Raw genomic sequence first — 56,643 nt, 5'->3', positions numbered from 1 at the left:
TACCGCTGCCACCGGTCAGACAGCCAGCGAGCGCCGCGCCGCCGATCGCGCCGCCGGTCGCGAGGTACGACCGACGTGAGATCCCGGAGCGCCGATCGGTCATTCGTCGCTCACCTGAAGTTGATGAACATATTCAGATTTGCATTTTGGGTTGCTAGTACTAGTAGTGAAATCGGTGTAGATTGGGTGCACGTCCATATTTTTCGACATGGGTCCGAATCAGACACACATTAAAAAGACTTTCGAACCGGATGACATACATTGTTCTATAGTGGTTTAATTGTTTAAGGACACCATACGTGGTGCAGCGTTTCGTCTGTTCACCACACCTACTGTGGAAACAGGAGACAAGCGTCCGGAAAGATGAGTGGCGAGTCGATCGGGGGCTACGGGCCGAACACGCAGCTTCTCGTACAGTACAGGAATGAGAACCGAATTCCGAAAACAGCATGCAAGTATTGACTTCTGTGGCCTATCTTATTAGGATATAGCTAGAAATTGCGCGTAGGATGAATACGACGGATACGATCGGGATAGTGGAGGGCGGTCGATGACCGAGCGCCTCGTGCCGGGAGCAATCGACCCCGGTGAGGGCGACGTGACGATCAACGAGGGGCGGGAGACGGCGAGCGTGACGGTGTCGAACACCGGCGATCGGCCCGCACAGGTGGGGTCGCACTTCCACTTCTTCGAGGCGAACGCCGCGCTGGCGTTCGACCGCGAGGCCGCGTTCGGGATGCGTTTGAACATCCCGGCGGGGACGGCGGTGCGCTTCGAGCCCGGCGACGAGCAGGATGTCGACCTCGTCGCGTTCGGTGGGAAGCAGCGCGCGTACGGGATGAACGGGATGGTGAACGGGAGCGTGACTGTCGATCCCGACGCGGCGCTCGAACGCCTGCGCGACGCGGGGTACGCGGACACCGGCGCGCCGGACGGCGACGCGGGTACGAAGGGGGGCGAGGAGTCGTGACCCGCGACGTCTCCCGCGAGGCCTATACGGAACTGTATGGCCCGACAGTCGGCGGGCAGGTCCGGCTCGGCGACACGGACCTCCGCGTCGAGGTCGAGGAGGATTACCGGAGCGCGGGTGACGAGGCCGTCTTCGGCGGCGGGAAGACCATCCGCGACGGGATGGGGATGGCCCCGGGCGTCACACAAGCGGAGGGTGCGCTCGACTGGATGATCACGAACGCCACGATCCTCGATCCGGTCATCGGCGTCGTCGCGGCGGACATCGGCGTTCGGGACGGCCGGATCGCCGGGATCGGGAACGCCGGCAACCCGGACACGATGGACGACGTGGACATGGTGATCGGCGCGTCGACGGACGTCTACCCCGCGGAGGGGAAGATCGTCACGCCCGGCGGGCTCGACATCCACATCCACTTCAACTCGTCGGGGCTCTACGAGCACGCGCTCGCCTCGGGGATCACGACGATGCTCGGCGGCGGCTACGGCGGTGGGGCGGCGACGACGACGGCCGGTCCGGTGAACATCGAACGCTTCCTGCAGGCGGCGGAGGAGTGGCCAGTCAACGTCGGCTTCTACGGGAAGGGGAACTCGAGTGAGCCGGAATCGCTGTACGAGCAGGTCGAAGCTGGGGCGTGTGGCCTGAAGATCCACGAGGACTGGGGCGCGACACCGGGCGTCATCGACACCTGCCTCACGGTCGCCGACGAGGAGGACGTGCAGGTCGCGATGCACACGGACACGCTGAACGAGACCGGATTCCTCGAAAACACCGTCGAGGCCATCGACGGCCGGACGATCCACCTCTTCCACATCGAGGGCGCGGGCGGCGGCCACGCCCCGGACATCATGGAGGCCGTCGGCGACCCGAACGTCCTCCCGTCGTCGACCAACCCCTCGATGCCGTACACGACGAACACGTTCGACGAGCACCTCGACATGGTGATGGTCTGTCACCACCTGAACCCGGACGTCCCCGAGGACGTCGCGTTCGCGGAGTCGCGCATCCGCGCGGAGACCATCGCCGCCGAGGACGTCCTCCACGATACGGGCGCGATCTCGATGATGACGAGCGACTCGCAGGCGATGGGCCGGATGGGCGAAGTCGTCTCGCGGACGTGGCAGACTGCCCACAAGATGAAGACCCAGCGTGGGCCGCTCGCGGCGGACGGCCCCGCGGACAACGAGCGCGTGCTTCGCTACCTCGCCAAGTACACGATCAACCCCTCGATCGCCGCGGGGATCGACGACCACGTCGGCACGCTCGAACCCGGGAAGCTCGCGGACCTCGTCCTCTGGGACCCGGCGTTCTTCGGGAGCAAGCCACATGTGACGTTCAAGGGTGGCTTCCCGGTCTACGGCGAGATGGGTGAGTCGAACGGCTCGCTGATGACCTGTGAGCCGATCATGCAGCGCCCGCGCGCCGGCGCGGTCGGGAAGGCCAAACACGCCCTCTCGCTCTCCTTCGTCAGCCCCGCCGCGAAGGAGCGCGGCGTCGGCGACGAGTATGGCTTGGACACGGAGACCGTCGCAGTCTCCGGGACGCGGACGATCGACAAGAGCGACATGGTGCGCAATTCGACCCGGCCGGACGACATCGAGATCGACCCCGAGACCTTCGAGGTGCGCGTCGACGGCGAGCACGTCACCTGCGAACCGGCCGCGGAACTGCCCCTCACCCAACGCTACATGCTATGAATCTTACACCGAAGGAACGCGAACGGCTCACGATCTACACGGCGGCGCAGCTCGCGCGCGACCGCAAGGAGCGCGGCGTGAAACTCAACCACCCGGAGGCCATCGCGTACATCTCCGATTGGATCTTCGAGGGCGCGCGCGAGGGGAAGGACGTCGCGGAGCTTCGAGCGGGCGCGACGGGTCTGCTCGGCCGCGAGGACGTCATGGGCGGCGTCCCCGAGATGATCGACATGGTGCAAGTCGAGCCGATGTTCCGCGACGGGACGAAACTCGTCACCGTCCACGACCCGATCCGGACCGATACTGCACGCGAGGTGGGGGGCGAATGAGCGCCGGGGAACGACTCACCCATCGCGACGTCGCGACCGTCGGGATCGGTGGCCCCGTCGGCTCCGGGAAGACCTCACTCATCAGCGAGGTCGTGCCGCGCCTCCGTGAGGCTGGCCTCGACGTCGGCGTCATCGCCAACGACATCCTGACACAGGCGGACGCTGACGCCTTACGTGAGCGCTTCGCCGGCGTCGTCCCCGAGGACCTCGTCGCGGGCGTCGAGACGGGCGCGTGCCCGCACACCGGCATCCGCGAGGACCCCTCGATGAACCTCCGGCAGATCGACGACTTCGTCGAGGCACACCCCGAGCTCGACCTCGTGATCGTCGAGAGTGGCGGCGACAACCTCGCTGCGACCTTCGATCCGGAGCTTGCGGACTACTCGCTCTACGTCATCTCCGTAGCGGAAGGGGACGACATCCCCGCAAAGCGCGGACCGGGCGTCGTGGACTGCGATCTCCTCGTCGTGAACAAGACGGACCTCGCACCACACGTCGGCGCGGACTTAGAGAAGATCGAACGCGACGCCGCTGCCGTCCGCGAGGGGCCCTACGTCCTCACGGACTGCAAGGCCGAGACGGGCGTCGAGGACGTCATCGACCACGTACGCTCGGAGGTACTGTTCGCGTAGATGGCGACGGAGAACGCGGCGGGAGCGGACGACGATGCGGCGACAGTAGACGACACTGTGGGGGTGAGCGAGGACGCCGAGGAGCCACGATGCGACGATCCGCGTGAGCCGACGCTCGCACACGAGCGCGACCTTCCGCCGGCCTTCGAACCCTACGAGGGCGAGTCGCTCCCGCAGGTCGGCGTGGGGTCGCCCGGAAAGGTGGGCGAACTCGACGCGACGTTCGCCGCGGGTGTCGACGGGTCGACGGATCTCGTCGCCGACTACGCGCGCGTCCCGTACCACCTGAGCGGGACGCTCGATCACGACGTTGGACGGCCCGACTTCGCCACGGCGTACGTTCAGAGCCCGACGGGCGGCGTCGCGCAGGGCGATCGGAACCGGATGATCGTCACCGCGGAGGCGGACGCGCGCGCACACGTCAGCACGGGGAGCGCGACGAAGGTGCTCTCGATGGACGCGAACTACGGGCGCGTCGACGCAACGTTCGTCGTCGAGGACGGCGCGCACGTCGAGTACGTCCCCGAGCAGACGATCCTCCACCCGGACGCGCGCTACTGTGGGGAGACGGCGGTGACGCTCGGGCACGACGCGAGCGCGATCCTCACGGACGTCGTCGTCCCGGGTCGCCTCGCGCGCGACGAGGCCTTCGACTTCGAGCGCTACTACGCGCGCACGACCGTCGACGGCCCCGACGGGCGCATCCTCGCGGACACGACGCACCTCGCACCGGGCGACCCACACGCGGACCCACGACGCGCGGGCGTCCTCGACGACTACACCGTGCTCGGGACGTGCTACGTGGCGACGACGCGCGACGTCGATTCGGGACGCCTGAGCGACCGACTCGCCGATCGACTCGTCGACGAACCCGCCCGTGCAAGTGCGACGGCACTCCCCCGCGACGGCGGGGCGTTCGTCCGCGCGCTCGGCGATCGAGCGGGGGACGTACAGGCGGCGCTCACGGCCGCGTGGGACGAGGCGAGTCGCGTCCTGCTTGATGCACCCGCACCCGACCAGCGCAAATACTGAGACACACCGATGGAACTCTACGACACCTATCTCGGGAACGAACGGACGGACAACGACGTCGCGGCGCGCGTCGAAACGAGCGAGGGCGACGCGGTTAGGCGCGTCATGCTCGACGAGACGACGCGACGGCGCTCGCGCTTTCGCACGACGGCGGATGACGGGACGGACGTCGGCGTCGTCGCGACGGACGCAGGGAGCCTCGAACCCGGCGACGTACTCGCGGGTGAGAGCGAACGCCTGCTTGTCGTCGGCCTCGCGGCACGGGAGGCGATCGTCGTCTCCATGACGGATGCGACGGCCACCGCGGAGACGATGGCACTCGCGGCAAAACTTGGGCATGTCGTCGGCAACCGGCACCGCGACCTGGCGGTCCGCGGGAGCGACGTCCTGATCGCCGTCGAGGAGTCGATCGAACGCCAGCGCGCGGAGATCGAGGGACACCTCCCAGAGGGGGCGACGGTCGGCGTCGAAGACGTTGACCCGACCCTGTTCGACGACGCGACGCCGGAGCACGAGCACGACAGCGGTGCGCACGGACACGGGGAGGGCGGCAGCGAGCACGGAGGCAAGGTGAACGGGCAGGAACGCGACGGGGAACACGAGCACGGCGATAACACCCACGAGCACATCCATGACGGCGACGACATTCACAAGCACGACGGCACGCACGGGCACACCCACGACGGCGACGCCCCCGCGAACGGCGTACGGACGCCGGGAGGTAGCGGGTCGTGAGCGACGTGGATGGGACCGAACCCGGCGCGCGCGCGAGGCTCGCCGCGTTCCGGCTCGCGGACTCGTTCCTCCCGGTCGGCGGGAACACGGTCTCGTACGGCCTGGAACAGTTCGTCCAGTCCGGGGCGATCACCGACGGCGACGACCTCCGCGAAGTGCTGGAGAGCTACCTCCGCCGGCAGGTAGGTCCCTGCGAGACGGTAGCGATCCGGGCGGCCCACGCGGCGGCGGACGACCTCGACGCGCTCGCACAGATTGATGAGACGCTACGGGCGACGACGCTCGCCGCGGAGTTCCGCGAGAGCGCGACGAAGGCCGGCCGTCGCCTCCTCGAAGTCGAGGCCCAGACGGGTGACGATCCCGTGATCGCGGCGTACGAGGAACGCGTGGCGAGTAGTGACGCACCGGGGAACTATCCGGTCGCGCTCGGGCTCGTGGCCGCGCGCCGCGGCATCGACGCCGAGGAGGCCTGCCTCCTGCATGCCCACTCCTTCGTGACCGACATGCTCGGTGCGGCCCAGCGCCTTCTGAGCCTCGGACACGTCACCGCCCAGCGCGTGCTGGACGACCTCGCGCCCGTCGCGGCGGACGTCGTCGCGGCGAACGAAGGGAGAGAAATCGACCGGATGGAGCCGTTCGCCCCGCTCGTGGACGTCCACGCGATGGAGCACGAGCGCGCCGACCGGCGGCTCTTCATGAGTTGAGGGATAGTTTTAGGCCGATGGGGGTCCTCGATACGGGCGAATGGTGAAATCGACCGTCCGGTTCCCGGAGGAGGTGCTCGACGCCGCCGAGGAGCTGGTCGAGCGCGGGCTCTTCACGAACCGCTCCGAGTTCCAGCGCTTCGCCGTCGAGTGCGTCCTCGAACAGGTCGACGAGGAGTACGAGCCGGCGATGCTGGACTACGACGAGCTGTACGCGGAGGTGTTTGCGGACGGCCCCGCGGACGAGGAGCCCGACGAGGGGTCGATGGACGACGAGTTCATCCAGACGGCCGCGCGCGTCCGCCAGTTGGCGATGCGCGGCGACGTCGAGACGGCGACGGACCTCGTCGACAGTCGGTATTCGCCGGCCGACCCGCGCGCGCTACTCCTGGAGGACCTGCTCGCGGAGTACCGCGAGTAAGCGCGGCGGACAGCAGTTACGCCAGTCGATCGCGGAGCGCTGCGCCGGTCGACGCGAGGAGCGTGACGGTCCCGTCGGGGGATCGAATCGCCGTCCCGTCGGCGTCGAGGGCGAGCGCGGCGACACGCTCCGCTGGAAGGTCAGACGCGTCGAGTTCGCTCGGCGATACGCCGGCGGCGAGCGTGGTCCCGTTCTCGACCGTGAGCGCGTAGCGGAGCGCGGGGTCGCGTTCGCGCGCGGCAAGCAGGATCTCGCCGAGATAGCCGGCATCGCCGAATCGGCCGTCCTCACCACCGGCGATATCGTCGAATCCCTCGGCGTACGGCGTCGCGCCCGCGGCGTCGGTCACAGACTCGATAGCGGCGAGGTTACGGACGGCCGTGGCGACCCCGTCGCGCGCGGCGTCGTTTCGGATCGTCGCAAGGTGATGGACGCTCCCCGTCGGGCCGCCGACGGCGTGCGGGTAGCGAATGGCACGCGCGACCACGTCGATCCCCGTCTCGACGGCGGTTTCGAGGTCGTCCCCGTGTGCGAGGCGGGCAGTGATCGCGCTGGAGATCGTACAGCCGGAGCCGTGGGTGCGTTCGGTGTCGATACGCTCGCTCGCGAACGTCCGGGTGCCCTCGTCGGTGACGAGGAGGTCGACAGCGCGCTCGTCGTCGGTATAGGGGTCGCCGCCGGTGAGGAGGACGGCATCGGCCCCCTGCTCGCGGAGGGTTTCGGCTGCCGCGACGGCGTCGCCGCGGGTCTCGATGGGTGAGTCGGTGAGCGTCGCGGCCTCGCTCGCGTTCGGCGTGAGGAGCGTCGCGTGCGCAAAGAGGGTGTTATAGGCCGCGGCGACGGTGTCGTCGGCAAGCACGTCACCAGCGGTGGCGACGAGGACCGGATCAACGACGAGCGGACCGTCGAAGTCGGCGACGGAATCGACGACGGCGCGGAGCGTCTCGGGCGTGCCGAGCATCCCCGTCTTCGCGGCGCGAACGTCGTAGTCGTCGGTGACGGCGTCGAACTGCGCAATGACGTCGTCCGGTAGAAGGTGATGGACGCCGTGGACGCCACGAGTGTTCTGTGCGGTGACGCTCGTGACGACGCTCGTGCCGTACGCGCCGCAGGCCTCCATCGTCTTCAGGTCAGCCTGGATGCCCGCGGCCCCACCGGAGTCGCTGCCGGCAATCGTGAGTGCGACGGGTGAGTCGACCGGGGCGGCGCGACGGGTCATGCGGCCACCTCCACGATGGCGTGCGCGAAAGCAGTGAACGACATACACGGGAGTATTACGCGGTGATACAATAGCGTAGTGGACGGCGGCTCGGTCGGCGATTCGTTCCGGGGCCGGCGGCTTTTCGTCGCCGCGGCTCCCAGAGTCGGCGTGGAGAACGCGAACCGGGGGTACGAGCGGCTGTTCGGCGACGACGCGCTGACGGTCGGGACGACGTTCCCGCTGACGGACGCCGACGAGGAACGCCCGGACGTTGAGCGTGAACTCGCGCTCGCCGAGCGCCTCGAAGCGTTCGGCTTCGACGCGCTGTGGGCGCGCGACGTGCCGACGTACTGGCCGAAATTCGGCGACACCGGCCAGACGTTCGATCCGTGGACGTGGCTGTCTCGGGTCGCCGGCCGAACGGACGACATCATACTCGGGACGGCGAGCGTCGTGCTCACGCTGCGCCACCCACTCCACGTCGCGAAGGCCGCGGCGTCGCTGGACCACCTCTCGGACGGCCGACTCGTGCTCGGCGTCGCCTCGGGCGATCGCCCACCGGAGTACGAGGCTTTCGGCATCAAGGAAGCCGAGCGCGGTGCGGCGTTCCGCGAGAGCGTCCGCGTCCTCCGGGCGGCGTGGCGCGAGGAGTACCCCGAGGTCGAGACTCGCTGGGGAACCCTCGACGGGACGCTCGACGTCGTTCCGAAGCCGACGGCCGGCGATCTACCGCTGCTCGCCACGGGGAACAGCAGACAGTCCCGCGAGTGGATCGCTGATCACGCCGACGGCTGGCTCTTCTACCATCTGCCCGAAGACACCCTGCGGAGCTATCTCGACGACTGGCACGACCGGACCGAGAAGCCGTTCGTGACGACGTGTACCGTTGATCTCGCCGACGACCCGGACGCCGATCCCGAACATGTGAATCAGGGATTTCGCGCGGGCGCGGCGTGGTTCCGCGACTACTTCCGTGATCTCGACGCGTGGGGCGTCGATCACATCATCGTCGGCGTACGCGGCGACGACCGCGAGCGGGCGTACGAGCGCTTTGCCGCGGTGGTCGTGGACGAACTGTAGGCGGACCGGCGACTACTCGATCGGCCCGGCCAGCGCCCCGGACGGCCCCGGCATCCGCCGGAAAGCCATACGTTTTTCACGTAAAATATCCCTATGGGGGACATGAACACACGGGACGATCTCGTAGTGCCCGAATCAACGGTCCTCGAAGCATGTGGTGAGACACCGCTCCCCGAGATGGGCGTCATCGAACAGGTGTGGGAGACGGACCCGATCCCGACGGACAATGTCGCGGCGCGCGCGGGCGACGCAGCGGCATCGCTGGCGCTGGCGGACGTGCCGAACGGTGGAGAAGTTGCCGTCGGCGTCGGGAGTCGGGGGATCGAAAACCTCCCGACGATTGTCGCCGCGGTCGTCGATCGCCTCGACGAACTAGGGTACGAGCCGTTCGTCTTCCCAGCGATGGGGAGCCACGGCGGCGCGACCGCCGAGGGCCAACGCGAGATGCTGAACGAACTCGGCGTCAACGAAGGGGAGATCGGGTGTGAGATTCGATCGAGCATGGAGGTCGTGCAGGTCGGTGAGACGCCCGATCGGGGTGTCCCCGTGGTCGCCGACGCGAACGCAGCGGCCGCCGACGCGATTCTCCCGATCAACCGCGTCAAACCGCACACCGACTTCGACGGCGACGTCGAGAGCGGGCTCTCGAAGATGATGGTCATCGGCATGGGTAAACAGCGCGGGGCGAAAATCGCCCACGAGTGGGCGCTCAACTGGAGCTTCCGGAATATGATTCCGGAGATCACCGACCAACTCCTCGATTCACTCCCGATCGTCGGCGGCGTCGCCCTCGTTGAGGACCAGTACGACGAGACGATGATAATCGAGGGCATCCGCCCGGACGGCTTCCTTGACCGTGAAGCCGAACTCCTCAAGACGGCCTACAATAACATGCCGACGCTCCCCTTCGACGAACTCGACATCGTCGTCTTCGACGAGCAGGGCAAGGACATTAGCGGACAGGGGATGGACACGAACGTCATCGGTCGCAGGCCGTTCGCGATCAACGAGCCGGGTCCCGACCTGCCGGAGATCAAGCGCATCTACACCCGCGGACTAACCGAGGCGACGCACGGGAACGCGATGGGGATGGGATCGGCCGACTTCGTCCACGCCGATGTCGCGGCGGAGCTGGCGAGTGCGACGACGTTCATCAATGCCATCACGGCGAGCACGACGCGCGGCGTCCGTCTTCCGCCGGTCGTCGAGACCGATCGGGCCGGCGTCGTCGCGGCACTCTCGACCATCGGCGTCGTCGATCGCGACGAGGTCCGCATGCTCCGCGCGGCGGACACGATGCACCTCGGACGGCTCTACGCGTCTAGCGCGCTCGTCGACGAAGCCCGCGAACGCGACGACCTCCGTGTCGTGGCGGAGCCGGAGCCGATCGCGTTCGAGGACGGGGCGTTCACAGCGCCATCACCCCACGACGGCTGATCGTGCCGGATCGGGGCGGAACAGTCGTCGAGTCCGTCGGCCGCCGTATCTCGCGGGTACGGGGGTTGAGAGCACACCAGAGGGCACCGACCACAATCGTTTTCTCGCCGCGGAAACCACTATTGAGTACAACCCGTGAATACCGAGTTCGGCACGTACCTCGTCACGCAGGGGAGCCGATCGCGCGGGCGGACGACGGAGGACGTCGTCGCGGCCGCCATCGACGGCGGCGTCGACATCGTGCAGTTACGCGAGAAGGGGGCGACGGCGCGCGAGCGCTACCACCTCGGACGCGCGCTCCGCGAACAGACGCGCGATGCGGACGTCACGTACCTCGTGAACGACCGCGTGGACATCGCGGCGGCCGTCGATGCGGACGGCGTCCACCTCGGCGACGAGGACCTCCCGATCGCCGCCGCGCGCGACGTGCTAGGCGCTGAGGCAATCGTCGGCCGCTCAGTCTCGTCGGTTGAGGCCGCACGACACGCCGTACAGGCCGGTGCGGACTACCTCGGCGTCGGGGCCGTCTACGCCACGGATTCGAAGGACGTCCACGAGGAACACGCGGAGATCGGCACCGAGACCGTCGCCGCGATCGCGGACGCCGTCGACGTCCCGATCGTCGGGATCGGTGGCATTACGGCCGCAAACGCACCGGACGTGATCCAGGCGGGCGCGGACGGCGTCGCCGTTGTCTCGGCGATCACCGTCGCCGACGATCCCGAAGACGCGACCCGCGAGCTCGCGAATGCGGTACGAGAAGCCACGACATCTATCGACCGATGACGACCGATTTCACCATCACCGACTGCCTCGGCACGATCCGGGACGAACAGCCGCTGATCAACTGCGTGACGAACGCCGTCACCGTCAACGACGTCGCGAACGTCACCCTTCACTGGGGCGGCCTCCCCGTGATGTCCGACGACGCCCGCGAGGTCGACGACATGGTCGCGGGCGCACAGGGCTGTCTCCTCAACATGGGGACGGTGAGCGAGGCCGGCGAGGAGGCGATGCTGACGGCGGGCCGTGCCGCGAACGAGCATGGCGTCCCGCTCGTCGTCGACCCCGTCGGCGTCGGCGCGACGCCGACCCGCGACCGCGTCGCCGAGGCGCTCGTCTCCGATCTCGATCCGACGGTCGTAAAGGGGAACTATGGCGAAATCACGGCGCTCGCGGGCGACAACGCGGAGGTTCGTGGTGTCGAATCCGTGGGCGAGTACGCGGACGTCGCGGAGACGGCGATGGCGCTCGCACGCGACACCGCCGCCGTCGTCGTCGCGTCCGGCGAAACCGACGTCGTCGCGACGAAAGAGGCGGCCTACGAGGTCACGGCCGGCGACGCCATGCTCGGACAGGTCGTCGGCACCGGCTGTATGCTCGGCGTGACACTCGCGACGTTCGCCGCGGCGCTCGACGATGTGGAACGGGCCGCGCTCGCCGGCACGCTCGCTTTCGGCGTCGCAGGCGAGGCCGCAGCGGCGGGCGCGTTCGGCGACTACGAGGGGCCGGCAAGCTATCGCGTCGCCTTCCTCGACGCCGTCGCCGGCCTCGACGGTGTCGATCACCCCGATACGGATGGACGGATCGAACGCGTCATCGAAGCCTGAGGACGTGAAAAAGCGGGCGAAAATCGACGTTAGTCGACGCGTGGAGGGAAGCGGGAAGCGCCGCTATTCGACTTCGATATGGTAGCCGCCCGATTCGTCCTCCTTGCCGAGCGTGACCGTGAGGACGCCGTTTTTCATCGTCGCGGAGACGGCGTCCGTGTCGATCGGTTCGGGAAGTGTCAGCCGGCGAGAGACGGACTGACCGTGGCGTTCCCGGCGGACGTACGTCGACTCGTCGTCGCCGTCCGTCTCCGTTTCGGCCGTCCGCTCGGCGGTGATGGAGAGCGAGCGATCCTGCACGCGGACGTCGACGTCCTCCTTCTCGAAGCCGGGGAGGTCGACGGTGACGACGAACTCGTCGCCTGTGTCCTCGACGTCGGCGGCGAACCCGGTCGCGAGCGCGTCGCCGCCTTCCGATTCGATCATCTCGGCCGCGTCCTCGAACTGACGATTGAGTCGATCGAAGAGTCGGTCGATGTCGTCGAAGGGGTTGCGACGTGGCATACACTGGAGGGGACGGGCGGATCGAATATAGGGATGACGGCGGCGAGAAGACAGATGAGAAGGCGACGGGATCGTCGGTGAACGTCGTGGCGGCAGTCGCGGCTCGCAGGGCACACCGAGGCCCGCAGCGTTTTCGGGCCGACGGACGTAGGCGCATTCGATGAGCGACTTCCACCGACTCGGCCTCGGCACGTATCGGAACACGGACCCCGACGCGTGTTCGAACGCCGTCGAGACGGCCCTCGAAACAGGGTATCGCCACGTCGACACCGCGCAGATGTACGACAACGAGTCGCACGTCGGACACGGGATCGCCGCCGCCGACGTCGAGCGCGACGACGTCTTTCTCGCGACGAAACTCGACACGGACAACCTCGTTCCGGACGCGGTTCACGAGTCGACCGCGGAGAGCCTGGAAAAGCTCGATACGGAGTACCTCGATCTGCTCTACGTCCACTGGCCGATCGAGACGTACGACCCGGCGGAGACGCTCCCGGCGCTCGACGAACTCGCAGAGGCGGGAACGATCCGTCACGTCGGGCTCTCGAACTTCACGCCCGACCTCCTCGACGAGGCGATCGAGCGCCTGGAGGCCCCCGTCTTCGCCCACCAGGTCGAGATGCACCCACTCCTCCAGCAGGACGAGCTCCACGAGCGCGCGCTCGCGGACGACCACTGGCTCGTTGCCTACTGCCCCGTCGCACGCGGCGAAGTCGCGGACGTCCCCGAACTCGTCGAGATCGGCGAGAAGCACGACGCGACGCCGTATCAGGTGTCGCTCGCGTGGCTCCTCGCGAAGGAGAACGTCGCCGCGATCCCGAAAGCCACCTCGAAGGCCCACATCGTCGAGAACTACGGCGCGCTCGACGTCGACCTCGACGACGAGGACATCGCGCGGATCGACGGAATCGAGCGCGAGGAGCGACTCGTGGACTTCCCGGCGGCCCCCTGGAACAAGTAAACTACGTCCAGCCCGCGCGTGCGAAGTAGTCGGTAATCGGTGCCGGATCGACGTCGTAGCGTGCGGCGAGGGCGTCGGTGTCGACCCCGAGGAGCGCTCCTTCGTTGGCCCACCGGTAGAACGCGGTGAGTGAGCGTGGGGCCGCGGTCGGCCCCTGCGGATCCGCCTCTATCGAACGATCGAGGACGGCTTCGAGGGCGTCCGCGACGTCGTAGAGCGAGTACGCCCCGGAGACGACGGGGAGGCGTTCCCCGTCGGGTGGACGCTCGTCGGTGAACGCGGCGGCGGCCGCTCGACCGACGTCGCGTGGATCGATCAGCGGAACGCGAGCGTGTCCGTCGAGGGGGAACGGGACGCGGCACTCCGCGGCCACGGCGTCGCGGGCGCGCTCGAACGCATCGAGAGGAATGCCGGGGCGTAACGAGACGTGTGTGACGCTTCGGGAAACGAGATCGGCGTCGATCCAACCGCGAACGTCGACAAAGGGGACGCCAGGGCGCACGTCGGCGTTGACGAGCGACGCGTGGACGACAGTTGCATCCGTGCGATCGGCGGCGCGGACGAGCGTCTCAGCCCGGTCGGCCGTGGTTCGCGCGTTCGCGCCGGGACCGCCGACAGCGAGGAAGAGGCCGTCGGCGTCGGCGAGTGCATCCTCGACGTGATCGAGTTGATCGCGTCGGCCGCGCGCGAGACGAACGCCGCGCTTTTCGAGGTCGGTAGCTGCCGTCGCGCCGGGGTCGCGGACGAGTGCCGTGACGTCGGCGGCCGTCTCGACGAGCGCAAGTGCGGCGGCGTAACCGTACCGACCGGTCGCACCGGTGACGAGGACACGCACGGCCGAACGAAGGGCGAGGTGCTACTGGGGGTTTTCGGTTCGACTCGGTAGAAGGGCGGAACGCGAGTGCACCGAGGCGCGACCCCGGCGTGTCCGCTGTTCCGGACCGCGCGTACACCACCGCGTCCGCAGTGTCCGCAGTGTCCGCAGTGTCTGCAGTGTCCGCTGTTCCAAGTCTTGATATGGAACGATCTGATCTACATGAGGGTTGTGGCTAGAACCCCCCCCCTCCACTTTGTCCGCAGTAACGGAGGGAAGAGAGGGGGGTAGAGAGGAAGTCTCTAGAGTAGCGATAGAACTAAGGCAAGGAAGGAAGAATAGTATCCGTAGTACAGCTTGAAGAAATAGTAGTATAGTTGATGTTTTTGACATTTGTTTTCTCTCCGCTTCATTTATTGAATCATTCTATCGGAAGTAATTCTCCACCCTCTTCCTCGGCAAATACTACCTCATCCTGTTCTCCCCCTCCTCCTCTTCGACGCATTACTGCGGACAAAGTGGGGGGAGGGTGTTCCCGCCGTACCCTCCCGGATCCCGTCTCCGAGAACAGCGGACACGGTGGGGTGTTCCCTATCCGACCCTCGATCCTGGGTCTGTCCATCGACCGGTACTCAGTAATCGGTCCCGACGGCACCGTCTCCGTCTCTCGCCGCCGGTATTCCCGGTGGATACGAAACTACACCAGCTCACTCGATTCGCCACCCAACACCAGCGACATCAACGAACCACGTATTCGCTCCTCTCGAACCTCGTTACTGCGGACATGGTGGTGTTGTCTCTCGTTCGCCATCGACTGCATATCGTACCACCACCGAGCAGTCGGTCGCTGAACCCCACTCGGAGTTCGGATCCGTACGGACCGACACCACCACGTCCGGAGTAGCTCGGCCCGTCTGGGGTAGTTCACCTCGGCCGACCGTCGGCTCTGCGCACCACCCGAGCGCTGCCCCCGAGATCGCCACGATCTACGTCACTCGATCGAAACGTGGACTCACTCACCCCTCGTCCTCGCCGTCCTCTCGCGGAGCTGATCTCGCCGCCTTCTCGCGAAGACGACCGACGCGTTCGTCGAGGTCGGGATGCGTCGAGAACCATTTCCGGATGGGGGGTCGGTCGTCGCCGGCGTCATCGTGGATATAGAGCGGCGAGAGGATCGACCACGCGGGTTCACTCGCGCGTTCGATCTTCCGTAATGCCCGCGCCAGCGCGAGTGGATCGCCCGTGACGTCCGCCGCCCGATCGTCCGCGGCGAGCTCTCGGCTCCGCGAGTGGGCGTTGACGGCGATCGCGAGCGCGACGAGTCCGAGTGCGATCACGCCGTCGAGGGCGCGCCGCAGCGTTCCGAACGGGGTCCGCGCCCACGTTCCCGGTCGTCCGGTGAACCAGGCCCACGCCTTCGCCATCCCGGTCGTCAGTAGGACGGCCGGAAAAAGGACGATCGACAGGAGCCCCGTGAGGGTCTCCCCGAGACTGAACGCGAGCGTCTTGATCAGCCCGTCGTGGCTTTCGAGATGCGCGAGCTCGTGTGCAAGGATGGCTTCGAGCTCGTCTGCGGTGAGGAGACGGAACAGCGACCGATCGAGGACGACAACGCCGCTACCGACGCCGCCGAGCGCGAACGCGTTCGGCGTCGCCATCCGGCCGACGTAGAGGTCCGGAACCGGCGTCTCCATTCGCTCGCAGAGCGCTGTCGTCCGTTCGTAGAGCCCGGGCGCGCGTTCTCGTGCGATCGGCGTCGCGTCGAGCTGTGCGAGGAGCCGTCGCGTTCCGAACGCGTAACTGAGGTAGCCGAAGACGACCACACCGACGGTGACGATCGCGAGCGTCGTCATCAGGTCCGGTCGGGTCTCCCACAGGGTCACGAGCACCCAGTACGCCAGGGCCGCAGTGCCAGCGTAGCCGACGAGGAGCGCGAGCCCGACCGCCGCCATCGCCACTCGAAGACCGGGACGTCGCATCGCCTTCGCGTACGGCCGCTCGCGTGAAACCCGTTCCGGCAGCTTTGGTCGGTTCGTCCTCTCGGCCGACCGTTTGATGTCCGTTCGCTCGGTGTGTCAGGACGTGCCCGAGAACATCGATCGGTTCGTCGACGCGGCGCGCGAGCGGCTCGGTGACCACCTCCAGGCTGTCGTCCACGGTGACACCGAACACGAAGAGTACACTCTCGCGTACACCCAGTCGGCGTTCTGCGAGCGCTACGAGATCGAGGACGCCACGGACATCGTCGAGGAACATACACTCGAATGGATCGAGGTCCCGTATCAGGAGTCCTTACACCCCACGCTTGGCGACCTCGAAGTGACGATCCGTATCTACGAGGACGGCGTCAACGTCCACGGGTGGAGATGGGACGGTGAGTCGAGCATCGTTATCGTCTATCTCGACGACGACGTTTCGGATATTCCGTGGATCGTCGAGCAGATCGAGGGGCTCGACGAGACCGACGGCTAGCCCGCTCGCACCTCTCGGACTGGCCGTTCGGGACGGCGAGTAGCTGACGCGCTCGCCCGACGGCCGTTATGCCGACCGCTCGATTTTCGCTTCGAACGCTTCGCGCACCTTCTCGACCTTCGGCTGGGCGTGCATCGTGCAGTACGCGTCGTTCGGGTTCTTCGCGAAGTAGTTCTGATGATACTCCTCGGCGCGGTAGAAGGTGTCGAGCGCCTCTACTTCCGTCGCGACGTCGTCCGCGTACTCCTCGTCGAGTGCCTCGATGTACGCCTCTGCTCGCCCGTGCTGGTCCTCGTCGTGGGTGAGGACGATCGAGCGGTACTGTGAGCCGACGTCGGGCCCTTGTCGGTTCACCTGCGTCGGGTCGTGGATCGTGAAGAAGACCGCCAGTAGGTCGTCGTACGAGACGACGTCCGGGTCGTACTCGACCTGGACGACTTCCGCGTGACCCGTCTCGCCCGAACACACCGCCTCGTACGTCGGGTTTTCGGCGCTCCCGCCCGCGTATCCCGACGTGACGTCGGTGACGCCGTCGAGCTCCTCGAAAGCGGCTTCGATACACCAGAAACACCCGCCACCGAACGTCGCGGTCTCGCTGGCAGTCATACTTCCATATACGCTGTCCACCCGTATGTAGTTGGCGCGCACGTCCTTTCGATACTGTACCCGTCCATCCGCTCCCGCACTGGCCCCCTCTCGACAACTTCGAACCAAATACATCATTTCTCACAACGGTATGCGGAGCTGATTGTTAGACCGCGAAAACACTCTGATCCGGCCCTTCTGATGTGATTAGGACGTACCTTCCGATCCGCCGCCTGCGTCGCGGATGAACCAAACTATAATTATCGACCGGAGATATCTGGAAGATATGCACGGTAGCCGAATCGAACTGACGCAGCTAGTTTCGACGACACCGCAGAGTGGGCGACCGCTTGGGGGGCGTGCGTAGATGTACGAGATCCTCGTCCCGCTCGACGACTCGGACCGCGCCGATGCACAGATCGAGTCGATCCTCGGCATGCCGCTCCAGACAGAAGAGGTCCGCGTGACGCTCCTCCATGTGTTTACGGACAACCCCGGGGGCGCGTCAGTTGGCCAAATCGAGTCGGTCCACGAGGCACAGGATCTGCTCGACAACGCGGGCGTGGAGACGAACCTGATCGAGCGCAGCGGGGATCCCGCGACCGAGATCGTCGAGGCAGCCCGCGACCTCGACGCCGATCTCATCGCCCTTGCCGGCCGGTCGCGCTCCCCGACGGGAAAGGCGGTCTTCGGGAGTACGACGCAGCGCGTGATCCTCGACGCCGAGCGACCGGTCGTCGTCCAGAGTATCTCGGAGTGACTTCTCTCACGACTCCCGTCGTGGGTTTCCTCCCTGAGTCTGCGTAACCCCGCACGGGCCGCCGTGCCGCTACGCTACGACGCTGGTCCGATTCGCGTTGATCGACCGACGGCAAATCAATCAGTCTCTCTCGTTGACGCACTGCAAGAACTGATAGATCCAACATACTTTCCGAAATTTGTTTGACCGTTCGCATCCGAATACGGCCGTGAGCAAGCAGTACGTTCGTACCGTCACCGACCGGGCGTCGTTCCGTGCGGCGGCGCGTGACGCACCGGCCGGTGCACGCGTCCCCGTCGAAGTCCGGACTGCTATCGGGGACCCTTGCGACGCTATTGCCGTGCGCGCGGTCAACGCCCGGACGGCGTCGAGACGCGCGATCCGTCGTTCTTCTACGAGACCGATGGTGACGCTGCTGGGTGGGGCTACTTCGGCGTCACGCCGACCGAGGTGACGACCATCGGCCCCAACGGAAGCGGCGTTTTCGCCACCATCGACGCCCTCATCGCGGACGAGACGCTCGTTCGCGGCGATTACGACGTTCCTACCCGGTGGCTTCTTCGGCTACTCGTACGACGCGGCCCGCGAAACCGAGCGAGCGATTCGATTGACGACGCGTATGACGCCACACTGGCGCGAGCGACGGCGCTAGCTGAAACCGTCCATGACGGTGGTTCGGGCGTCGGGCCGGCATCCGAGCCGGACGCGCCGACGGCGGCGTTCGAGAGCGACGGGGGGTCGTGAGGCGTTTTTGACGAACAAGACATCGGAGGTCCGGCCGCTCGTCGCCATCGACGGGGTGTCGCTTCCGACTGAGCCGGTCACCGCCGGACTCGCTGATGCGCCCGTTGAGGCGGAGGGCTACTGCAACCGTGGGACCCGGACCACCAGTTGGTTTCGATGCCACGTTGGATTCTCGAAGGCCTACTCCTCGCCGTCGTCGCCCTTGGTGCCCTCGCCGTCGTCGACCTCGTTTCGGAGTTGTGAGAGAGAGGCGATGCGCTCTGCGTGCGCGTTATGCTGGTGGATGGACTCGTCGTTCGACTGTTTCATCGTCACGACGGTCGCGTCCGGGAGAGTCGGATAGCTCTCGACGACCTGCTCGGCCATCGAGCGGACGCAGTCCTCGACGAACCGGGCGTTCGCGTGCGCCTCGTACGTCATGTGGTCCTCGTCCGGACGCTTCGCGAGGTTATAGATCCGCGCGCTCATCGAATCTCGAGCGATATCGATGAGGTCGCGCAGGTCAACGTCGGGCGTTCCGGCGGTCTCGATCGTCAGCGTCGCGTGCCCGCGCTGGGAGTGGCCGGCCTGCGGGACGTCGCGGAGGAACGCCTTCACGTCGTCCTCGTCGACACCGAGCTCCGCGAGGCGGTCCACGGCGCGCGCGGACATCATTTCTTGACTGCAGGGACAGACGGTCATCCCGGTGACGCGGACGCCGACTTCCTCCCGCGTCTCCTCGCCCTCCCGCGCCGTCGCCGACGCGATGATGTCCAGTGTCGCCTGCGTCGGGCGCTCCGACTCCGGCGTCTCCTCGCTGATCATGTATTCGGCCTCCATCGAGACGACGGCCTGCGAGGTGTAGTCGTGTTTCGCGAGCAGGCGGTCGGCTACTTCGCCACAGACGTCCTCGACCTGATAGGTCGGTTCGTCAATAGCCGACTGGAGCGTCTCGTCAATAACCTCCATGTTCCGGCTCATATCGATCCCCTTGCGCTCTTTCGGAAGGTCGACGTAGACTTCGAACTCCGCCATCAGGACGATCGGGCGCTTCTCCGCGCGTTCGAGCGTTACTAGCTTCTCGACGCCGGTCACACCCACATGACTCAACCCCACCGAGACGTCCGGCGTCGATGCCTGCACATCCGGAAACTCGTCTGGCATTACTTCCCGATGGGTCGCTGCCTGTTTATTCCTTGCTCTTTGGCCGGCTTGGGCGCTCCCTTCGCCCACAACGTCGTATTCAGCGCTACGCCTTTCTCGCCGTGCGCCCTTCGCGTGTCGGTGACTCAAAACACAGCTATTCGCCGTCATCAAAACGCGTCGCGTTCTGGGGACGTCTTCAGGCATGGGGGGATGAATCGCGAAGCCGGCTCTTCCGCCACGACTCCGTGTCCGGCACCTGATTGAAGGTGTAAATATGGAGTGACTGGATGTTGTACTCGGGGTCGTCGGCGTGCGGTTCGAGGCCGTCAACCAGCGCGTCCGGCGTGTAGTTCCCGCGCGAGCCGATGAGTTGACGGAAGAAGCCGAGGATTCCGTTCGTCTTCTGGAGAAAGCGAACGGAGTCGCCGACGCCCACTTTTCGGGAAATAGAGAGGAGGCGTGGGTACTTCATGACGCCCGGAATCCCGACAACGACAGAGAGATCGACGCCGCGCGCGCGGATCTCCGTGATCCACTCGAGCACCGCGTTCGGATCGAAGCAGAGCTGCGTCGCGACGTACGTCGCGTACGGTGCCTTGTTGGCCATCGACTCCGCGAGCGTCTCGTCGGAGAGGAAGTCGTGGCCCTCGGGGTAGCCGGTGATTCCGACCTCCTCGAAGTTGCAGTCGATCCGTTCGAGACCCTGGAGGAGATCGTACGCGGACTCGTAGTCGCCGATCGGCTTCTCCCGATCACCACCGGGAACGAAGATGTCGTCGACGTCGATCTCGATGAGTCGCCTCGCGATTTCGGCGAGGTGTTCATCACCGCGAACGTACCGCGCGGAGACGTGCGGGACGACTTCGAAGCCCTGCTCGGCCGCCTCCTCGGCGGCTTCGATCGTCCGCTCGATACCGAACTGTGATGAGGTGGTGATCGTGACTGTCGCCCCGTCCGGGAGGTGTTCGATCTGATCGTCGAACGTATCGAAGGGCATCAGTTCGTAGCGTGGGTCAGCGAGCAATGCTGTCGAGTCGCCAGACATCGATGTGGTTCGTGCCATGCTGTGCCTCCGATCTACCGTAGTTGTCGCGCGGCGGCACCGTCGCTGTCGTTCACGACGGCTATCGTCTCAACTGGTCGAACGTACTCACGGGACATTACTTACGAGATGCAGGATTAGCAGTATAAGTATTCCTCCCTGCTGTGTATCATGTTTGCGGCTACTGCGATCGGTTTGATTCCGAGATACTCGTCGTTCGGTCGGTCCCCGTCTGATTCGTTGACTCACGGACTGTTTCCGCGACCGTGTTGATCGGTCGATACGTTTACAATTACATAGGTATTGATGTAAACTCCTGACTATGGGAAGAGTGGTGTCTCGACACATCTCTGTGAAGAGACGAGTATGCAACCCGCGCCCTCTGTGCGGCTTTCGTCCCGCCTCGCGCTCAACAGTCATATCGAATGTGTTTTGTGATTCGCCGACGTATTATCTTCGTAATAGTTCTAAGTCTGCGCTTGTTGTCAGATGTTCTAAGGCGGCCTAATGCGGACACCGACAAAGGGTACGAACCCGTCGGCGACGTCGAGGTCGAGAGCACGACGGAGAACGCGGACGCCATCCCGTCGGTCCCATTGGTTCGGTGATGATTTCGAGGCTCCGCTACAACACGGTGCCGGCGACCGGCCTCCAGCACGACATCGCCGTCGTCCCCCCGATGCCTGAGACGACCGGAAATCACGTCTCAACCGTCGTCGGACAGACTTCTACGCTCGCGGGCCCAAGTATCCCCATGCTTGTAGCCGATCGCCGTCGCCCGTGACCCAGCGCTCGCCGATGTCGTCGCGGTAGTACATGTTTGGCATCACGATCCGGTCGATCCGGTCGTACGTCTCCGCCCGTGCCTCTCGCATCGTCTCACCCTTCCCGGTGACGACGATCGGCATGCCACTCTCGCCGGCACAGCGCCACTGCCCGTCGACGCGTTTCGTGTCCTCGAGATGGATTCCCTCGCGGCTCTCCGTGTCGAAGACGACCGCGGCGTTCCGCGAGTTCTCGTCGTACGTCTGCTCGTCGTCGAAGGGGAACGGTGGGAGCACGACGCGGACGCCGACCTGATACCCACGGTGGACGTCGAGGTCGGGGTCATTCCCGTGTGCGAGATCGTAGAAGAACTCGCCGGTCCCGGACTCGATTCCCTCTTCTTGGATGGCGACGCCCGGGTAGCCAAAGCGTGGCGTGAACTCCAGGGGATAGATCCCGGTCTCGTTGACGATGCAGTTGATGTCGATACTGCCGACGTATCCCTCCTCGGCGAGCCACTCTTCAAGTTTGCCGAGCGTCTCCTCGAACAGCCGGTTGCGCTCCGTCCAGAACATCGAGGTCCCCATCTCGCCGGTCGACGGCCCGATGTTTCCGGGGAAGAGCCGCTTGTGCTCGAAGTTGATGTTCACCTGATCGACGAACCCCGTGCCGTCGAAGAAGCCACAGACCGCGACTTCGACGCCCTCGACCTTCCGCTGGAGCTGGAACCCCTTCATCCGGTGGCCCCACGACTTCTCGTAGGCGCGCAGGACGTCGACGACGTCGCTACCGTCGTCCTCCTCCCCGACGTAGAGGAGGCGTTTGACGTTCTGGACCTCGCCGAGCGGCTTGATCACGTACGCTGCGGGGTTCTCCCGTACGAAGTCGATCCCCTCGCCGAAGTCGTGAAAGACGCGATGGTCGATGGTGTTCACGCCGTTCGCTTCCAACACCTCCATCGCGTATCCGCGATCCTCCTCCAGGCGATCGGTGTTCGGCGTGCCGCCGACGACGGCCTTCCCCTGTTCGCGGAGTTCTTGGGCGAGTTCGCCCGTCCCGATGTCGTCCCCTACCCAGATGTCGTCGAAGACGATGACGTCGGCCCACTCGACGTCGGCGCGCCAGTCGTCGGTCTTCGGGACGAACCCGTCACCGATCTCCTGGTCGGTTTCGGATTCGATGTAGTATTTCACGTCGTGTCCCTCCCGGTGTACCTGCCACGCGATGTCCGTGATGAGCGCTGCGTCGAGCGAACAGAAGAGGAAGTTCTTCGCGTCCATACGTCCTCTCCGCGCGACGGAAGGTAAAAACTGCCGGCGTGACTCCCGGCCTCTAATCGGCTAATCACGCCGCCGAATCTATATACTTAGGGGATGGTTCTTTTATCACGTAGAAGTTGTGACGAACCGTGGCCGATACCGGCCACACAGCGGTCGGCTATCCCCCCTCTCCCCCTTGGCCGGCCGGGGCGGATCCGCCCGCCCTTTCCGTGATACGGCGGGTCGCCGACTCCTTCCTGTTACTATTCCGTCGCTTCACCCGCTGCTATCGCCGACCTCCTCACTATACAGAATTACTAAGAAAATATACTGATCAGTAATACTGTTCAGATTATATGGCTCACTTTACGGGACGTCCATTCGAGACGGGCTGTGCCGCGTGGCAAATCGTGGGTTACACTTACATGGCTACCCCGCGAAGGACGCACTGTGACGACGTCGTCCACAGCCGTCGACACCACGCCTTGCACGGACACTACCCCTAGCCGGTCCGTCCCGGTCGCCGCCCACACACGGTATCGGCAGTGCTCTTACGGAGTGGGGGTGGTCGCCTGATGGCAACCGTGACCGTCGGTACTCTTCGGTGTGCGGTCTGCGATACCGACTTCGCCTTCGTTGACGACCTCTTCGAGCACGACTGCGACGACGCACCCGGTCGTGCGCTCGCCGTCGCGGACGACTGACCGCCGCGACCGGTGATTTGATCCGCCGCTCCGACGGAGGTGCCGTATGGAGTACACCAAACTCGGCGCGACCGGGATCGATGTCTCGAAACTCTGTCTCGGAACGTGGCGCTTCGGCAAGGAGTCCGACGGCGTCATGGAGACGAACCGCAAGGAGGCCCACGAGCTACTTGATGCCTTTGCGGACGCCGGTGGGAACTTCATCGACACCGCAAACGGGTACGGTGACGGGAAGAGCGAGGAGTGGATCGGCGACTGGCTCGCGGAGCGCGATCGCGAGGACTACGTGCTCGCCTCGAAGGTCTACTGGACGCAGGAGTCGCGTTTCCAAGAGAACCTCTCGCGAAAGACGATCCGCGCCGAGATCGAGGGGACGCTCGATCGCCTCGGGACCGACTATCTCGACGTCTACTACATCCATCGCTGGGACGACGAGACGCCGATCACCGAGACGCTCAAAACCCTCACCGGCCTCGTCGAGGAGGGCAAGGTCCACTCCCTCGGCGCGTCGACGATGGCCGCGTGGCAACTCACGAAGGCCCTCTGGAAGGCCGACACCGAGGGGCTCCAGCGCTTCGACGTCACCCAGCCGCTCTACCACGCTGCGTACGAACGCGACGTCGCCGACTACCTCTCCGTCTGTGCTGATCAGGACCTCGCAGTCTGTCCGTACTCACCGCTCGCCGGCGGCTTCCTCACCGGGAAGTACGAGCGCGGGGGCGAGGACGCCTACGACGTGACGGCTCCCGAAGGATCGCGCGGCCAACTCGACGACCTGTTCTCGGACTACTACGTCTCCGCGCGCGGGTGGCACGTCCTTGATGCGATTCGCTCAGTCGCGGGCGAACTCGGCGCGACGCCCGCACAGGTCGCACTCCGGTGGCTGATCGAGCGCGAGGCGTTCACCTGCGTCCCGATCGTCGGCGCGCGCACCCCTGATCAACTCGCCGAAAACCTCGGTGCGGTCACTATTTCGCTCTCCGGCAACCAGCGCCGGCGGATCCGCGACGCGCGCTACGACGAGAGCGGCGACTACTACGAGACGTCGGCCTGAGGCCGGATTGTCGCTCGCCTACGGTTTCCCACCGATCACGGCCGGGTGACGGCCCGGTCTCGATCTCGTTGTGCTTGAGTTTCACCGCGACCTCGTTGATCTCGTCGAGGTCGTACTCGCTCGTGGTGAGGGGGATCTCGCCCTGCTCGACTCGCGGTACCAACCCCTGGGGTATTCTCCCAGCGCGTCTGAGGGGGGATAGAGTTAGGGTCGTCGCCAGCGACGTCAGTCCCATGTCGCAGTCCTCGTTCGACGTCGCCACGGACTCGGATCGCGAAACCGGTACGACCCTCGTCGTCGGCCAGACGTATCCCGGGCTCGCCGGCGTGACCGCGGCAGACTATCTCGTTCGGCACCTCGATTCGGAACAGGCTGGTCACGTCTCGACCGACGCCCTCCCGGCGATCGCTCCCCTCGAGGCCGGCGTCCCGCGCCACCATAGCCGGCTGTACACCCTCGACGACGCCCCGCTGTCCGTGCTCGTCGGTGAGTTGTTCGTCCCGATGGGGGCCGCGCGCTCGTACGCCGACGCTCTCCTCGCGTGGGCGAATACGCAGGAGGTCACCGAAATCGCGGTCCTCCACGGCGTCCCGTTCGCCCACGGTCCCGACGAACACGCGGTGTTCCACGTCGCGACCGACGGATACAGAACGAATCGCCTCCCGGACGACGTCTTTCACCCGCTCGCGAACGGCTTCCTCGACGGCGTCGCCGGTGAACTCGTCACTCGGGGCCTCGACGACGCCGCCCCCGAGGTCGGTGTGTACCTCACACCGACCCATCCGCCGGGACCGGACGTCGACGCCTCGCTCCGTCTGCTGACGGCGATCGAATCGGTCTACGACTTCGACGTCGACGAGAGCGACCTCCAGTCGCTGAGCGAGCAACTCCGCGAGTATTACGGGAAACTCGCCGAGCGCCTGGCGTCCGGTACCGAGGGCGAGGACGCGCTCGCCGGCTACGACACCGAGGACGGAATGTATATGTGACGCCGAAATATCCGTGGTAACATAACCCAAACAATTATGTAGCCGGAAACATCATCATTAAATGTGATGAAAACGACCGTGCGCGGCCGGTTACCCGATCCGCCGGCGACACCGGTGCGTACTGTCGCCGGGGCCGTCGAACACTTGTTCGCGTTCTGCGCCGCACTCGGCGTGGTCCTCTACGCGCTCGGGTTGCTCGCCGGGACGCCCGGTGCCGCGAGCCTCGGTGTCGGCGTTGGTGTCACGGGTGCCGCCGGCAACCTGCTCGTCGCGTCGACGCGGACGTGGGTCGACACCGGCAGACGGCGACGCTGACGCCGCTCCCGTCAGCTTTCGCTCTCACTCCGTCTCGCTGCGCACCGTCAACACCGGGACGTCAGCGGTGCGGATGACGCGTTCGGTGACGCTTCCGACGAGTACCCGGTCGAGGCCCCGCCGTCCGTGCGTCCCCATGACGATGAGGTCGATGTCGTTGGCCCGCGCGTACGCCGTGATCGCTTCGTGGACGTTCCCCTTCGTGATCGCGCGCTGCGTCTCGACCCCCGCGTCGGCCGCGGCCGTGGCGATAGCTTCGACGGCCGCCTCCCCCTCGTCTTCGAGATCCTCCACGACTGTTTCCGTCACGTCGAGCGTCGCGTATGCGCTCGCGTCGACGACGTAGAGCGCGTGGAGACGCGCCCCATACGTCGCCGCGATATCGACGGCGTGTTCGACAGCTACCTCCGCTTCCGCGCTCCCGTCCGTCGGCACGAGTATCTCGTCGTACACGATCCCCGATACGTCCCCCACCCCATAAACATCAGTCCCTCGTCGACGGACCCGCTCCCGTCCCTCTCCTCACCCATCTCCGGACGTCGGCAGATTCTTGCGCTCGGCCGCGCGACGATCGTACGATGGCCCTTCACGGTCTGCTTCCCGACACGCCGCTCGTGAGCGTGCTCGTCATCGCCGCCGCCACCGCCCTCATCTGGGTCGGGAGCGGCTGGCTCGAAACCGCGGCCGAACGCCTCTCCGCGCACTACGGGCTGCCGGCGGTCGTCCAGGGATCGATCGTCGTCGCCGTCGGGTCGAGCTTTCCCGAACTCGCGAGCGTCGTCTTCGCGGCGTTCGCCGGCGCGTTCGACATGGGCGTCGGCGCGATCGTCGGCTCCGCAATCTTCAACATCCTCGTCATCCCCGCACTCTCCGGGCTCGCCGCCGACGAACACCTCGACACGAACCGGACGATCGTCTACAAGGAAGCGCAGTTCTACATGATCGCCGTCGCGACGCTCGTCGTCACGTTCGCGCTCGCCGTCATCTACACGCCCGCGGCTGCCGGGACGCTCGTCGGGACGGTCACGCGCCCAATCGCCGCGATCCCGCTGTTGCTCTACGGCCTCTACCTCTTCATCCAGTGGCAGGACGTCGGCGACCACGAGGCCGCGGAGCCGCCGGCGTCGATCGCGGTCGCTCGCGAGTGGGGTCGGCTCGCCGCCGGCCTGCTCGTCATCCTCGTCGCCGTCGAGCAACTCGTCGGGAGCGTCGAGTTCCTCGGGGCCGCCTTCGGCGTGCCAGTCTTCCTCGCCGGCGTCACCGTCGTCGCCGCCGCGACGAGCCTCCCGGACGCCCTCGTCAGTATTCGCTCCGCCCGTGCCGGCAAGGGCGTCACCAGCCTCGGCAACGTCCTCGGATCGAACACCTTCGACCTCCTCGTCGCCATCCCCATCGGCGTCTTCATCGCCGGGAGCGTTCCCGTGAACTTCGCCGTCGCCGTCCCGATGTTCGCCGTGCTCACCCTCGCAACGGTCCTTCTCTTCACGATCCTCCGCACTGACCTCTCGCTCACGAGCGTCGAATCGTACGCGCTCCTCGGCATGTACTGCCTCTTCGTCTGCTGGATCGTCGCCGAAACCGCGGGTCTCACGCGACTCATCAAGGGCGTGTAGGGCGGCCTCGGCTGTCCCAGCTATCTCGAGTCGCGTCTTCGACGCGGCCGCCGTTGCGGGTGGGCTCGTCTCGCGCTATTCGCTCGTTACGGCGTTTGCGACGTGCCCGCGGTCGAAGAGCCGTTCGTCCGCGGGAATCTCCGGGTAGTCCTCACCGTCGACGTAGCGTGGCCATGTGCCGAACGCGTCGGGATAGAGCTGTTTGGCGGTCATCTCGGTCTGGAAGAGGGAGACGATCGGGCCTTGGTAGCGAACCCCTTGTGCGTACACGCGGTCGTTTTGGACGGCGCTGATCTCGCTCGCGACGGGATCGTCTTCGAGTTCCGCGCGGACGTCCGCGATGCGGTAACTCGACGCCATCGTGAAGAGGACGAGCAGGACGTCGGGGTCCCGATCCAGCATGGTCTCGTAGTCGACCTGCTTCGTCGTGCCCGACCACTCGTCGTCGCCGAAGGCGTCCGTCGCGCCGAGCGGCCGCGTGTGCGCACAGAGGAAACCCGGCGCGTTGAGGTGATACGCCCAGAGCGTCCCGTCTTGGCCCGGGAAGACGAGCGCCGCGCTCGGCCGTTCGTCCGCGGGTGGGAGCCCCTCCTCGATCGTCGTCCGGAGGGCCGCGTGCTCCTCGGCGAGCGCGTCGTGGCGCGCCCCGGCCCGGAAGACCTCCGCGACGCGGGCCGCGATCTCCCAGAGGCCGTAATACTCGTAGTCGCCCTCGTACGCCGCCGGCGGCGCGGTGTGCGCACCGCTGTAATAGTTGCCGAACCAGGGTCCGACGTCGTCGCCAATATTCGTCACGTCGTCCGCGTCGAGGGTCTGGAGCGTCGAGGCGTACGCGGGATCGGTGAGGTGGACGTCGCTGTCGAGCTCGTAGAACCCCTCCGGCCCCATGCCCCACGCGTTCTCCAGCTCGCTCCAGTCGAGCGAGACGCCGTCGAGGCGCGCGTAGAAGTGATCGAGCACCGTGCCGTTGTACTCGGGGTAGTACATCGCGTCGAGCGCGTCGGCCTTCCCGGCGGCCACCGCCATGTCGACCGTGTTCGGCTGGCCGGCGTAGACGCGTTCTGGCACATCGTCGAAGAGCACCTTGCCCATCGGCGACATCGTCACGGCGTATGACCCGCCCTCGGTTGAGGTCGTTTCGCCCCCCATCGCGTCGCTCGTTGTTTCGCCCGTCATCGTACTCCCATCCCTTCCGCCGCCGGAGCAACCGGCGAGCAGTCCGCCGCCGAGCAGTGCGGTGCCACCCTTAATCGCGCTCCGGCGCGTCGTCACTCGTTTCGTCGCGTCGTCTTCTGACATAGGAATTAGGCCAGCCTAAAAATTCATAAGTGTTTCTCCTCGCCGACGCCGCGACCGACCGAAGAGCCGAAACTTCAGCACACGCGAGGACACGGTAATGGGATCGCAGCCGCCGACCGATCGCCTGCTCGCCGCGCTCGACGCGGACGACGAGGCCGATGCCCTCGCGGCCCTCGAACGCTGCCGCGACGCCGATGTCGACGCGCGCAAGGGGGTGCTGCGCGCCCTCCGCGATCGCGCGAAAACGGCCCCGAAAACGCTCGAACCACTCGTGTCCGACCTCACTGCGTTCCTCATCGACGACGACCGGACCGTTCGGCTGACCGCCGCGAAGCTGTTCGCCGCGCTCGCCGCCACCGATCCCGCCCGCGTCCGGCCGGTCGTTTCCGCGCTCGCCGAGCGCCTCGTCGACCCCGACGAGTTCCGCTACGTTCGGGGACGGAGCGCCGAAACACTTGGACACGTCGCCTGTGAGTACCCAACGGATGCCGCGACGCCCGACGTCATCGCCGACCTCTTCCTCGGACTCGATGATGCCTCTGACACGGAGATCACCGAAAAGTTCGCGCTCGCCATCGAATGCGTCACGCTCGGCGATCCTTCGCGGCTCCGCCACCACGCCGGTCGGCTCGCCGACCACCTCGACGCTGACGCTGATCTCGTTCGCTACCACCTCTGTACTGCTCTCACGGCGGTCGCGTGCGAGCACCCCGATGCCGTCGCCGAGTCGCGTGATACCCTCGGCGACGCGCTCTACGACGACATCCCGTGGGTCCGCGCCCGCGCCGCCGAAACGATCGGTCTCCTCGCACGCCCTACCGACGATGACACGCTCTCCGACGCCCTCGACGCCCTCCGCGACGACGACCCGTTCGTCGCGGCGCGCGCCCGGTTCGCGCTCAACGACCGTGACGAGCCCGACGCCGACGATCTCGGGACGGTGGCGGGTCTCCACCGAACGACTGTCGACGCCGCCGAGGAGGTCACGGCCCCGGACGGCGAGTGTCCGAACTGTGGGCTCGCGCTCCCCGAGGCCGGCCCGCCGATGTGTCCGCGCTGTGGCGCGCCGCACTGACCGTTCCGCGTGTCCGCCGTCCGACACCGTCAGCACCGAAACCGAAGTGGTTATACGGGATTAGGCTAGCCTAAAAATATGCCGAGAGACGAACCGACGCGGCGCGACTACGTGAAGTATGGCGGGTTGGCACTTGGCGGTGGCCTGCTCGCGGGATGCGCAGGCACGGAGGGGAGTGAGACGACCACGTCGCCGGAGACGACGCCGACCGGGACGACGACTACGACCGAGACGGACGATTCGTACTCCGTGACGATGTCTCCGATGGGCGAGGTGACGTTTGGCGCTGTCCCACAGAACGTGCTGGCGGGCTCGACGAACTATCTGGACATCACGGCCGCGCTCGGTCACGGTAGCGCGGCGAAGTCGACGTCGAACCCGTCGACGACGACGCCGTCGCTGCGATACTACTACCCGAAACTCGACGTCTCGACCGACTGGCTGGACCTCGAGAAAGTGGGCGACTACGGCAAGGAGGTGCTCTACGAACTCGACAGCGACGTGCATTTCGTCGATCCTGCGTATCTCAGCTCGCTGGACGCGTGGAGCGACGCCGACATCCGAGAAGTCGAGGAGAACGTCGGACCCTTCTTCGGGAACATGTATAGCCGCAAGCACCGCCAGCCACCCGAAGGCTACCGCGATTCCTACCAGTACTACACCCTCTGGGAGCTGACGGCGAAGTACGCCGAGGTCTTCCAAGCACAGGAGCGTTTCGAGCGCCTGAGTGACCTCCGGGCGTCCCTCATGAGCGACGTCCGCTCGGAACTCCCGGCGGAGAACGAGCGTCCCACCGTCGGAATGGTGTACCCCCGACTCTCTGAGGACGCGTTCTACGTCCACAAGCTCAATCAGCCCGGCTACTTCTTCGCACACACACGGCCGCTCCGCGCTACCGACGTGTTCGCGGACATCCAGACGAGCGAGTACGGCGGGAAGCTCGTCGACTACGAGACGATGCTCGAGGCCGACCCGGACGTCATCATCATGAACCACGGGATCTCGTCGTACTACGACGTCCCCAAAGTGAAGGAGTCCATCCGCACGCACAGCGTCGGCTCCCAGCTCACCGCTGTCCAGAACGACCGCCTTTACGCGTCCGGTAACCCCCGGCAGGGCCCGGTCATGAACCTCTTCCAACTGGAGATGACCGCCAAGCAGTTCTATCCGGACATCTTCGGCGCGTGGCCAGGGTACGCCGCCGATACGTATCCCGATATCCCCGCCGAGGAACAGCTCTTCGACCGCCAGCGGCTCGCGGACATCATCAACGGGGAGGCCTGATAATGACCGAACACGATCCGATCACGTCTCCGACGCGACGCGACTACATGACGTACGGCGGCTCCGTCCTTGCCGGTGGACTGCTCGCCGGCTGTACAGGTGGGGGCTCGGAGTCCGGTCCGACCGAAACGAGCGCCGAGACCAGCAGCGAGACAACCACGACCACCACCGACGACGATTCGTACTCCGTGACGATGTCCCCGATGGGCGAGGTGACCTTCGACGATGTGCCGGAGACGATCTTCACGCGCCTGACGCACCTCGCGGGGATGGCGTTCGCGCTCGGACGCGGCAACGACGTGAACGCGATGCACGCGCCGGCGTACTACGACGCGCTCTGGAACCAGTTCACGCCGCGACTTCCCGGCGTCGACCTCGACTGGTCGGGGCTCTACTCCTCGTGGAACGTCTCGAAGGAGAAACTCTACGCACTCGACAGCGACGTCCACCTCGCGGACCCCGTGAGCGTGCTCGCGCTCGACGACTGGAATACGGCCGATATCGACGAAATCGCCGAGAACATCTCGCCGTGGTTCGGGAACACGCTCAGCAGCGCGCACACGCAACCAACGGAGGCGTACGAGGGCGACTACGAGTACTACACGCTCTGGGAGCAGTTCGAGAAGGTCGCACAGGTCTTCCGGGCGGGCGAGCAGTACGAGGCGCTCGCCGCGATCCACGACGACGTGCTCGCGCGCATCGAGGCGGATCTCCCGTCCGAGGGCGAGCGCCCGAGCATCGTCATGGGTGGGTTCAGTGATCCGAGCGCGCCGTACGTCTACAACGTCGATACACCGGGATTTCTGACGGCGCACACCCGCCCCTTCGAGCCGGTGGACGCCTTCGACGACGGCGTGACGTCGGGATCGAGGGTGGACATGGAGGCACTCCTCGAAGCCGACCCCGACGTCATCCTCGTCTTCGGCGGGCTGCATCCGACCTACGACATGGCGAACATCCGCGAGACGCTCGCGGCGGACTCGGTCGCGAGCGAGATATCCGCCGTGCAGAACGGCCGCATCTACGCGCAGGGCGCACGCTATCAGGGCCCGATCCTCAACCTCTTCCAGTTGGAGATGACGGCGAAACAGCTCTACCCGGACATCTTCGGTACGTGGCCGTCATACACGAAGGGGCCGTACCCGGAGATTCCCGCGGACGAACGGTTCTTCGACCGCGGGCGCGTCGCGGACATCATGACCGGGGACGTCTGACGATGGCTGGCGATGCCCCCACACGAGCCGGCGGACCGACGCGGCGCGACTACGTAAAGTACGGCGGTGCGGCTCTCACTGGCGGCCTGCTCGCCGGCTGCACGGGCGGGGACAGCGACGAAGGCCCGAAAACGGCCACGAACGCGACCGACGCGACGACCGCGACTGAGTCGCAGACGACGTCCACGTACGAGGCGACGCTCGCCCCCGCCAGAACCATCGAACTCGCGGCCCCGCCGGAGAGCGTGATGGTGTACAACCTCCTGTACGCGGACATGGCCGTCGCGTACGGCTACGGCGACGCGGTGAACTCCCTCGGCTTTAGCACCGAGGTCGCGGGCGCGCTTGACGCCTTTTACGCGCGCCTCGACGGCGTCTCCTTCGACGCGAGCGACCTCGTCCAGCTCAACTCGGGCTCGGGGGGCCTCACTGTCGATGAGGAGCTGTTCTACGAACTCGACAGCGACCTCCACCTCCTCGATCCGGCGCTCGTCGTCTCCTTCGACGGCTGGGACGTCGCCGACGTCAACGACATCCGGGACGACGTCGCGCCCTTCTTCGGGAACAATTACAGCCGCCGGAACACGCAACCGCCGAAACCGTACCGCGACGCCTACGAGTATTACACACTCTGGGAGATCGCCGAGCGGGTCGGCACCGTCTTTCAGGCCGACGATCGCTACGCGGCGCTCACGGCCGTCCACGACGACCTCCTCGACACCATCCAGGCGGGTCTTCCGCCGGAGGACGACCGCCCGACGGTCGGCTCCGTCCTCTACATGGGCGAGACGTTCTACCCCGCGAAGATCAACACCGCCGGCTTCGCGACGGCGCACACCCGCCCGATGGCGGCCCCCGACGCGTTCGCCGAGGGGGACGTCTCCTACGAGTCGGCGTACGACTTCGAGACGATGCTCGAAATCGACCCCGACGTCATCCTCCATCGCTACGGCTACTCCTACTACGACGTCGCCGCGATCCGCGAGGAGATCGCGAACCACCCTGTTGGGGGGCAGCTCTCCGCCATCCGGAACGACCGGTTCTACGCGGGCGGTAATCCCCTGCAGGGCCCGCTGATGAACCTCTTCCAACTCGAGATGACCGCAAAACAGCTCTACCCCGACGCCTCCGGTGCGTGGCCCGGCTACGACGGCGGCTCATATCCGGAGATTCCCGCCGACGAACAGCTCTTCGATCGCAAACGCGTCGCCGCCATCGTCACCGGCGACGGAGGTGCCTGATCCGTGGCCAACGACGGCACTGACGCGGACGCCGCGCTCGCCGCCGACGTCGCGATCGTCGGCGGTGGTCCCGCCGGCTGTTCCGCTGCCGTGTTCACCGCTCGATACGGCCTCGACACGGTCGTCTTCGACCGCGGGAACGCCTCCCTCCAGCGGTGTGCGTACCTCGAAAACTACCTCGGCTTCCCCGCCGGTATCGGCATCGAGACGTTCTACGACCTCATGCACGATCACGTCACGGAGGCGGGTGCGACCCTCCACGACGACATGGTCGAGTCGATCGACGACCTCGACGCGGGCTTCCTCGTCGAGACGGCCGACAGTCGGGCAATCACGACACGTCGCGTCGTCGCCGCGACGCGCTACGACGCCGACTATCTCCGCGGGCTCGACGACGACGACGTACTCTTCGAGACGCACGAACACGGCGGCGAGACGCACGAGCACTTCGATCGGGAGTACCCCGACGAGGACGGCCGCACGCCCGTTGATGGGTTGTACGTGGCGTCCCCGACGCGGACCGCCGACGCACAGGCGATCATGGCCGCCGGACAGGGCGCGCGCACGGCCCGTGCGCTCCTCGCCGATGTTCGGCGCGAACGCGGGTTCCCGGACGCCGTCGCCGACCACTACGATTGGGTCCGCCGCGAGGCGACGCTCACCGGTGAGTGGGCGACGCGCGAGCGCTGGCGCGAGTGGTTCGCCGAGCGCGCCCCGGACGATGTCGACCTCAACGACGAGCATGTCGTCGAGATACGCGAGCGCGAGATCGACCGGCGTCTCGACGCGTACCGCGAGGCCGACGAGATCGCGGCCGCCGAAGAACGCGGCCAGCGCCGCCTCCTCGAACACGTCGACGACGAGTACATCCTCGAGGCCGCCCGCGAGATCGAGGCGGCGCGCGAGGACGGAGACGACGGAGGTACCTGAGCGTGGCGCAGACCGTACACGATAGGGGGATCGTCAGTCGTCTCCGGCACGTCGCACACGATTACAGCGCGCTGTTCGCACTCTGTCTCGCGAGCACGCTCGCCGTCTTTATTGGTGGCCTCATCCAGGTGAGCTTCGGGTCGTACACGATGACGCTCGTCCAGGCCTGGCAGGCAGTGTTCAACCCGAACGTGCTCTTCAACCTCGACGCGTGGCGAGCGTTCGTCTTCGGCGCACAGGTCCCCGAGATGAGCCGCGCGAGCCTCATCGTCTGGAACATCCGCCTGCCGCGGGTGTTCGTCGCGGCGTTCGTCGGGATGAACCTCGCCGTCTCGGGTGCGATCTTCCAGGCCGTCACGCGAAACGAACTCGCGAGCCCATATATCCTCGGCGTCTCGTCGGGTGCCGGGCTGACGATCCTGCTCGTCCTCGTCGTGTTCTCGGGCGTGACGATCGCGATCCCGTACGTCTTCGGGACGCTCGTGCTCGGGATCTCCTCGCTCCTCCCGGTCATCGCCGCGATCGGCGGCATCGTCGCGTTCCTCATCGTCTACTTGATCGCGTGGAAGAACGGCACGAACCCCGTCAGGCTCGTGCTCGCCGGCGTCATCGTCGGTACCGTCTTCGGCTCGCTCCAGACGGGCGTGTTCTTCTTCGCGGACAACCTCGGCGTCGTCCAGTCCGCCATCTCGTGGACGACTGGCTCGCTCACCGGGACGGACTGGGCCCAGGTGCGGATGGTGCTCCCGTGGACGATCCTCTCGATGGCGCTCGCGCTGCTCAGCGCCCGCCACCTCAACGTCCTCCTGCTCGGCGAGGAGACGGCACGCTCGCTCGGAATGGACGTCGAGAAGATCCGCTTTGCGCTCTCCGGCGTCGCGGTACTGGCGGCCGCCGCGAGCATCGCCGCCGCCGGTATCGTCGGCTTCGTCGGCCTCATCGTCCCCCACATGGTGCGCAACATCGTCGGCAGCGACTACCGGAAGCTCGTCATCGGCTGTGTGTTCGTCGGGCCGGCGCTAATGGTCGTCGCGGACGTCGGCGCGCGCCTCGCGCTGAGCCCAACGCAGATTCCGGTGGGGATCGTCACCGGCATCGTCGGCGGTCCGTACTTCCTCTACCTCATGCGCAAGAAGAAGAACATGGGGTCGATCTGATGGCGGTCGGGCTAATCGCGAGCGTGATCACGCTCGCCTCGATGTCGTCATCGCCCACCGGCTCTCGACGGTGAAGGACGCGGACACCATCGTCGTGCTGGACGGTGGCGCGTCGTCGAACGCGGGACGCACGAGAACTCCTCGCCGCGGACGGCCTCTACGCGGACCGCTGGGGCGTCTAGGCCGGCGGGATCGCTGAGCGCCTCCGCGGCGGGCCGCGACGGCCCGCCCGATCGAAGCAGTTATATATTTTTAGGCCAGCCTAAAACCATGTCCAGAGACGAACCGACACGACGGGACTACGTGAAGTACGGCGGCGCGGTCGTCGGTGGCGGCCTGTTTGCCGGCTGTACGGGCGACAGCGGCGCGAGTGGGACCACGACCGACGCGACGGCGAGCCAAGAAACGACGACCAGCACCACGACGGATTCGACGTACGAGGTGACGATGTCGCCGGTCGGCACCGTCGAGTTCGAGCAGCCTCCGGAGAGCGTCTTCACCGTCAGCCCCCATCTCGCGGGCATGGCGCTCGCACTCGGTCACGGGGACGCGGTGAACGCGATTTACGCACCCGCCTACTTCGACGGCCTCTGGAACCGGTTCCTCGAACCCCTCCCCGGTGTATCCGCCGACTGGGCGGACGTCGCAACGTCGTGGAACCCTGATAAAGAACTGCTCTACGAGCTGGATAGCGACCTCCACCTCAATGATCCGGTGTATATGGTCGCGATGATGGGGGCGTGGGAGCAAAGCGACACGACGGAGATCCGGGACAACATCGCGCCGTTCTTCGGCAATATGTACAGCAACGGGAACACGACCACGCCCGATTGGGTCGAGGACTACCGGTACTACGGTCTGTGGGAGATGTTCGAGAAAGTCGCGCGGGTCTTCCAGGAGTCGGAGCGCTACGATGCGCTCGCAACCATTCACCGGAACATGGTGTCGACCATCGAGGAGAATCTCCCGCCGGCGGACGACCGCCCGACAGTTGCGAACGTCATTCTCGCCGAAAAGGCCGTTTACGTCTACAACGTGAACGGGCCCGGGTTCTACCGTGCGCACACGCGACCGCTCGGTGCGGTCGACGCGCTGGAGGACGTCCCGGTCGATTCGTCGGTGGGCTACGAGACGCTCATCGACGCGGACCCCGACGTCATTCTCATCACCGACGGGATGGCGGAGAGCAGGGATATGGACAGCGTGCGACAGCAGCTCAACGACGGCGCGACACGGGAGATTTCCGCGGTGCAGAACGCCCGTATCTACCCCCTCGGGACGCGGCTCCAGGGCCCGCTGATGAACCTCTTCCAGACCGAGATGGCGGCGAAAGAGCTCTACCCCGAGACGTTCGGTGCGTGGCCCGACTACGACGGCGGCCCGTATCCGGAGATTCCCGAGGGCGAGCGGTTGTTCGACCGACAGCGGGTGGCGGACATCGTCATCGGGAACTGACGAACGCGTCGCTCCCGATTTCGCTTTCCTCGATCCTCGCCGCCACGCGTCGTCCGCGACACCCCAGACCCCGTGACGACTCTGTGCCGACGCCGACCCCACACAGGATTGCTAACCTATGGCAGTTCAGTTACTAATCATTGCCACAAACAACCCGGTTTGTAGCAGCTACATTAACAAGCACGCCCCGGCTACTGTCACATAATGACTCCCTCCGACACCGACGCCGGCCCCGACGGTGATCCCGGGACCGCGACGGTGACGCTTCGCCTCTCCGTTCCCGACATGGACTGCGCGTCGTGTGCCGGCAAGGTCGAGAACGGCATCGAACGCGTCTCCGGCGTGCTCGACTACGAGACGCATCCGACGACCGGCCGCGTGATCGTTACCTACGACGCCGACGCGAGCGACGAGGCGGCGGTCGTCTCTGCCATCGAGGGTGCGGGCTACGCGGTTGAGGCTATCGAGGGCGAGGACGGTGCGGCCGGGAGCGAGGGCCACGAAGATGGGGCCGCGTCGGAGAGCCACGACGACCGTTCCGGCCACTCACACGGCGACGGTGACGGCGTTTGGTCGAGCACACGCGCGAAGAAGACCGGCGTCAGTGCCGCTTTTCTCGTCGTCGGCCTGCTCGTCGAGCACCTCCTTGGCGGGCTGAACGCGGGGGTTGCGTCGGTCCTCGGCGAACCGATCCACGTCGCGGACGCCCTCTTCCTCGCCGCCGTCGCGGTCGGCGGGCAGGCCATCATCCGCAACGGCTACTACTCCGCGAAGAACCGCTCGCTCGACATCGACTTCCTGATGACCGTCGCTATCTTCGGCGCGCTCGCTGCGAGCGTCGCCTTCGGCCGCTCGCTCTACTTCGAGGCGGCGACCCTCGCGGTGCTGTTCAGCGTCGCCGAGCTCTTAGAGCGCATGTCGATGGATCGTGCCCGGAACTCGCTCCAGGAACTGATGGACCTCTCGCCGGACGAGGCGACGGTCAAACGCGACGGCGACACGGAGACGGTTCCCGTCGAGGATGTGGCGGTAGGCGACGTCGTCGTCGTCCGGCCTGGCGAGAAGATTCCCCGGGACGGCCGCGTCGTCGAGGGCGCGAGCGCGGTGAATCAGGCCCCGATCACGGGCGAGAGCGTTCCCGTCGACAAGACGGTGGACGACGAGGTGTACGCGGGCACCATCAACGAGGGTGGCTACCTCGAAGCCGAGGTGACGTCGGCCGCAGGCGAGGACACGCTCGCGCGCGTCGTCGAGATGATCGAGGATGCCCAGTCGAAACAGACGGAGCGCGAGCAGTTCGTCGAGCGCTTCGCCGCGTTCTACACGCCCGCAGTCGTCGCCTTCGCCGTCCTCGTCGTCATCGGGAGCCCGTTCGTCCTCGGTGCGACGTGGCCTGAGGCGGTCCTCCACGGGCTCACGCTCCTCGTGCTCGCGTGCCCCTGCGCGTTCGTCATCTCGACGCCCGTCTCCGTCGTCTCCGGGCTAACGAGCGCCGCGAAGAACGGCGTGCTCGTCAAGGGCGGCACACATTTGGAGGCCGTTGGCGACGTCGAGGCTGTCGCCTTCGACAAGACGGGGACGCTCACGAAGGGCGAACTCACCGTCACCGACGTCGTGCCGCTCGACGACAACACCGAGGCCGACGTCCTCCGGTGTGCGCGCGGCCTCGAAACGCGGAGCGAACACCCGATCGGCGACGCCATCGTCGAGCGGGCCGAGGCCGCCGACGTCCCCGAGCGCGACGTGACGGAGTTCCAGAGCCTCACGGGCAAGGGCGTTCGGGCAGACCTCGACGGGACGACGCACTACGCCGGCAACCCCGGCCTCTTCGACGAACTCGGCTTCGACCTCTCGCACGTCCACGCGGCGACCGACGGGGGCCTCGTGACGCGGACGAGTCGTGACCTCTGCGAACGTAACGACTGCCTCGATCTGCTCTCGGAGACCGTCCCGGCGCTCCAATCCGAGGGGAAGACCGTCGTGCTCGTCGGGACTGAAGACGAACTCGAAGGGCTCATCGCCGTCGCCGACGAGGTGCGCCCCGAGGCGAAACGGACCCTCGATCGACTGCGCGCGCTCGGCGTCGAGCACACCGTGATGCTCACGGGCGACAACGAGCGCACCGCGCGCGCCATCGCCGAGCAGGTCGGTCTCGACGACTACCGCGCAGAACTCCTCCCCGACGAGAAGGTCGCGGCCGTCGAGGACCTCGTCGAGACGTACGACGGCGGTGTCGCGATGGTCGGCGACGGCATCAACGACGCGCCGGCGATGGCGAGCGCAACGGTCGGCGTCGCGATGGGCGCGGCCGGCACCGACACCGCGCTCGAAACCGCGGACGTCGCGCTGATGGGTGACGACCTCTCGAAACTCCCCTACCTCTACGACCTCGCGGGGGCGACGAACGGTGTCATCCGACAGAACATCGGCGCGAGCCTCGTCGTCAAGGCCGGCCTCGCGCTCGCCGTCCCGTTCGGCGTCGTCCCCATCTGGGCGGCCGTCCTCGTCGGCGACGCGGGCATGACCGTCGGCGTCACCGCGAATGCGATGCGGCTCTCCGGTGTCGAGGCGACAATGGACGACTGAGCACACTCCGGCACGGCCGGCGACGATCCGTTTCGACTTGCCGCCAAAACTAAGGATTAGACGCATCTAATTACATTTAACAGATGCTCTCCCCCGTCTTCGGTACCGATCCCACAGTGGGGTGGCGATAGCGTGGCGCTCGTGCTCGACGCCGGCGGCATCAGCGGCCTCATCCAACAGTACGAGGCGCTCGGGCCGTTCGTCGCGTCGCTCGTCACGAACTTCCTCGCGACCTTCGGCGACAAGGGACAACTCGCCGTTATCACGCTCGCGACGATCTACGACACGAAACGCGTCTTCGCCGGCGCAATCACGGCGTTCGCGATCTGGAACGTGATCGAGGTGTCGGTCGGTACGGCCGTCCTCGGCGTGCTCCCCGCAGGCGTCACCCCGATCTTCACCGGCGGACTATTCGTCCTCGTCGGCCTCTGGACGTGCTTCCAGGCCTACTCGCTCTACACGAGCACTGAGGGGCGCGCCGGGGCAACCGATGCCTTTGAGGGGATCCTTCCGGACGGCGTCTACGAGCGCATCCAGGGCTCAAGCGCGTTTGTCGTCGCGTTCGTCGCCATCGCCGTCGCCGAGTTTGGTGATAAGACCCAGCTCCTCACGATCAACCTCGCCGCCACCTTCCCGAACGCGCCGCTCGCCGTCATCGCCGGCGCGTGGCTCGGGCTCGCCATCCGCACCGGCATCGACGCGTTCATCGGGCAGGCCGCCGAGCAGTTCCTCCCGATGGCGCTCATCCAGGCCGCCGGGGCCGCGGTCTTCGTCGCCGTCGGGCTCTTCCAGTGGGGCCTCCTCGCCGGCTCAACCGTCGTCGTCATCGCCGCCGCCGCAGTTGCCTTCGCCGTTGGTGGTGCGATCTACCGACGTGTCACCGAACCGCAGGCGAACTGACGCGTGAGCCCGGATAACCCGAGAACGCGAACGTCAGTCGAATTTGGGCCTTACGTCCACGATAATTCGGTCAGCGCTTCTCGGGATCCCGTGTCTTCACTGCGGTATGACCGACTTAGACGACACGTTCGGCGACCAGGGACCGACGCGACGACAGGCGATCTCCCTCATCGGGCTCTCCGCGGTAACGTCCTCGCGGGCTGTTCGTCGTCGAACGATAGCGAAACGACGACGAGATCGACGGCGAGCGGGCAGTTTCGCGGACATCAAGAAATCGACCGATGAGGACATCGTCGCGCTCGCCGACGCGCTGAGCACGTTCCGCGCCTCGCTCTCCGACGGCGTCCTCGACGAGGTGACGTACAAGGTCGGCGACGACGAACAGTTCTCGTGGTCGAACCTCCCGGCGAACACCGACGCCCGTGGCGGCGTCATGTTCACCGACCTCACCTGCATTGCGGTGCGCCCCTCTTCGACGAGCGACCGCAGAGAGCGAGTAGGGAGGGGATACAGCGTTCCGCTACCAGTCGAGGCTGCCGCCGGACTGGTACTCCGTGACCTGCGTCTCGAAGAAGTTCTTCTCCTTGTTCAGGTCGACCTGCTCGCTCATCCACGGGAAGGGGTTGGACGTCCCGTACTCCTCGTCCATGTCGAGTTGGCCGAGGCGACGGTCGGCGACGTACTCGACGTACGCCGCGAACTGCTCGGGGCTCATGCCGAACACCTCGTCCGGACAGGCCTCGTGGGCGTAGATCTGTTCGAGGTCGACGGCCTCGGTGATCATCTCGCGGACCTCCGCCTCGAAGGCGTCCGTCCAGACGCCGGGATGCTCTTCGCGGATCTGCCCGATGAGGTCGACGCCGAAGCCGACGTGGAGGGACTCATCACGCAGGATGTACTCGAACTGCTGGCCGACGCCGACCATCTTGTTCTGCCGCTTCAGCCCGAGCATCATCGCGAACCCGGCGTAGAAGAAGAGTCCTTCCATGACGACGTAGAAGCCGACGAGGTCGCGTAGGAGTTCACGAACGTCGTCCTCCGTGTCGAGGGAGAAGTCGGGGTCGTCGACGGCGCGCGTCAACTTGACGACGAACTCGTCTTTCTGCTGGATCGCGGGGATGCGTTCGTACATCCCGTAGAGGTAGTCGGGCTCGAAGCCGAGGCTGTCACAGCAGTAGATGAAGGTGTCCGTGTGGATCGCCTCCTCGTAGGCCTGCCGAAGGAGGTACTGACGACATTCGGGGGCCGTCACGTACTCGTAGAGGGCGAGCACGAGGTTGTTCGCGGTGAGCGATTCGGCGGTCGAGAAGAACCCGAGGTTCCACTCGACGAGGCGGCGCTCGGCGTCGGAGAGCTCGTCGCCCTGCCACTGGGCGACGTCGTCCTGCATCGGGATCTCCGCCGGCACCCAGTTGTTGTTCACGCCCGCCTCGTAGTACTCGCGCGCCCAGTCGTAGTCGATGGGCAGGATTTTGTTCGGGTCGTGTTCGTCGCGGTCGATGTTGAGAACAGGCATTATATTCTATTGACAGGCGTCGCAGGTCGGGTCCTCGACGGCGCAGAGGTCCGTCTCGTCGGTGTCGCCGGCACGTCCCCCGTCCGTCGCGGCCTCCGCGTCGTCGTCGCCGCGGTGTTGCGTCTTCCCGTACTCGTCCATGTCGAGGGTGGACTTCTCGATCTGGCTCGCACCGAGGGTACGCAGGTAGTAGGTCGTCTTCACGCCCATCTCCCACGCGCGCGTGTAGACGTCGTCGAGCAGGCTCCCGTCGGTGCTCGGGAAGAAGACGTTGTGCGAGACGGACTGATCGATCCACGTCCCGCGGTAGGCGGTGAGGTCGAGTTGGTGACGCGGGTCGATCTCGAACGCGCCCCGGTAGAGCTCCTTCAGGTCGTCCGGGACCGCCTCGAGCTCCTGGATCGAGCCGTCGTGGTACTTGATCCGATCGCGGATCTCCTCGGTCCAGAGGCCCTCCGCCTTCAGGTCCTCGACGAGCCGGTCGTTGATCACGGTGAAGTCGCCGCTCATGTTCGACTTCACGTAGAGGTTCGAGTAGATCGGCTCGATGGAGGGCGACGTGCCGTTGATCGTGGAGACGGTCGCCGTCGGCGCGATCGCCATCGTGTTCGAGTTGCGCATCCCGTGCTCCGCGATGGCCTCACGAACGACGAACCAGTCCATCGTCTCTTCTCTGTCCGTGGGGATCTCGCGGCCGCGTTCTTCTTCCAGCAGATCGACGGTGTCCTGCGGGAGAATCCCGCGATCCCACTTCGACCCCTCGTAGGAGTCGTACGCGCCGCGCTCGCCGGCGAGCCGTGCGGAGTTGAGGATCGCGTGGTAGGAGACGAACTCCTGCCAGCGATTCGCCTTCTCGATTGCCTCGTCGCCGTTCATCGGGATTCCACATTCCATCAGCGCGGCGTGGAAGCCCATCGATCCGAGGCCGATCGGCCGGTGGCGCATGTTCGAGCGCTCGGCCTTCTCCGTGGGATAGAAGCAGAGATCGACGACGTTGTCGAGCATCCGCATCGCCGTCTCGATGGTGTCGGCGAGGCGCTCGCGATCGAGTTCGCCCGCGGTCTCATCGACGTGCGTCTCGTAGTTGACGCTCCCGAGGTTGCAGACGGCGGTCTCTTCTTGGCTCGTGTTGAGCGTGATCTCCGTACAGAGGTTCGAGGAGTGGATCGTCCCCGCGTGGTCCTGCGGCGAGCGGACGTTACAGGGGTCCTTGAACGTGATCCACGGATGTCCAGTCTCGAAGAGGCGAGTGAGGGTCTTGCGCCAGAGGTCGGCGGCCTCGACGACCTCGTACTCGTCGATCTCGCCGTTCTGTGCGGCCTCCTCGTAGGCCTCGTAGTGCTCGCGGAACTCCTCGCCGTAGGTCTCGTGGAGCTCCGGCACCTCGTCGGGGCTGAAGAGCGTCCATTCCTCATCTGCCTGGACACGCTCCATGAAGAGGTCGGGCACCCACGCGGCGGTGTTCATGTCGGGGGTGCGCCGGCGCTCGTCGCCCGTGTTGCGCTTGAGGTCGAGGAAGTCGGGATAGTCGGCGTGCCACGCGGCGAGATAAGCGGCGGCTGCGCCGCGTCGCTTTCCGGAGCGATTGATCGCGCCGGTCACGTCGTTCGAGATGCGGAGGAACGGGACCGTGCCGGTGGACTCGACGCCCGTGGAGGAGATGCGTGCGCCGGCGGCGCGAACGTTCGTCCAGTCGTTGCCGAGCCCGCCCGACCACTTCGAAAGCGTCGCGTGTTCCTTGTACGCGTCGAAGATCCCTTCGAGGTCGTCGGAGACGGTCGTGAGGTAGCAGGAGGAGAGCTGCGGGTGCGTCGTACCCGCGTGGAAGAGCGTCGGCGAGGAGGGCGTAAATTCGAGCTTTGAGAGGACGTCGTAGAACTCCTCGGCGCGCTCGTTGGGTTCGTCCTCCTCGAGGGCGAGGCCCATCGCGACGCGCATCCAGAAGGCCTGGGGGAGCTCCATGCGCTCGTCGTCGGCGGTCTTGAGGAAGTAGCGCTGATAGAGCGTGTCGAGCGCCATGTACTCGAACTTCTCGTCGCGATCCGGTTCGAGGGAGTCGGCGAGCCGTTCGAGGTCGAAGCGCTCGGTCATGCGTTCGTCGAGGATGTCGCGCTCGACCATCGCGGCGACGTTCTCGCGGAACGTCTCGCGATACAGGCGGTCGCGTTCGAAGCCGGTGCAGTCCTTGCCGGCGACCTCGCGGAAGTACTTCTGGAGGAACACTTCCGCGGCGGCGCGCTTGTAGGCGGGGTCGCGTTCGATGCGCGCGGTCAGCGCGTCGATGACGGCCTCGTAGACCTCCTCGGTCGGCGCGCCGTCGTAGAGGGCGTGGTCGGCTTCATCGACGAGGTCGGTGAACGTTTCGTCCGTCAGTACGTCCCCGTCGCCCTCGTCGTCGAGACGCGAGCGGGCGCGTTCGAGGACGTCGTGGACGGTGTCTCGTGGATCGGCGTGTGGTTGTGTCTGACTCATCGTGATGTGGTGACCACCGCTCGACAGCGTCGCCACTCTCCGGGTGTGACGCCGATCGAACGGGGATGTCTCTGTCCGGCGGGACGGCCGCCCGCGGCATGTTCGGGCCGCCTCCGGCGGTACTACGTGTTGCTCTCTACGAGCGAATAAAGGTTTGCAACTGACGTTGTAGAACTACAAACGAGGTTTAACTACTCCGTCGTGCGGTCGTTCAGCCACGCACGGCGGCGTTCGAGGGTCGTCCGCGCGAACGCCGTGAGTCGGTACTCGTTGGCGCGCCCCTCTCCGTCTCGCTTGTCGATAAATCCCGCCTCGACGAGCCGATCGAGGTTCGCGTAGACGTGGCTGTGGTTGACGGTCTCCCCGTAATACTCCTCTATGTGCGTCTCGACGTCGAGGCCGTTGCACGGCTGGTGCTCGTAGAGCCGCCAGAGGAGGTCGCGTTGAAACCCGGAGAGGTTCGTCATCGCCGTGTCGTGCTCGCGGCCGCCCGGTAGCGACCGACGCTGGGTGGTGTCGTCAGATGGCATTGGTGTAGGGGCCGGCCGAGGCCGGCGTCAAACGGACTGTCGGCGGCCGAACGGATCAATCTTGCAGTGGATCACATCGGCCGACCCGCCCGGCCGAGCAGCACGCTAATGTACGAGGGTGGAATACCGACGCACGTATCGTGACGATCGCCGAATTATTGAAATAAACTATGACTGGACACACGCCGAATCGACGATCGAACACCGATAACGACCGATACGGACATCTCATCGAACACATCCAGGACGCGGTCGTCGAATTCGAGCTTGTCGATGGGGTCCCGGTCGTCGTCGACGTCAACAGGGCGTTCACCGAGACATTCGGCTACGACGCCGACGCGGCGATGGGAGAAGTGCTGAACGAGCTGATCGTCCCGGTGGGGCTCCGTGAGGAAGCCCAGACGCTCGACAGTCGCACGTCCTCCGGCGAGATCAACTACCGGCGCGTGAAACGCGAGACGGCCGACGGCCTCCGGGAGTTTCTCTATCGCGGTATCCCGTATGCCGACGACCGGGTGGGCGACGGTGGGTTCGCTGTCTACACGGACCTCACGGGGATCGTGCAGAACGAGCGCCGCGCTCGCGTGATGAACCGCGTCCTCCGGCACAACCTGCGGAACAAGGCGAACCTTATCGTCGCACACACGACGCAGTTGCTCGCTGCGTTCGAGGAGCAGTCCGCGGACCGGACGGCCGCCGCGGCGACGGTCGAACGGGCGGCGAACGATCTCCAGCAGTTGACCGAGGAGGCAGGCGAGATCAACCGCGTGTTGAACGCCGCCGAGGGGACGGAGACCGTCGACTGCGTCCCGACCATCCGCCGGGTCGTCGCGACTCACCGACAGGAGTCGCCGGACGCGGTCGTCGAAACCGACCTTCCGGCCTCGCTCGACGTGCGTGCCAACCGCCACCTCGACGTCGCGCTCGACAGCCTCGTCGACAACGCGATCCGGCACAACCCGGCCGCGGAACCGCGCGTTCGCGTCTGCGCCGCCGCCGAGGCGGAGGGGTGGGCGACCATCCACGTCGAGGACGATGGCCCGTCGATCCCGGCCGCGGAACGCGACGTCGTCACCGGCGAGGCGGAGATCACGCCGACACGCCACGGGAGCGGGCTCGGGCTGTGGCTCGTCAAGTGGACCGTCGAGACGTTCGGCGGCGAACTCTCCTTCAGTGAGAGCGACCTCGGCGGTAACGACGTCCGAATCCGGCTCCCGCGCCCCTAATCGCCGAGCTGTTCGTCGAGCGCGTCGGCGAGCGCGTCGACGCCGCCGGGCCCCTTCTGGACGAACGCGGCGGCCCCCGCATCCGTCGCCGCGTCGGCCGTTTCGGGGTCGCCGATGCCCGTGAAAAAGACGACCGGCACGTCGGGTTGGGACGAGATCGCCTCATCCAGGAGGGAGAGCGGGTCCTCACCGGGAATGCGGTAGTCGAGAACGAGGCAGTCCACGTCGTTCGCCTTGAGCTGTTCGAGGGCCCGCTCGCCGTTATCGGTCGTCTCGACGGCGTAGTCGAACCGCGAGCGCAATCGGTGGCCGACGAGGTTGGTGCACGCCGGATCGTCGTCGACGTAGACGATCGAACGGGAGGCCATACGTTGTTGACACGTACCAGTGGCTTGGGCGTTCCGGCCGGTACCAGAGGGTACTGCCGCAATCACGCACGCACATGCGTTCTCACCCATATTTAACGGAGGCTTTTGCCCCTTTTGCGTTCCACCGGTGAACGCTGACCGCACGCGCAACCCTTTATGTACGACGGCGTATGAGCATGATACAACGATGTCAGCGGATTTCCCCGACTATCTCGACGTCGACTACACAGACGGCGAGGGTGAGGACCCCGAGGACTACCCGAACCTCGAAGACAAGATCGAGAAAGCCATCGAGGTCGTCCGAACCGGCCTCGAGGAGTACGAGAATCCCGCGATCATGTGGACCGGCGGGAAGGACTCGACGCTCACGCTCTACTTCGTGAAGGAGGTCGCCGAGGAGTACGGCTACGAGATGCCGCCGGCGATCTTCATCGACCACTACCAGCATTTCGACGACCTGCTCGACTTCGCCGATCGGTGGGCGGACGAGTGGGACTTCGAGCTCATCTACGCCCGCAACGAGGACGTCGGGGAGTACGTCGAGACCAACGACCTCGAACCCGGTGACGACATCGACATCTCGGCGCTCTCCGAGCACAATCAGCACCACGTTCGGGACATCCTCGAGTACGAGGAGGACACCTTCCCGTTCCTGCTGGACACCTATGTCGGCAACCACCTGCTGAAGACCGTCGCGCTCAACGACGCGCTCAAGGAGTACGACGTCGACGGGATCTTCTCGGGGATTCGCTGGGACGAACAGGAGGCCCGCGCCGACGAGACGTTCTTCAGCCCGCGTCACGACCCGGACATCTACCCGCCCCACGACCGCATCCAGCCGATCCTCCAGTTCGACGAGGCCGCCGTCTGGGACGCCTTCTGGCACTACGTCGTCCCCGAGAGCGTTCCGGACTACCCCGACGAGGGCTACGTGCCCCAGGCCTACGACGACCTCCCCGAGGGCATCAGCCATGACGACATTCCGGTCAGCCCGAAGTACTTCAAGGGCTTCCGCTCGCTCGGCTCCGAGGTCTCGACGGACAAGGCCGCTGAGGACCCCGCGTGGCTCCAGGACCTCGACAACACCACCGAGCGCGCCGGCCGCGCCCAGGACAAGGAGGACCTCATGGAGCGCCTCCGCGACCTGGGCTACATGTAACGCACGGCGATACCTCCCCGTTTCCCCTCTTCATTTCGATGACCCGAACACACACGAGCGAGCGCACGCTCCCCGCCGGTATCGGCCGCCCGGACGTGATCCTGGGCGTCATTACCGCCCTCCTCGTCATCGCCGTCGTGGCGACCGTCGCCGCGCCGTACGCAGCGATGCCGACGCTCGCCGCCGGCTGTCTCGGCTGTCTCGGCGTCATCGGTGAGGCGCTGTTCGTCAACCCGCCCGTTGAGGGCTAGCGATTCGTCGAGAAGCGCGCCGGCACGCCACCGATGAACAGCGCGCCGGTGAGACACGCTAATACGAGCGCGCCCCCGGCGATTGCATGCCCGCCGTACGGTCCCGGATACGTCCCGAAGAACGCGCCGACCATCAGCGCCGCCGTCGCGACGATGAGGGCGAGCCAGCAGACGGCGGCGGCGACGGCCCGGACGATGAAGTCGCGACGGAACACGACCGATCCGTTCGCGGCCGCGCGACAAAAACCGGCCGGTCCTGACGCCGAACCCTTTTGCGGCCACACGACCTATGAACCATCCGTATCAGGGTGTCACGCATGGATCGGGGTGCCAGTAGCGTCGTCGGGACGATCCTCATGACCGGCATCGTCATCACCGCGATGACAGTAGCCGGTGTCGCCATGTTGGATCGAACGTACGGCGGCGCGGAGCGCGCCCCCGTCGGCGCGGTGGACGTCACGACGCACGACGGAACCGTCGCCGTCACCTACTGCGGCGGCGAGCCGCTCGCCAGTGACGGCCTCGTCGTCGTGCTTCGCGGAGCGGACGAGACGCGACGCGTCGGGTTTTCCGAGGGCGAATGGGCGACTGGTGGGGGTGCCACCGGATCGTTCTCGCCGGGGATGACGTGGCGATTCGAGAACGCGACTGTCGGTGCGCTCGCTGAAGATGACGTCGCCGTCGTCCACAGACCGTCGAACAGCGTCCTCGACACGACGAAGTGCGGCGGCCCGGAGACGACGCCCGCGACGAGTACATCCACGACATCGACGACTACGACCACGACTACCACGACTACGACGAGCACGCCGACGACCACAACGTCAACGACCGGCGATGACTCGACGCCGACCGTGTTCCTTGACGTCACACTCGTTGACAAGAGCGGGCCGAACGACCGGGCTGCGTACGACGTGCAGTACGCGCTCAACGCCTCGGAGGCCGCGCGTACGGCGAACGTCTCCGTGACGATCCGGGACGAGACGACTGACGACATCCAGAGCTACACGGACCTCGCGGCGACGGCCGGGACGCATCGCGTCTCGTACGACAGCGGGGGCGCGACCGGCGATCCGTACGCGATCACCGTCCGCGCGTACGACGCGAGTGGCGGAGTGATCGGCACCTCCACCGTCACCGACGTCGCGGACGGTATCGACTCGGACGGAAACGGGACGGTCGAACGCACGGGCGAGCCGCTTCGGAACATTACGCTCGTCGACCGCACCGGGCCGGACGACGGCGCGGCGTACACGGTCGGGTACGAGGCGGCGGACGCGGTCGCGAACGTGACGGTCGCGCTGATGTCGACCGCGAATGAGTCACGGGTGAGCCAAACCGCGACGCTGTCAGCGACGAACGGTTGCGTCACGTATCACCGGTCCGATAGCGCTGGTTCTGGAAATCGCTACGTGATCTCGCTCGCCGCGCGGAACACGAGCGGGAGCGTGATCGACGAGTACGTTCTGCAGGACGTCGCGGACGGCCGCGACACGCGCGACGGCTTCGACCCCGCAGAGCGCGACGCAGTCCAATCCGTCACACTCGTCGACCGGAGCACACAGAGCGGCGGGACACAGTACACTGTCTCGTACGAAACCGGCGGGCCCGCGGTTGACCGGGTCGCCGTCGCGTTCGTGGACCACGAAAAGGGATCGGCATCCGAGACCCGCATATATCCGGGGAGCGGGAGCGCGACGTACGAGAAGTACACATACGGTGACAACTACACGATCGTCGTGGCGGCGCTCGACGCAGATGGGCGCGTACTCGACGTCCAGACGCTCACCGACATCGCGGATGGCGAGGACGGACGCGATCTCGGCGAGGTCTCGCGGCCCGGGAAGCCGATCCGCCACCTCAGCGTGGACGACCAGTCTGGCGGCCACTACGTTGTTGAGGCGACTGCTGGATCGACCGCGGATCGCATCGAGGCGATGGTAATGCAGAACGGGAGCGTCGCGAAGAGTTGGGCGAACGCGACGGACGGATTCGACTACTACGGATCCGGCGGTAAGCGGTACGCCTTCACGTTCCTCGCGTACGACGCGGACGGAAACGTCGTGGATGCCTACGTTGTCACGGATGTCGCAAACGGTCGCGACAGCGCGGAGTCATACGACACCGACCGTGCCGTCGTCTCGCGGGTGGTGGTGACCGACAAGAGCGGGAAGCAGTCCGGGAAGAAGAGCCGCTACCGTGTCGACTACGCGTCGAACGCCTCGCGCGTCGACGTCGTCTTCCACCACCCGACTAACGCGTACTACGGGATGGAGGCGAACCTCGCGCTCGCGCCGAGCGGGCGTGCGACGTACCCGCCGTCGGGGTCGAAATACTTCACGAGCGGGGACAACTACGTGATCGTCGTCCGCGCGCTGAACGACGATGGTGAGGTGGTCGACGTCGTGGCTGTCCAGGACGAGGCCGATGGCACCGATCCGCCGCCGTACACATATTGACCCGCCTCAGTCGCCGTCCGGAATGCCCTCGATGTCGCCGCCGTCGTCCTCGACGACGAACTGGCCGGCGGCGCGTTGCGCGCTGTTGACGAGCGTTACGCGGAGGACGTAGGCCGCGACGAGGACGAACGGCGCAAACGCGATGGCTTCGACGCCGACGACGAGCAAGTTGCTGTCCGGCAGGTCGTTGAGGAAATGCATGAACGCCGCGACGATCGCGGCGGTCGGGACGGCGGTGAGCACGAGATCGCGCGAGAGGTTCGCGAGGTCGCGACGGGTGTAGAGCGTCTTGAAGTATTCGCGGGCGGTCGCAGCGTACTGGAGGAGGCGCAGCATCTCGTCGATGCGCTCCGCGGTCGCGTCGTCGAGTTCGTCGCTGTGTGCGACGCGGATCGCGCGGAGGTCGTGGATCTGTCTGTCGTGGTCGTAGTCGATGGTCGCGAGCACGACGTCGAGGGTGTCCTCGGCGTCCTCGAGCCCGCGGTTCATCTCGCCCGTCTCCTCGGCGAGGGTCTCGACGTAGCCGTCGAGGTCCTCGCGCAACTCGAAATCCGCGGCACCGAGTTCGTCTTCGAGGCGCTGGGCGCGTTCGAGGATGCTTCCGGAGAGGAGTCGGAGGAGCGCTTCGGGCTCGGCGGGGACGTGCTCGGTGTCGACGACGTTCTCCAGCTGGCGGCGGTATTGGACGACGCTCTGTACGCGGCCGAACTGCTGAGCGAGCGGGTGTTGCTGTTGGGAGACGAACAGCGTGTTGACGGTGACGACGATGCTGAAGAGGAAGAACGTCCCGCTGAGGAGCGCAGAGACGAGTGATACCGTCGGGCTGGAGTCGGCGAGCGGGTTCTTCGGCGTCGGGAGGAGGGAGCCCGCGACGGGCCCGAACAGGGTGAACCCGACGGCGAGGACGGCGGTCGTGAGGATCCGCCGGTCGGCGGTGAACGCCACCCACCGATACCAGTCGCGTCGCCATCGTTCGATTCCGTCGGTCATCGATCCGGCGAACGGGCCGCGCCGCTAAAAGCGATGCGGGCTACCGGAACGGATAGGTCGCTGGCGCGACCGTGAGACGGCGTGCCCTCAATCGACACCTCCGACTCCCGCGACGCCGCCCCCGACCCGCCGGACGCCGCTTTCGATGCCGCCGACCCACCCGACGCTTTCGACACGAAACGCGGTACCGCCCGCTTTGAGGACGGGACCTTCGTCGTCGAGGACTCCGTCTCTGGCTACGCTCGCTCGCTCTATCGAGGCTACTGGCGAAGCGACGCGTGGTGGCGCAAGGCGATCTTCGTCGGCTACGTCTTCTGGCTTGTCGTCGCGATCGGCTGGTCGATGCAGTTGCTCGGTCGCCTCGTCCAGCGTGACGCCGATCCGATCTGGGCCGCCGGCGGCGCGGGCGTCGTCGCCGCGCTCCTCCTCGCACTCTGGCTCGTGAACTACCTCCGTGGCTACCGCTCACCTGACCGGATCGCGCTCGCCGAGATCGAGTCGGTGTCGGCGACGCGGGGCGAAACGGGCCTGACGCGTCCGCGCCTCGTGCTCACCTACCGCGACGGTGAGGCGACCCGCAAACGCCGCGTGAACCTCCCCTCACTCTCCATGCCGGACGGTGACGAGACGTACGAGCGTGCCGTCGCGGCGTTCGCCGAACGCGGGTTCGACGTTGACCGTTGAGGGTATCGGGGAAAGCTGCGGTCCTCAGAGCGCGACGAAGACGACCGTCGTGACGAGCGCGGCGACGACGACGGAGATGGCAGTGATCCGAACGGCGTACTTCTGGTCGGCGGCCCGAGCGTCGGGGTCGGAGACAGTACCCCGCTCGCCGGCGTCCTCAAAGCTGTATCGGCCGACGAGGGCGAGAAACGCGCAGAAGGACTTCGACGCTTGGAGATACCACTCGGTGGCGAGCGCGAGCGGAACGAAGAGCGCTGGGACGAGCTCGTGCGGCACGACGCCGATCGCGACACTGAGGACGAACGCGCCCGCGACGACGAGGGCAGCCGCGGCGTACGTGTACCGACGACGGCGCTCGCGCTCGCCGATGTTGCACACGCCGGCTCGATAGGTGGACTGAGACGTTGCCACGCCGGTTCGGACGGTCGGCGAGCGCCTAAAGGATCGGATCGACCACACTCCCTGCCGGTAGGTCGACCCGCCGTCGTGCGGTCTCGTGCGTGCGGCTCGCCGGCTCTCGCTGGCTCTCGTCGCTACGGACGTCCGGTCACTGGCTCGCTCCCTCGATCGGTGTCGCCCCGGTCGAGAGACGCCGTGCGCCGTAGACGCCGATCGCGCCGACGACGCAGAGCCCGGCGGCGACGACGAACGCGACGCCGAAGCTGCTGGCGGCGACCCACCCGCCGAGGAGCCCGCCGACCGCGCCCGCGACTGCGGCGAGGGCGGCATAGGTCCCGAGGATGCTGCCGCGCGCGCCTGCCGGGGCGAACCGCGAGACGATGGCCGTCCCGGCGACGGCGATGAACGCCCATGTGACGCCGACGACGAAGAGGAGCGCGCCGATCGCAGCGAGCGCGCCGAGCGTCCCCGAGAGCGCGTCCGCGCCGAGGAGCCCGACGCCCGCGACGCCGACGAACGCGGCGGCGCGGAGACCGAGTGTGCCGCTCTGTACGAGTCGCACGTCGTGGCTGCTGCTGAGGCGGCCCGCACTACCGAAGAGGAGCGTCGAGGCGGCGTTGTTCACGAGGTAGAGCGCGAACACCATCCCGGAGGAGAATCCGAGGTTCGTGTCGAGATAGAGCGGGAGCGGTGCCCAGAAGACGGAGAATCCCGTGAAGAAGCAGAACGCGGCCCCGAAGTAGAGCCAGAGCGTGGGCGGGAGGTCCGCGCCGAGTCGGCGGAGGCGTGCGAGCGAGAGCGAGCGCGTCGCCCAGAAGAGCCGGTTTGTCCCGTACGAGAACGTCGCGTCCGGCGCGTTCCGCGAGGTCCGCGAGAGGATGGCGGCGACGCGGTTCGCGCGTCGTGGACCGACTTGGCGGGCGTCATGCCGTGGGAGCGAGCGCGCGGCGAGGGCGGCGGCTGAGACACCGAAAGCCGCCGCGACGGCAAACAGCGACTCCTGTACGATCTCCGGCGTGGCGACCACCGCTACCCCGACCGTCCACACCGTCCCGAGGACGAACCCGAGCGTCGAGCCGTACCCCTGGAAGACGTTGAGGCGGGCGATCCGCTCGTTCCACTGTTGCTCCGGCGTGTCGGCAACCACGAGCATCGTGACGACGGGCGAGATCGCGGCGAGCGCGAACGCGAGGACGGCGTAGACGGCGATCACCGGCCAGACGCTGCGGAGGAACGGGAGGACGACGAGCGCGAGTGCGGCGACGCCGAGCGCGGCGACGATGACGCCACGGCGATCTCCTGTGCGGTCGGCGTAGCGGCCGGCCAGTATCGCCCCCGGTGCACCGACAAGCGACGACAGCGACGCCGACACGCCGAGCGCGCCCGGCCCACCGCCGAGGTGGACGACGTAGAGCGGGACGAGCAGCCCGGCGACGCTCGAGGCGACCGCCGAACACGACAGCGCGTAGAGCCACCGGTCCGAGGGCATGGTCGTGGCGTCGCGTGGTGTGGCCTAAACAGTTCTCACACGCGAGCGGTCGGCGGCCGTCATTTCGCCGTCGCCTCGGCTCACTCCGCCCCGTCACCGTACTCCGCCACCGATACCTCCCGACTCGTCCCGCGTCCTTCCACCCGTGCTTTTGTCGGCCGCGAGCCAACGACAGCGTATGCGACTCCTCCGAACAATCGGCGCGGCGGCGGGTGCTGTCGGCCTCGCGGCCGTCGCGGACCGCGCGCTGGGCGCGTACGCCGGCGATCTCGAACCGCCCCTCGACGGCCGCCGCGGCACGTTCCGCTGGCGCGGGATGGACGTGGCGTACACGGAAGCCGGCGACGCGTCCGACCCGACCGTCGTGCTCTTTCATGGCGTGAACGCCGCCGGATCGAGCGGCGAATACCGAACACTTTGGGACGAACTCGCCGCCGACTACCACGTCGTCGCGCCCGACTTCCCGGGCTTTGGCTGTTCGGATCGCCCGCCGATCGACTACGACGGCGACCTCTACACGGCGTTCGTCGCGGCGTTCCTCGAGCAATACGACGAGCCGGCAGTTCTCGCGGCGTCGCTCGCGGGCGGCTACGTAGCGAGTGCGCTTGCAGACGATTCGATCGACCCACGAGCACTCGTCCTCGTCTGTCCCTCGACGGGTGTGATGCCGGGACCGAACCCGTGGGCGCGCGGCGTCGTGCGCGCGCCGCTCCTCGGCGATCTCCTCGTCGACGCCGCGACCGCCCGGTACTCGATCCGTCGCTCGAACGCCGACCACGGCTACTACGACGTCGGGAACGCCGACGACGCGTGGCTCGACTACCAGTGGCGCAGCGCCCACCAGCGCGGCGCGAAACACGCGGTTGCGGCGTTCGTCGGCGGCTATCTGAACGTCGACGTCGAACTCGAAGACGCGCTTGCAGAGTTCGACGGCCCACTGACGCTCGTCTGGGGGTCCGCCGCGGAGACGACGCCGCCCGCGGAGGGCCGGGACCTCGCAGACGCCCTCGACGCCGCGTTCGTCGAGATCGACCGGACGGCGCTCGTCCCGCACGCGGAACGCCCCGACGTGTTCTTGGACATGATCGACGGCCGACTCGACGTCGACTGACGCGGGTTCGCGCGTGACTGCCACGGTCGCGCCCCGCGCTCGGCTTGTGTCGAACCGACGCACCCAAACCCCACCGCTCCCACTCTATTATCAATGGCCGACACGCCGACCGACCGGGAGCGCACGGACGTCGAGGAGGCCATCATGGAAGCGACCTACCGCGCGCTCCGCGAACAGGGGTACGCTGACCTCACGATGCGCGCCATCGCCGAGGAGTATGGGAAGACGACGGCAGCCATCCACTACCACTACGACACGAAGGACGACCTCCTCGTCGCGTTCCTCGAATACCTCCTCGATACGTTCCTCGATCACGTCCACGACGCCGCGACGGACGATCCCGAGAGCCATCTCGGTGCCCTCCTCGACGGCCTCCTCATCGAGCGCGAGGACGACTACGACCTCGTTTGCGCCCTTCTCGAAATGCGCGCGCAAGCACCCTATCACGACGCCATCCGCGAGCAACTCGTCCGAAATGACGAGTACCTCCGCGAAGTCGTTCGGTCGGTCGTCGCCGACGGCGTCGAACGCGGCGTCTTCCGTGACGACGTCGATCCCGATACCGTCGCCTCGGCGCTCATTACCATCGTGAAAGGCGCGCGCACCCGGTTCGTCGTTCTCGCCGATCCGTCCGTTCTCCACGTCGCACGCGATACCGCCGACGCGTACGTGCAGGGCGTCCTCGACGCGTAGCACGAGTGACCTCCTCCTCGCCGTAAACGGCGAGGCTTCCCACGGCACCGCCCCGCTGAGTTGGGATATTTACTGGTTGACGACCTGTCAGCATGACGGCCGATGGCGGGGTCGTTCGAAAGACGCCTCGCGTCTTTCGTGATGTCGTCAGAACGCGAAGCGTTCTGACTGCTAACCAGAAGCCGGAGACTTCTGGTGATGCCGAGAGAGCTCCGCTCTCTCGAACCACCACACCGCCGTTACTCCTATCCCCGGCAGGGGGACTCGGAGTTATCGCAACCGAGACACCACAGCGGTTCGAGAGGGTGTCTCGAACATTCTGGGCCTCGGAGTCCCCGATATTGTGCATTTAGGTGGCGGTGAAACCGCCTCGGTGTACGTCATACTACGACACGATGATACTTAAATATCCGTATGAGCGCCGCTGCGTGGCTCGTGGGGGCGTTGTCGGATTCACACCCGTCTCCAGAACGCGGAGTATTCTGGTGTGCGAACGAGACGCGAAGCGTCTCGTTAACGTTCGAAAGACGCATAGTGGTTAGGGGAAGTTATGGAGGTGGCGCCTGATACGAGAGTATGTCTGGAGATCGCCGCAAAGAGA

Annotated in this window: 56 protein-coding genes and 1 pseudogene (1 of these 57 only partly in view); 38 read left to right on the top strand and 19 right to left on the bottom strand. The window is 66.2% G+C overall.

Going from position 1 to position 56,643, the window contains the following annotated elements; translation table 11 throughout:
* Positions 1-103: the 5' end (the start) of an urea ABC transporter substrate-binding protein gene (locus ABDZ36_RS01720; protein WP_211312445.1), read on the bottom strand. Its footprint begins 1,178 nt before the window's first position; the window shows 103 of its 1,281 coding nt (coding positions 1-103); it begins with the start codon at positions 101-103; its stop codon lies off the left edge, out of view.
* Positions 104-550: 447 nt separating this feature from the next.
* Between ABDZ36_RS01720 and ABDZ36_RS01715 the strand changes: the two genes are divergently transcribed.
* From ABDZ36_RS01715 to ABDZ36_RS01680, 8 genes are read left to right on the top strand one after another with little or no spacing between them, the layout of a single operon-like run.
* Complete coding sequence (locus ABDZ36_RS01715) at positions 551-970, top strand: urease subunit beta (protein ID WP_211312444.1); 420 nt, start codon at positions 551-553, stop codon at positions 968-970.
* Positions 967-2,667 carry an urease subunit alpha gene (ureC, locus tag ABDZ36_RS01710; RefSeq protein WP_211312443.1) on the top strand — a complete coding sequence of 567 codons (1,701 nt, stop codon included), beginning with the start codon at positions 967-969 and terminating at the stop codon, positions 2,665-2,667. Before ABDZ36_RS01715 ends, ureC begins: the two co-directional genes overlap by 4 nt.
* Positions 2,664-2,996 (top strand): urease subunit gamma, encoded by a 333-nt coding sequence (locus tag ABDZ36_RS01705; RefSeq protein WP_211312442.1) that lies wholly within the window; start codon positions 2,664-2,666, stop codon positions 2,994-2,996. Before ureC ends, ABDZ36_RS01705 begins: the two co-directional genes overlap by 4 nt.
* Positions 2,993-3,628 carry an urease accessory protein UreG gene (gene ureG, locus ABDZ36_RS01700; protein WP_211312441.1) on the top strand — a complete coding sequence of 212 codons (636 nt, stop codon included), beginning with the start codon at positions 2,993-2,995 and terminating at the stop codon, positions 3,626-3,628. The genes ABDZ36_RS01705 and ureG overlap by 4 nt, the downstream gene beginning before the upstream one ends.
* On the top strand, positions 3,629-4,660 hold the full coding sequence (locus ABDZ36_RS01695) for an urease accessory protein UreD (protein ID WP_211312440.1): 1,032 nt from the start codon (positions 3,629-3,631) through the stop codon (positions 4,658-4,660).
* A 9-nt stretch (positions 4,661-4,669) separates the two neighbouring features.
* On the top strand, positions 4,670-5,395 hold the full coding sequence (locus ABDZ36_RS01690) for an urease accessory protein UreE (protein WP_211312439.1): 726 nt from the start codon (positions 4,670-4,672) through the stop codon (positions 5,393-5,395).
* Positions 5,392-6,099 (top strand): urease accessory protein UreF, encoded by a 708-nt coding sequence (locus ABDZ36_RS01685; protein WP_343749181.1) that lies wholly within the window; start codon positions 5,392-5,394, stop codon positions 6,097-6,099. Before ABDZ36_RS01690 ends, ABDZ36_RS01685 begins: the two co-directional genes overlap by 4 nt.
* A gap of 40 nt (positions 6,100-6,139) precedes the next feature.
* A complete protein-coding gene (locus ABDZ36_RS01680) occupies positions 6,140-6,520 on the top strand; it encodes a ribbon-helix-helix domain-containing protein (RefSeq protein WP_211312438.1) in 381 nt (126 codons plus the stop codon).
* 16 nt (positions 6,521-6,536) lie between these two features.
* Here ABDZ36_RS01680 and thiD read toward each other — a convergent pair whose 3' ends face one another.
* Positions 6,537-7,739, bottom strand: coding sequence for a bifunctional hydroxymethylpyrimidine kinase/phosphomethylpyrimidine kinase (gene thiD / locus ABDZ36_RS01675; RefSeq protein ID WP_211312437.1), 1,203 nt, complete (start codon positions 7,737-7,739; stop codon positions 6,537-6,539).
* Positions 7,740-7,889: 150 nt separating this feature from the next.
* On the opposite strand from thiD, the gene ABDZ36_RS01670 reads away from it, so the two are divergent.
* The 4 genes from ABDZ36_RS01670 (at position 7,890) to thiM (ending at position 11,848) form a co-directional block, all read left to right on the top strand.
* Positions 7,890-8,801 (top strand): TIGR03571 family LLM class oxidoreductase, encoded by a 912-nt coding sequence (locus tag ABDZ36_RS01670; protein ID WP_211312436.1) that lies wholly within the window; start codon positions 7,890-7,892, stop codon positions 8,799-8,801.
* Positions 8,802-8,903: 102 nt separating this feature from the next.
* Positions 8,904-10,238, top strand: coding sequence for a nickel pincer cofactor-dependent isomerase, group 22 (locus ABDZ36_RS01665; protein WP_425545293.1), 1,335 nt, complete (start codon positions 8,904-8,906; stop codon positions 10,236-10,238).
* A 135-nt stretch (positions 10,239-10,373) separates the two neighbouring features.
* On the top strand, positions 10,374-11,024 hold the full coding sequence (thiE, locus tag ABDZ36_RS01660; protein ID WP_211312434.1) for a thiamine phosphate synthase: 651 nt from the start codon (positions 10,374-10,376) through the stop codon (positions 11,022-11,024).
* Positions 11,021-11,848 (top strand): hydroxyethylthiazole kinase, encoded by an 828-nt coding sequence (gene thiM, locus ABDZ36_RS01655; protein ID WP_211312433.1) that lies wholly within the window; start codon positions 11,021-11,023, stop codon positions 11,846-11,848. The genes thiE and thiM overlap by 4 nt, the downstream gene beginning before the upstream one ends.
* 63 nt (positions 11,849-11,911) lie before the next feature.
* Here the strand turns inward: thiM and ABDZ36_RS01650 are convergent, their stop codons facing one another.
* A complete protein-coding gene (locus ABDZ36_RS01650; RefSeq protein ID WP_211312432.1) occupies positions 11,912-12,352 on the bottom strand; it encodes an Hsp20/alpha crystallin family protein in 441 nt (146 codons plus the stop codon).
* A gap of 160 nt (positions 12,353-12,512) precedes the next feature.
* On the opposite strand from ABDZ36_RS01650, the gene ABDZ36_RS01645 reads away from it, so the two are divergent.
* Positions 12,513-13,313 carry an aldo/keto reductase gene (locus ABDZ36_RS01645; RefSeq protein WP_211312431.1) on the top strand — a complete coding sequence of 267 codons (801 nt, stop codon included), beginning with the start codon at positions 12,513-12,515 and terminating at the stop codon, positions 13,311-13,313.
* A 1-nt stretch (position 13,314) separates the two neighbouring features.
* Here ABDZ36_RS01645 and ABDZ36_RS01640 read toward each other — a convergent pair whose 3' ends face one another.
* Both ABDZ36_RS01640 and ABDZ36_RS01635 read right to left on the bottom strand, forming a co-directional pair.
* A complete protein-coding gene (locus tag ABDZ36_RS01640; protein WP_211312430.1) occupies positions 13,315-14,148 on the bottom strand; it encodes an SDR family oxidoreductase in 834 nt (277 codons plus the stop codon).
* Between the two features lie 995 nt (positions 14,149-15,143).
* Entirely contained in the window at positions 15,144-16,106 is a 963-nt protein-coding gene (locus ABDZ36_RS01635) for a M48 family metallopeptidase (protein ID WP_343749180.1), read from the bottom strand.
* Positions 16,107-16,209: 103 nt separating this feature from the next.
* On the opposite strand from ABDZ36_RS01635, the gene ABDZ36_RS01630 reads away from it, so the two are divergent.
* Entirely contained in the window at positions 16,210-16,599 is a 390-nt protein-coding gene (locus ABDZ36_RS01630; protein ID WP_211312429.1) for a DUF7522 family protein, read from the top strand.
* Between the two features lie 66 nt (positions 16,600-16,665).
* Here the strand turns inward: ABDZ36_RS01630 and msrA are convergent, their stop codons facing one another.
* Positions 16,666-17,205 (bottom strand): peptide-methionine (S)-S-oxide reductase MsrA, encoded by a 540-nt coding sequence (gene msrA / locus ABDZ36_RS01625; protein ID WP_211312428.1) that lies wholly within the window; start codon positions 17,203-17,205, stop codon positions 16,666-16,668.
* 346 nt (positions 17,206-17,551) lie between these two features.
* Here msrA and ABDZ36_RS01620 point away from each other — a divergent pair, with 346 nt between their 5' ends.
* Positions 17,552-17,944 carry a universal stress protein gene (locus ABDZ36_RS01620; protein WP_211312427.1) on the top strand — a complete coding sequence of 131 codons (393 nt, stop codon included), beginning with the start codon at positions 17,552-17,554 and terminating at the stop codon, positions 17,942-17,944.
* A gap of 324 nt (positions 17,945-18,268) precedes the next feature.
* Complete coding sequence (locus tag ABDZ36_RS01615) at positions 18,269-18,688, top strand: hypothetical protein (protein ID WP_211312426.1); 420 nt, start codon at positions 18,269-18,271, stop codon at positions 18,686-18,688.
* 180 nt (positions 18,689-18,868) lie between these two features.
* Here ABDZ36_RS01615 and mptA read toward each other — a convergent pair whose 3' ends face one another.
* The 3 genes from mptA to ABDZ36_RS01600 form a co-directional block, all read right to left on the bottom strand.
* Complete coding sequence (gene mptA / locus ABDZ36_RS01610) at positions 18,869-19,831, bottom strand: GTP cyclohydrolase MptA (protein ID WP_211312425.1); 963 nt, start codon at positions 19,829-19,831, stop codon at positions 18,869-18,871.
* A gap of 178 nt (positions 19,832-20,009) precedes the next feature.
* Entirely contained in the window at positions 20,010-20,876 is an 867-nt protein-coding gene (locus tag ABDZ36_RS01605) for a methylenetetrahydrofolate reductase (RefSeq protein WP_343749179.1), read from the bottom strand.
* Between the two features lie 707 nt (positions 20,877-21,583).
* Positions 21,584-22,900: a phosphoribosylamine--glycine ligase gene (locus ABDZ36_RS01600; protein ID WP_211312424.1), complete on the bottom strand. Its 1,317-nt coding sequence runs from the start codon at positions 22,898-22,900 to the stop codon at positions 21,584-21,586.
* A gap of 554 nt (positions 22,901-23,454) precedes the next feature.
* Here ABDZ36_RS01600 and ABDZ36_RS01595 point away from each other — a divergent pair.
* The 4 genes from ABDZ36_RS01595 (at position 23,455) to ABDZ36_RS01580 (ending at position 25,941) form a co-directional block, all read left to right on the top strand.
* Positions 23,455-23,583 carry a hypothetical protein gene (locus ABDZ36_RS01595; protein ID WP_343749178.1) on the top strand — a complete coding sequence of 43 codons (129 nt, stop codon included), beginning with the start codon at positions 23,455-23,457 and terminating at the stop codon, positions 23,581-23,583.
* A gap of 46 nt (positions 23,584-23,629) precedes the next feature.
* A complete protein-coding gene (locus ABDZ36_RS01590) occupies positions 23,630-24,637 on the top strand; it encodes an aldo/keto reductase (protein ID WP_211312423.1) in 1,008 nt (335 codons plus the stop codon).
* 233 nt (positions 24,638-24,870) lie between these two features.
* A complete protein-coding gene (locus ABDZ36_RS01585) occupies positions 24,871-25,626 on the top strand; it encodes a proteasome assembly chaperone family protein (protein ID WP_211312422.1) in 756 nt (251 codons plus the stop codon).
* Positions 25,627-25,692: 66 nt separating this feature from the next.
* On the top strand, positions 25,693-25,941 hold the full coding sequence (locus ABDZ36_RS01580; RefSeq protein WP_343749177.1) for a hypothetical protein: 249 nt from the start codon (positions 25,693-25,695) through the stop codon (positions 25,939-25,941).
* A 24-nt stretch (positions 25,942-25,965) separates the two neighbouring features.
* Here ABDZ36_RS01580 and ABDZ36_RS01575 read toward each other — a convergent pair whose 3' ends face one another.
* Positions 25,966-26,394 carry a universal stress protein gene (locus ABDZ36_RS01575; protein ID WP_211312420.1) on the bottom strand — a complete coding sequence of 143 codons (429 nt, stop codon included), beginning with the start codon at positions 26,392-26,394 and terminating at the stop codon, positions 25,966-25,968.
* A 125-nt stretch (positions 26,395-26,519) separates the two neighbouring features.
* On the opposite strand from ABDZ36_RS01575, the gene ABDZ36_RS01570 reads away from it, so the two are divergent.
* The gene (locus ABDZ36_RS01570) at positions 26,520-27,554 is read left to right on the top strand and encodes a sodium:calcium antiporter (protein ID WP_211312419.1); all 1,035 of its coding nucleotides are present in this window, start codon (positions 26,520-26,522) and stop codon (positions 27,552-27,554) included.
* A gap of 75 nt (positions 27,555-27,629) precedes the next feature.
* On the opposite strand, the gene ABDZ36_RS01565 is transcribed toward ABDZ36_RS01570, so the two are convergent.
* A complete protein-coding gene (locus ABDZ36_RS01565) occupies positions 27,630-28,853 on the bottom strand; it encodes an ABC transporter substrate-binding protein (protein ID WP_211312418.1) in 1,224 nt (407 codons plus the stop codon).
* 97 nt (positions 28,854-28,950) lie between these two features.
* On the opposite strand from ABDZ36_RS01565, the gene ABDZ36_RS01560 reads away from it, so the two are divergent.
* From ABDZ36_RS01560 to ABDZ36_RS01515, 10 genes and pseudogenes are all read left to right on the top strand, one after another.
* Positions 28,951-29,928, top strand: coding sequence for a HEAT repeat domain-containing protein (locus tag ABDZ36_RS01560; RefSeq protein WP_211312417.1), 978 nt, complete (start codon positions 28,951-28,953; stop codon positions 29,926-29,928).
* Positions 29,929-30,006: 78 nt separating this feature from the next.
* A complete protein-coding gene (locus ABDZ36_RS01555; RefSeq protein WP_211312416.1) occupies positions 30,007-31,212 on the top strand; it encodes an ABC transporter substrate-binding protein in 1,206 nt (401 codons plus the stop codon).
* 2 nt (positions 31,213-31,214) lie between these two features.
* On the top strand, positions 31,215-32,426 hold the full coding sequence (locus ABDZ36_RS01550) for an ABC transporter substrate-binding protein (RefSeq protein WP_211312415.1): 1,212 nt from the start codon (positions 31,215-31,217) through the stop codon (positions 32,424-32,426).
* A 2-nt stretch (positions 32,427-32,428) separates the two neighbouring features.
* Positions 32,429-33,667: an ABC transporter substrate-binding protein gene (locus ABDZ36_RS01545; protein ID WP_211312414.1), complete on the top strand. Its 1,239-nt coding sequence runs from the start codon at positions 32,429-32,431 to the stop codon at positions 33,665-33,667.
* 3 nt (positions 33,668-33,670) lie between these two features.
* Positions 33,671-34,597, top strand: a complete 927-nt coding sequence (locus tag ABDZ36_RS01540; protein ID WP_211312413.1) for an NAD(P)/FAD-dependent oxidoreductase — start codon at positions 33,671-33,673, stop codon at positions 34,595-34,597.
* A 71-nt stretch (positions 34,598-34,668) separates the two neighbouring features.
* Entirely contained in the window at positions 34,669-35,754 is a 1,086-nt protein-coding gene (locus tag ABDZ36_RS01535; RefSeq protein ID WP_343749183.1) for a FecCD family ABC transporter permease, read from the top strand.
* 34 nt (positions 35,755-35,788) lie between these two features.
* A pseudogene (locus ABDZ36_RS01530) lies at positions 35,789-35,936 on the top strand (ABC transporter ATP-binding protein); the annotation flags it as partial.
* 88 nt (positions 35,937-36,024) lie between these two features.
* Positions 36,025-37,209 (top strand): ABC transporter substrate-binding protein, encoded by a 1,185-nt coding sequence (locus tag ABDZ36_RS01525; RefSeq protein ID WP_211312411.1) that lies wholly within the window; start codon positions 36,025-36,027, stop codon positions 37,207-37,209.
* Positions 37,210-37,413: 204 nt separating this feature from the next.
* Positions 37,414-39,795: a heavy metal translocating P-type ATPase gene (locus ABDZ36_RS01520; RefSeq protein WP_211312410.1), complete on the top strand. Its 2,382-nt coding sequence runs from the start codon at positions 37,414-37,416 to the stop codon at positions 39,793-39,795.
* Between the two features lie 132 nt (positions 39,796-39,927).
* Complete coding sequence (locus tag ABDZ36_RS01515; RefSeq protein WP_211312409.1) at positions 39,928-40,695, top strand: TMEM165/GDT1 family protein; 768 nt, start codon at positions 39,928-39,930, stop codon at positions 40,693-40,695.
* A gap of 520 nt (positions 40,696-41,215) precedes the next feature.
* Here ABDZ36_RS01515 and ABDZ36_RS01510 read toward each other — a convergent pair.
* From ABDZ36_RS01510 to ABDZ36_RS01500, 3 genes are all read right to left on the bottom strand, one after another.
* Positions 41,216-42,211, bottom strand: coding sequence for a ribonucleotide-diphosphate reductase subunit beta (locus tag ABDZ36_RS01510; RefSeq protein ID WP_211312408.1), 996 nt, complete (start codon positions 42,209-42,211; stop codon positions 41,216-41,218).
* Positions 42,212-42,217: 6 nt separating this feature from the next.
* Positions 42,218-44,683, bottom strand: coding sequence for a ribonucleoside-diphosphate reductase subunit alpha (locus ABDZ36_RS01505; RefSeq protein WP_211312407.1), 2,466 nt, complete (start codon positions 44,681-44,683; stop codon positions 42,218-42,220).
* Between the two features lie 191 nt (positions 44,684-44,874).
* Complete coding sequence (locus ABDZ36_RS01500; protein WP_211312406.1) at positions 44,875-45,213, bottom strand: PadR family transcriptional regulator; 339 nt, start codon at positions 45,211-45,213, stop codon at positions 44,875-44,877.
* A gap of 170 nt (positions 45,214-45,383) precedes the next feature.
* Here ABDZ36_RS01500 and ABDZ36_RS01495 point away from each other — a divergent pair, with 170 nt between their 5' ends.
* A complete protein-coding gene (locus tag ABDZ36_RS01495) occupies positions 45,384-46,439 on the top strand; it encodes a PAS domain-containing sensor histidine kinase (protein ID WP_211312405.1) in 1,056 nt (351 codons plus the stop codon).
* Here ABDZ36_RS01495 and ABDZ36_RS01490 read toward each other — a convergent pair.
* A complete protein-coding gene (locus ABDZ36_RS01490) occupies positions 46,436-46,807 on the bottom strand; it encodes a response regulator (protein WP_211312404.1) in 372 nt (123 codons plus the stop codon). The two genes, ABDZ36_RS01495 and ABDZ36_RS01490, sit on opposite strands and share 4 nt — an antisense overlap.
* A 187-nt stretch (positions 46,808-46,994) precedes the next feature.
* On the opposite strand from ABDZ36_RS01490, the gene ABDZ36_RS01485 reads away from it, so the two are divergent.
* Together ABDZ36_RS01485 and ABDZ36_RS01480 are read left to right on the top strand one after the other, a co-directional pair.
* On the top strand, positions 46,995-47,966 hold the full coding sequence (locus tag ABDZ36_RS01485) for a phosphoadenosine phosphosulfate reductase family protein (RefSeq protein WP_211312403.1): 972 nt from the start codon (positions 46,995-46,997) through the stop codon (positions 47,964-47,966).
* A 38-nt stretch (positions 47,967-48,004) separates the two neighbouring features.
* Positions 48,005-48,217 carry a DUF8015 family protein gene (locus tag ABDZ36_RS01480; protein ID WP_211312402.1) on the top strand — a complete coding sequence of 71 codons (213 nt, stop codon included), beginning with the start codon at positions 48,005-48,007 and terminating at the stop codon, positions 48,215-48,217.
* Here ABDZ36_RS01480 and ABDZ36_RS01475 read toward each other — a convergent pair.
* Positions 48,214-48,432 carry a hypothetical protein gene (locus ABDZ36_RS01475; RefSeq protein ID WP_211312401.1) on the bottom strand — a complete coding sequence of 73 codons (219 nt, stop codon included), beginning with the start codon at positions 48,430-48,432 and terminating at the stop codon, positions 48,214-48,216. The genes ABDZ36_RS01480 and ABDZ36_RS01475 overlap by 4 nt on opposite strands.
* A 102-nt stretch (positions 48,433-48,534) precedes the next feature.
* Between ABDZ36_RS01475 and ABDZ36_RS01470 the strand changes: the two genes are divergently transcribed.
* Entirely contained in the window at positions 48,535-50,676 is a 2,142-nt protein-coding gene (locus tag ABDZ36_RS01470) for a type IV pilin N-terminal domain-containing protein (protein WP_211312400.1), read from the top strand.
* A gap of 6 nt (positions 50,677-50,682) precedes the next feature.
* Here the strand turns inward: ABDZ36_RS01470 and ABDZ36_RS01465 are convergent, their stop codons facing one another.
* Entirely contained in the window at positions 50,683-51,666 is a 984-nt protein-coding gene (locus ABDZ36_RS01465) for a DUF7972 family membrane protein (RefSeq protein ID WP_211312399.1), read from the bottom strand.
* 81 nt (positions 51,667-51,747) lie between these two features.
* On the opposite strand from ABDZ36_RS01465, the gene ABDZ36_RS01460 reads away from it, so the two are divergent.
* Entirely contained in the window at positions 51,748-52,350 is a 603-nt protein-coding gene (locus ABDZ36_RS01460) for a hypothetical protein (protein ID WP_211312398.1), read from the top strand.
* A gap of 24 nt (positions 52,351-52,374) precedes the next feature.
* Here the strand turns inward: ABDZ36_RS01460 and ABDZ36_RS01455 are convergent, their stop codons facing one another.
* Positions 52,375-52,761 carry a hypothetical protein gene (locus tag ABDZ36_RS01455; RefSeq protein ID WP_211312397.1) on the bottom strand — a complete coding sequence of 129 codons (387 nt, stop codon included), beginning with the start codon at positions 52,759-52,761 and terminating at the stop codon, positions 52,375-52,377.
* A 136-nt stretch (positions 52,762-52,897) separates the two neighbouring features.
* On the bottom strand, positions 52,898-54,238 hold the full coding sequence (locus tag ABDZ36_RS01450) for an MFS transporter (protein WP_211312396.1): 1,341 nt from the start codon (positions 54,236-54,238) through the stop codon (positions 52,898-52,900).
* A gap of 178 nt (positions 54,239-54,416) precedes the next feature.
* Here ABDZ36_RS01450 and ABDZ36_RS01445 point away from each other — a divergent pair, with 178 nt between their 5' ends.
* Positions 54,417-55,349: an alpha/beta fold hydrolase gene (locus ABDZ36_RS01445; RefSeq protein ID WP_211312395.1), complete on the top strand. Its 933-nt coding sequence runs from the start codon at positions 54,417-54,419 to the stop codon at positions 55,347-55,349.
* Positions 55,350-55,442: 93 nt separating this feature from the next.
* Complete coding sequence (locus ABDZ36_RS01440) at positions 55,443-56,042, top strand: TetR/AcrR family transcriptional regulator (RefSeq protein WP_211312394.1); 600 nt, start codon at positions 55,443-55,445, stop codon at positions 56,040-56,042.
* The last annotated feature ends 601 nt before the right edge of the window (positions 56,043-56,643 follow it).

The sequence above is a fragment of the Halarchaeum salinum genome (assembly GCF_039520965.1).
Classification (GTDB): Archaea; Halobacteriota; Halobacteria; order Halobacteriales; family Halobacteriaceae; genus Halarchaeum; species Halarchaeum salinum.
The sequence above is the reverse complement of the archived record's forward strand: the minus strand, read 5'-3'. Positions and strand labels throughout refer to the sequence as shown.

What these genes read in the sequence shown, in the direction of transcription:
- ABDZ36_RS01520 (WP_211312410.1), top strand. Translation starts at nt 37,414, where the DNA reads ATGACTCCCTCCGACACCGACGCCGGCCCCGACGGTGATCCCGGGACC.
- ABDZ36_RS01590 (WP_211312423.1), top strand. Translation starts at nt 23,630, where the DNA reads ATGGAGTACACCAAACTCGGCGCGACCGGGATCGATGTCTCGAAACTC.
- ABDZ36_RS01695 (WP_211312440.1), top strand. Translation starts at nt 3,629, where the DNA reads ATGGCGACGGAGAACGCGGCGGGAGCGGACGACGATGCGGCGACAGTA.
- ABDZ36_RS01445 (WP_211312395.1), top strand. Translation starts at nt 54,417, where the DNA reads ATGCGACTCCTCCGAACAATCGGCGCGGCGGCGGGTGCTGTCGGCCTC.
- ureG (WP_211312441.1), top strand. Translation starts at nt 2,993, where the DNA reads ATGAGCGCCGGGGAACGACTCACCCATCGCGACGTCGCGACCGTCGGG.
- ABDZ36_RS01560 (WP_211312417.1), top strand. Translation starts at nt 28,951, where the DNA reads ATGGGATCGCAGCCGCCGACCGATCGCCTGCTCGCCGCGCTCGACGCG.
- ABDZ36_RS01665 (WP_425545293.1), top strand. Translation starts at nt 8,904, where the DNA reads ATGAACACACGGGACGATCTCGTAGTGCCCGAATCAACGGTCCTCGAA.
- ABDZ36_RS01450 (WP_211312396.1), bottom strand. Translation starts at nt 54,238, where the DNA reads ATGCCCTCGGACCGGTGGCTCTACGCGCTGTCGTGTTCGGCGGTCGCC.
- ABDZ36_RS01470 (WP_211312400.1), top strand. Translation starts at nt 48,535, where the DNA reads ATGGATCGGGGTGCCAGTAGCGTCGTCGGGACGATCCTCATGACCGGC.
- ABDZ36_RS01600 (WP_211312424.1), bottom strand. Translation starts at nt 22,900, where the DNA reads ATGGACGCGAAGAACTTCCTCTTCTGTTCGCTCGACGCAGCGCTCATC.
- ABDZ36_RS01555 (WP_211312416.1), top strand. Translation starts at nt 30,007, where the DNA reads ATGCCGAGAGACGAACCGACGCGGCGCGACTACGTGAAGTATGGCGGG.
- ABDZ36_RS01585 (WP_211312422.1), top strand. Translation starts at nt 24,871, where the DNA reads ATGTCGCAGTCCTCGTTCGACGTCGCCACGGACTCGGATCGCGAAACC.
- ABDZ36_RS01650 (WP_211312432.1), bottom strand. Translation starts at nt 12,352, where the DNA reads ATGCCACGTCGCAACCCCTTCGACGACATCGACCGACTCTTCGATCGA.
- ABDZ36_RS01480 (WP_211312402.1), top strand. Translation starts at nt 48,005, where the DNA reads ATGACCCGAACACACACGAGCGAGCGCACGCTCCCCGCCGGTATCGGC.
- ABDZ36_RS01510 (WP_211312408.1), bottom strand. Translation starts at nt 42,211, where the DNA reads ATGCCTGTTCTCAACATCGACCGCGACGAACACGACCCGAACAAAATC.
- ABDZ36_RS01565 (WP_211312418.1), bottom strand. Translation starts at nt 28,853, where the DNA reads ATGTCAGAAGACGACGCGACGAAACGAGTGACGACGCGCCGGAGCGCG.
- ABDZ36_RS01690 (WP_211312439.1), top strand. Translation starts at nt 4,670, where the DNA reads ATGGAACTCTACGACACCTATCTCGGGAACGAACGGACGGACAACGAC.
- ABDZ36_RS01525 (WP_211312411.1), top strand. Translation starts at nt 36,025, where the DNA reads ATGTCCAGAGACGAACCGACACGACGGGACTACGTGAAGTACGGCGGC.
- ABDZ36_RS01465 (WP_211312399.1), bottom strand. Translation starts at nt 51,666, where the DNA reads ATGACCGACGGAATCGAACGATGGCGACGCGACTGGTATCGGTGGGTG.
- ABDZ36_RS01635 (WP_343749180.1), bottom strand. Translation starts at nt 16,106, where the DNA reads ATGCGACGTCCCGGTCTTCGAGTGGCGATGGCGGCGGTCGGGCTCGCG.
- ABDZ36_RS01595 (WP_343749178.1), top strand. Translation starts at nt 23,455, where the DNA reads ATGGCAACCGTGACCGTCGGTACTCTTCGGTGTGCGGTCTGCGATACC.
- ABDZ36_RS01605 (WP_343749179.1), bottom strand. Translation starts at nt 20,876, where the DNA reads ATGGCACGAACCACATCGATGTCTGGCGACTCGACAGCATTGCTCGCT.
- thiM (WP_211312433.1), top strand. Translation starts at nt 11,021, where the DNA reads ATGACGACCGATTTCACCATCACCGACTGCCTCGGCACGATCCGGGAC.
- ABDZ36_RS01570 (WP_211312419.1), top strand. Translation starts at nt 26,520, where the DNA reads ATGGCCCTTCACGGTCTGCTTCCCGACACGCCGCTCGTGAGCGTGCTC.
- msrA (WP_211312428.1), bottom strand. Translation starts at nt 17,205, where the DNA reads ATGACTGCCAGCGAGACCGCGACGTTCGGTGGCGGGTGTTTCTGGTGT.
- ABDZ36_RS01550 (WP_211312415.1), top strand. Translation starts at nt 31,215, where the DNA reads ATGACCGAACACGATCCGATCACGTCTCCGACGCGACGCGACTACATG.
- thiD (WP_211312437.1), bottom strand. Translation starts at nt 7,739, where the DNA reads ATGACCCGTCGCGCCGCCCCGGTCGACTCACCCGTCGCACTCACGATT.
- ABDZ36_RS01485 (WP_211312403.1), top strand. Translation starts at nt 46,995, where the DNA reads ATGTCAGCGGATTTCCCCGACTATCTCGACGTCGACTACACAGACGGC.
- ABDZ36_RS01500 (WP_211312406.1), bottom strand. Translation starts at nt 45,213, where the DNA reads ATGCCATCTGACGACACCACCCAGCGTCGGTCGCTACCGGGCGGCCGC.
- ABDZ36_RS01505 (WP_211312407.1), bottom strand. Translation starts at nt 44,683, where the DNA reads ATGAGTCAGACACAACCACACGCCGATCCACGAGACACCGTCCACGAC.
- ABDZ36_RS01580 (WP_343749177.1), top strand. Translation starts at nt 25,693, where the DNA reads ATGAAAACGACCGTGCGCGGCCGGTTACCCGATCCGCCGGCGACACCG.
- ABDZ36_RS01545 (WP_211312414.1), top strand. Translation starts at nt 32,429, where the DNA reads ATGGCTGGCGATGCCCCCACACGAGCCGGCGGACCGACGCGGCGCGAC.
- ABDZ36_RS01495 (WP_211312405.1), top strand. Translation starts at nt 45,384, where the DNA reads ATGACTGGACACACGCCGAATCGACGATCGAACACCGATAACGACCGA.
- ABDZ36_RS01705 (WP_211312442.1), top strand. Translation starts at nt 2,664, where the DNA reads ATGAATCTTACACCGAAGGAACGCGAACGGCTCACGATCTACACGGCG.
- ABDZ36_RS01645 (WP_211312431.1), top strand. Translation starts at nt 12,513, where the DNA reads ATGAGCGACTTCCACCGACTCGGCCTCGGCACGTATCGGAACACGGAC.
- ABDZ36_RS01680 (WP_211312438.1), top strand. Translation starts at nt 6,140, where the DNA reads ATGGTGAAATCGACCGTCCGGTTCCCGGAGGAGGTGCTCGACGCCGCC.
- ABDZ36_RS01620 (WP_211312427.1), top strand. Translation starts at nt 17,552, where the DNA reads ATGTACGAGATCCTCGTCCCGCTCGACGACTCGGACCGCGCCGATGCA.
- ABDZ36_RS01715 (WP_211312444.1), top strand. Translation starts at nt 551, where the DNA reads ATGACCGAGCGCCTCGTGCCGGGAGCAATCGACCCCGGTGAGGGCGAC.
- mptA (WP_211312425.1), bottom strand. Translation starts at nt 19,831, where the DNA reads ATGCCAGACGAGTTTCCGGATGTGCAGGCATCGACGCCGGACGTCTCG.
- ABDZ36_RS01440 (WP_211312394.1), top strand. Translation starts at nt 55,443, where the DNA reads ATGGCCGACACGCCGACCGACCGGGAGCGCACGGACGTCGAGGAGGCC.
- ABDZ36_RS01490 (WP_211312404.1), bottom strand. Translation starts at nt 46,807, where the DNA reads ATGGCCTCCCGTTCGATCGTCTACGTCGACGACGATCCGGCGTGCACC.